Origin of the sequence: Pseudoduganella aquatica (assembly GCF_020865585.1) — a bacterium.
Taxonomy (GTDB): domain Bacteria; phylum Pseudomonadota; class Gammaproteobacteria; order Burkholderiales; family Burkholderiaceae_D; genus Rugamonas; species Rugamonas aquatica_A.
In genome coordinates this window covers 1253274-1310944 of the sequence record NZ_CP086370.1, presented here as the reverse complement: position 1 = coordinate 1310944, position 57671 = coordinate 1253274, and the positions used below count along the sequence as shown (strand labels likewise).

At 56.2% G+C, this 57671-nt stretch carries 45 protein-coding genes and 1 tRNA gene (2 of these 46 cut by a window edge); 25 read left to right on the top strand and 21 right to left on the bottom strand.

Annotated features, from left to right (window positions below):
- Together trpC and KT882_RS05725 are read left to right on the top strand one after the other, a co-directional pair.
- On the top strand, positions 1–571 hold the 3' portion of the coding sequence (gene trpC, locus KT882_RS05730; protein WP_161074121.1) for an indole-3-glycerol phosphate synthase TrpC. It extends 230 nt beyond the left edge of the window; only the last 571 of its 801 coding nucleotides appear in the window; the start codon falls outside the window, past its left edge; its stop codon occupies positions 569–571.
- Between the two features lie 20 nt (positions 572–591).
- Positions 592–1116 carry a hypothetical protein gene (locus tag KT882_RS05725; RefSeq protein WP_161074122.1) on the top strand — a complete coding sequence of 175 codons (525 nt, stop codon included), beginning with the start codon at positions 592–594 and terminating at the stop codon, positions 1114–1116.
- 193 nt (positions 1117–1309) lie between these two features.
- Here the strand turns inward: KT882_RS05725 and KT882_RS05720 are convergent, their stop codons facing one another.
- From KT882_RS05720 to dkgB, 9 genes are read right to left on the bottom strand one after another with little or no spacing between them, the layout of a single operon-like run.
- A complete protein-coding gene (locus tag KT882_RS05720) occupies positions 1310–2497 on the bottom strand; it encodes a GGDEF domain-containing protein (protein ID WP_161074123.1) in 1188 nt (395 codons plus the stop codon).
- Complete coding sequence (locus KT882_RS05715) at positions 2497–4320, bottom strand: M61 family metallopeptidase (RefSeq protein ID WP_228894890.1); 1824 nt, start codon at positions 4318–4320, stop codon at positions 2497–2499. Before KT882_RS05715 ends, KT882_RS05720 begins: the two co-directional genes overlap by 1 nt.
- Positions 4317–4913, bottom strand: coding sequence for a nucleotidyltransferase family protein (locus KT882_RS05710; protein ID WP_228894876.1), 597 nt, complete (start codon positions 4911–4913; stop codon positions 4317–4319). Before KT882_RS05710 ends, KT882_RS05715 begins: the two co-directional genes overlap by 4 nt.
- Positions 4914–4938: 25 nt before the next feature.
- Positions 4939–7191: a xanthine dehydrogenase family protein molybdopterin-binding subunit gene (locus KT882_RS05705; RefSeq protein WP_228894872.1), complete on the bottom strand. Its 2253-nt coding sequence runs from the start codon at positions 7189–7191 to the stop codon at positions 4939–4941.
- Positions 7192–7201: 10 nt separating this feature from the next.
- A complete protein-coding gene (locus KT882_RS05700; protein ID WP_161074127.1) occupies positions 7202–7660 on the bottom strand; it encodes a (2Fe-2S)-binding protein in 459 nt (152 codons plus the stop codon).
- 10 nt (positions 7661–7670) lie between these two features.
- Positions 7671–8396, bottom strand: a complete 726-nt coding sequence (locus KT882_RS05695; protein WP_161074128.1) for a DsbC family protein — start codon at positions 8394–8396, stop codon at positions 7671–7673.
- 31 nt (positions 8397–8427) lie between these two features.
- Positions 8428–9654, bottom strand: a complete 1227-nt coding sequence (locus tag KT882_RS05690; protein ID WP_228894870.1) for an FAD-dependent monooxygenase — start codon at positions 9652–9654, stop codon at positions 8428–8430.
- 44 nt (positions 9655–9698) lie between these two features.
- Positions 9699–10649: a TIGR03571 family LLM class oxidoreductase gene (locus KT882_RS05685; RefSeq protein WP_228894869.1), complete on the bottom strand. Its 951-nt coding sequence runs from the start codon at positions 10647–10649 to the stop codon at positions 9699–9701.
- Positions 10650–10651: 2 nt separating this feature from the next.
- Positions 10652–11464, bottom strand: a complete 813-nt coding sequence (gene dkgB, locus KT882_RS05680) for a 2,5-didehydrogluconate reductase DkgB (protein ID WP_228894864.1) — start codon at positions 11462–11464, stop codon at positions 10652–10654.
- 161 nt (positions 11465–11625) lie between these two features.
- Here dkgB and KT882_RS05675 point away from each other — a divergent pair.
- The 3 genes from KT882_RS05675 (at position 11626) to KT882_RS05665 (ending at position 13504) form a co-directional block, all read left to right on the top strand.
- Positions 11626–11701: transfer RNA gene (locus KT882_RS05675), tRNA-Phe, on the top strand.
- Between the two features lie 215 nt (positions 11702–11916).
- On the top strand, positions 11917–12660 hold the full coding sequence (locus KT882_RS05670) for a hypothetical protein (RefSeq protein WP_228894861.1): 744 nt from the start codon (positions 11917–11919) through the stop codon (positions 12658–12660).
- Positions 12647–13504, top strand: a complete 858-nt coding sequence (locus KT882_RS05665; RefSeq protein ID WP_228894859.1) for a hypothetical protein — start codon at positions 12647–12649, stop codon at positions 13502–13504. The genes KT882_RS05670 and KT882_RS05665 overlap by 14 nt, the downstream gene beginning before the upstream one ends.
- A gap of 30 nt (positions 13505–13534) precedes the next feature.
- Here KT882_RS05665 and KT882_RS05660 read toward each other — a convergent pair whose 3' ends face one another.
- The 7 genes from KT882_RS05660 to KT882_RS05630 are packed head-to-tail and all read right to left on the bottom strand — an operon-like array spanning position 13535 to position 24890.
- A complete protein-coding gene (locus KT882_RS05660) occupies positions 13535–16321 on the bottom strand; it encodes a DEAD/DEAH box helicase (RefSeq protein ID WP_228894858.1) in 2787 nt (928 codons plus the stop codon).
- Positions 16321–16491, bottom strand: a complete 171-nt coding sequence (locus KT882_RS05655) for a DUF4276 family protein (RefSeq protein WP_228894850.1) — start codon at positions 16489–16491, stop codon at positions 16321–16323. Before KT882_RS05655 ends, KT882_RS05660 begins: the two co-directional genes overlap by 1 nt.
- Before the next feature lie 8 nt (positions 16492–16499).
- Positions 16500–17000, bottom strand: a complete 501-nt coding sequence (locus tag KT882_RS05650; protein ID WP_228894847.1) for a hypothetical protein — start codon at positions 16998–17000, stop codon at positions 16500–16502.
- A complete protein-coding gene (locus tag KT882_RS05645; RefSeq protein WP_228894843.1) occupies positions 16997–20206 on the bottom strand; it encodes a DUF1156 domain-containing protein in 3210 nt (1069 codons plus the stop codon). The genes KT882_RS05650 and KT882_RS05645 overlap by 4 nt, the downstream gene beginning before the upstream one ends.
- 12 nt (positions 20207–20218) lie before the next feature.
- On the bottom strand, positions 20219–21247 hold the full coding sequence (locus tag KT882_RS05640; protein WP_228894840.1) for a hypothetical protein: 1029 nt from the start codon (positions 21245–21247) through the stop codon (positions 20219–20221).
- A complete protein-coding gene (locus KT882_RS05635; RefSeq protein ID WP_228894839.1) occupies positions 21247–24000 on the bottom strand; it encodes a DUF499 domain-containing protein in 2754 nt (917 codons plus the stop codon). The genes KT882_RS05640 and KT882_RS05635 overlap by 1 nt, the downstream gene beginning before the upstream one ends.
- A gap of 41 nt (positions 24001–24041) precedes the next feature.
- Complete coding sequence (locus KT882_RS05630) at positions 24042–24890, bottom strand: helix-turn-helix transcriptional regulator (RefSeq protein WP_228896548.1); 849 nt, start codon at positions 24888–24890, stop codon at positions 24042–24044.
- 438 nt (positions 24891–25328) lie between these two features.
- Here KT882_RS05630 and KT882_RS05625 point away from each other — a divergent pair, with 438 nt between their 5' ends.
- The 11 genes from KT882_RS05625 to KT882_RS05575 all read left to right on the top strand — a co-directional run bounded on the left by KT882_RS05625 (position 25329) and on the right by KT882_RS05575 (position 40948).
- Positions 25329–25886, top strand: coding sequence for a hypothetical protein (locus KT882_RS05625; protein ID WP_228894838.1), 558 nt, complete (start codon positions 25329–25331; stop codon positions 25884–25886).
- Positions 25887–26294: 408 nt separating this feature from the next.
- Positions 26295–26897 (top strand): hypothetical protein, encoded by a 603-nt coding sequence (locus tag KT882_RS05620; RefSeq protein WP_228894835.1) that lies wholly within the window; start codon positions 26295–26297, stop codon positions 26895–26897.
- Positions 26898–26928: 31 nt separating this feature from the next.
- Positions 26929–28095: a hypothetical protein gene (locus KT882_RS05615; protein ID WP_228894834.1), complete on the top strand. Its 1167-nt coding sequence runs from the start codon at positions 26929–26931 to the stop codon at positions 28093–28095.
- Positions 28096–28105: 10 nt separating this feature from the next.
- Positions 28106–28840, top strand: a complete 735-nt coding sequence (locus KT882_RS05610; RefSeq protein WP_228894833.1) for a hypothetical protein — start codon at positions 28106–28108, stop codon at positions 28838–28840.
- A gap of 286 nt (positions 28841–29126) precedes the next feature.
- Positions 29127–29423 (top strand): hypothetical protein, encoded by a 297-nt coding sequence (locus KT882_RS05605; RefSeq protein ID WP_228894820.1) that lies wholly within the window; start codon positions 29127–29129, stop codon positions 29421–29423.
- A gap of 663 nt (positions 29424–30086) precedes the next feature.
- Entirely contained in the window at positions 30087–31268 is a 1182-nt protein-coding gene (locus KT882_RS05600; RefSeq protein WP_228894817.1) for a tyrosine-type recombinase/integrase, read from the top strand.
- Between the two features lie 356 nt (positions 31269–31624).
- Positions 31625–33535: a DNA primase family protein gene (locus tag KT882_RS05595; RefSeq protein WP_228894816.1), complete on the top strand. Its 1911-nt coding sequence runs from the start codon at positions 31625–31627 to the stop codon at positions 33533–33535.
- Between the two features lie 125 nt (positions 33536–33660).
- A complete protein-coding gene (locus KT882_RS05590) occupies positions 33661–34572 on the top strand; it encodes a hypothetical protein (RefSeq protein ID WP_228894814.1) in 912 nt (303 codons plus the stop codon).
- 317 nt (positions 34573–34889) lie between these two features.
- A complete protein-coding gene (locus KT882_RS05585; RefSeq protein ID WP_267478640.1) occupies positions 34890–38351 on the top strand; it encodes an AAA domain-containing protein in 3462 nt (1153 codons plus the stop codon).
- Positions 38348–39808: a phospholipase D-like domain-containing protein gene (locus KT882_RS05580; protein ID WP_228894811.1), complete on the top strand. Its 1461-nt coding sequence runs from the start codon at positions 38348–38350 to the stop codon at positions 39806–39808. Before KT882_RS05585 ends, KT882_RS05580 begins: the two co-directional genes overlap by 4 nt.
- Positions 39809–40513: 705 nt before the next feature.
- Positions 40514–40948, top strand: a complete 435-nt coding sequence (locus tag KT882_RS05575) for a serine hydrolase domain-containing protein (RefSeq protein WP_228894810.1) — start codon at positions 40514–40516, stop codon at positions 40946–40948.
- Between the two features lie 233 nt (positions 40949–41181).
- On the opposite strand, the gene istB is transcribed toward KT882_RS05575, so the two are convergent.
- From istB to KT882_RS05560, 3 genes are all read right to left on the bottom strand, one after another.
- Entirely contained in the window at positions 41182–41955 is a 774-nt protein-coding gene (gene istB, locus KT882_RS05570) for an IS21-like element helper ATPase IstB (RefSeq protein WP_228894809.1), read from the bottom strand.
- A complete protein-coding gene (istA, locus tag KT882_RS05565; protein WP_228894808.1) occupies positions 41945–43528 on the bottom strand; it encodes an IS21 family transposase in 1584 nt (527 codons plus the stop codon). The genes istB and istA overlap by 11 nt, the downstream gene beginning before the upstream one ends.
- Positions 43529–43943: 415 nt before the next feature.
- Complete coding sequence (locus KT882_RS05560; protein ID WP_228894805.1) at positions 43944–44261, bottom strand: hypothetical protein; 318 nt, start codon at positions 44259–44261, stop codon at positions 43944–43946.
- Positions 44262–44529: 268 nt separating this feature from the next.
- On the opposite strand from KT882_RS05560, the gene KT882_RS05555 reads away from it, so the two are divergent.
- The 3 genes from KT882_RS05555 to KT882_RS05545 all read left to right on the top strand — a co-directional run bounded on the left by KT882_RS05555 (position 44530) and on the right by KT882_RS05545 (position 48352).
- Positions 44530–45456, top strand: coding sequence for a hypothetical protein (locus KT882_RS05555; protein ID WP_228894803.1), 927 nt, complete (start codon positions 44530–44532; stop codon positions 45454–45456).
- A gap of 224 nt (positions 45457–45680) precedes the next feature.
- Positions 45681–46598: a hypothetical protein gene (locus tag KT882_RS05550; RefSeq protein WP_228894801.1), complete on the top strand. Its 918-nt coding sequence runs from the start codon at positions 45681–45683 to the stop codon at positions 46596–46598.
- Positions 46595–48352 carry a hypothetical protein gene (locus tag KT882_RS05545; protein WP_228894800.1) on the top strand — a complete coding sequence of 586 codons (1758 nt, stop codon included), beginning with the start codon at positions 46595–46597 and terminating at the stop codon, positions 48350–48352. Before KT882_RS05550 ends, KT882_RS05545 begins: the two co-directional genes overlap by 4 nt.
- A 171-nt stretch (positions 48353–48523) precedes the next feature.
- Here the strand turns inward: KT882_RS05545 and KT882_RS05540 are convergent, their stop codons facing one another.
- Positions 48524–49333: a hypothetical protein gene (locus KT882_RS05540; protein ID WP_228894798.1), complete on the bottom strand. Its 810-nt coding sequence runs from the start codon at positions 49331–49333 to the stop codon at positions 48524–48526.
- A 218-nt stretch (positions 49334–49551) separates the two neighbouring features.
- Complete coding sequence (locus KT882_RS05535) at positions 49552–49791, bottom strand: helix-turn-helix domain-containing protein (RefSeq protein WP_228896547.1); 240 nt, start codon at positions 49789–49791, stop codon at positions 49552–49554.
- A gap of 116 nt (positions 49792–49907) precedes the next feature.
- Here KT882_RS05535 and KT882_RS05530 point away from each other — a divergent pair, with 116 nt between their 5' ends.
- From KT882_RS05530 to KT882_RS05505, 6 genes are all read left to right on the top strand, one after another.
- The gene (locus KT882_RS05530; RefSeq protein ID WP_228894796.1) at positions 49908–50285 is read left to right on the top strand and encodes a hypothetical protein; all 378 of its coding nucleotides are present in this window, start codon (positions 49908–49910) and stop codon (positions 50283–50285) included.
- Between the two features lie 689 nt (positions 50286–50974).
- Positions 50975–51220: a hypothetical protein gene (locus tag KT882_RS05525; protein ID WP_228894794.1), complete on the top strand. Its 246-nt coding sequence runs from the start codon at positions 50975–50977 to the stop codon at positions 51218–51220.
- A 634-nt stretch (positions 51221–51854) separates the two neighbouring features.
- Complete coding sequence (locus KT882_RS05520) at positions 51855–54218, top strand: AAA family ATPase (RefSeq protein WP_228894793.1); 2364 nt, start codon at positions 51855–51857, stop codon at positions 54216–54218.
- Entirely contained in the window at positions 54215–56191 is a 1977-nt protein-coding gene (locus KT882_RS05515) for a UvrD-helicase domain-containing protein (protein ID WP_228894792.1), read from the top strand. The genes KT882_RS05520 and KT882_RS05515 overlap by 4 nt, the downstream gene beginning before the upstream one ends.
- Positions 56192–56557: 366 nt before the next feature.
- Entirely contained in the window at positions 56558–57589 is a 1032-nt protein-coding gene (locus KT882_RS05510) for a nucleoid-associated protein (protein WP_228894791.1), read from the top strand.
- A protein-coding gene (locus KT882_RS05505) for a hypothetical protein (protein WP_228894790.1) crosses the window boundary here: on the top strand, positions 57576–57671 show its start. The gene runs 1302 nt beyond the window's last position; only the first 96 of its 1398 coding nucleotides appear in the window; its start codon is at positions 57576–57578; its stop codon lies off the right edge, out of view. The genes KT882_RS05510 and KT882_RS05505 overlap by 14 nt, the downstream gene beginning before the upstream one ends.

Below are 57671 nucleotides of genomic sequence, written 5' to 3'. Positions count from 1 at the left end.
CTTCAACCCTGCCGCCATCGCGCAAAGCTACGCATCGCACGGCGCGGCCTGCCTGTCCGTACTGACCGACGTGCAGTACTTCCAGGGCGCCGACGACTACCTGAAACAGGCGCGCGCCGCCTGCGCCATCCCGGTGCTGCGCAAGGACTTCATGGTCGATATGTACCAGATCTATGAAGCGCGCACGATGGGCGCGGACTGCATCCTGCTGATCGTGTCCGCGCTGGACCACGGCCTGATGGCGGAAATGGAAGCTTGCGCGCACGGGCTGGGCATGGACGTGCTGATCGAGTCGCACGACGGCGAGGAGCTGAGCGCAGCGCTGAAGCTGAAAAGCAATCTGATCGGCATCAACAACCGCAATCTGCGCACCTTTGAAACCTCGCTGGACACCACGCTGAACCTGCTGGACCGCATTCCTTCCGAGCGCCTGGTTATCACCGAATCTGGCATCCTGAATGGAGACGACGTGCGCCGCATGCGCGACGCGAACGTCCACAGTTTCCTGGTGGGCGAAGCCTTCATGCGCGCACCGGATCCCGGCGCGGAACTGCGCCGCCTGTTCAGCTAAACCGTATCCGGAGGCCCGCCATGGGCAAACAGCAGCACACCGCCATGCAGCGCCTTGCGGCCGTGCTGCTGGTTTCCGTGTTTGCCGCCATGCTGGCCTCCTGCGGCAAGGAGCCGCCCCGGCGCGACGCGCAGTCCAGGCCGGCCGAGATTCCACGCACGCCGCTGCCCACCGAGCAAGTGCCGGTGCCGCCCCTGCCTCCTGCCATGCACAGCGTGGACGATTACAAGCGCGCATTGGCCGCGAAGATCCTGGCGGCCACGCCGGATGGCGCGTTCAGCGGAACGCTGCCGCCGCTGCTCACGTCCATCGTGGTGGTGGAAGCAAAGATAGGGCGCGAGGGTGATATTGTGAACCTGCGCGTGGCGCGCTCGCGCGACCAGAAGGCCAGCAACCTGGCGCTGGCGGCCATGCGCGCCGCCGCCCCCTTCCCCAAGCCGGGCAAGCTGATGGCAGGGCATCACAAGACGTTTGATATTTCGGAGACGTTTTTGTTCAACAAGGAGTACCGGTTTCAGATCCGGACCCTGGCGCCGGTGCAGTAATGGCGGGTTACGGCTGCGCCTAACCCGCCCTACGAGACGTATGTGCCCGTATAACCGGCGATCGTATATGTGCCCGCATCACCGGCGATCGCATATGTGCCCGCGTAACCGGTGATCGTATATGTGCCCGCATCACCGGTGATTGTCTATGTGCCCGCGTAGGGCGGGTTAGCGCGCCGCGCGTAACCCGCCATCACGGCGCCGCCGCCAACTCCACCCTGTCCCGGCCGTTTTCCTTGGCGCGGTACAGCGCCGCATCGGTGCGGTCCATCAGGCCGTCCAGCGTTTCTTCGCGCGAGAGATGCGTGCCTATGCCTATGCTCACCGTGCACGGCGGCAGCTGGTCGTCCCAGCCGGTCCGCAGCGCCTCGCGGATACGCTCGGCCACCATCATCGCGCGCGGCACTTCCGCGTCCGGCAGCAGCACCACGAACTCCTCGCCGCCAAAGCGCGCCACATAGTCGCTCTCGCGCAGCGCCTGGCTGATGATGTTCGCAATCTGCACCAGCACCCGGTCGCCCACCACGTGGCCGTAGCGGTCGTTGATGGCCTTGAAGTGATCCAAGTCTATGCTCATCAGCGACAGCGGCCGGCCGTCGCGCCCTAGCTGCACGCGCTGCTTGTTATAGAAGATGTCGAAACCGCGCCGGTTCAGCACCCCGGTCAGCGGATCGTGCGTGGAGCGCTCCTCCAGGATGCCCTGCAGGCGCCGCATGGCCATCATCAGGAAGGCCACCGCCAGCATCAGCGTCATGAAACTGGCCAGCGCCATGAACACGTTGACCAGCGCGCCATTGACCAGTACGTCCTCGGTCACTGCGTCCACCGTCAGCGCGGTGAACATGCGCGCCAGCACGGTCAGCGCCTGCGCCGTCACCAGCACCGCAAAGAAGCAGTAGGAGAAATGGCGCACGCCCTCGCGCCACGCCAGCCAGCTCTGGACGGAATAAAAAATGAAAGCCGCCAGCGAGAACGCGGCAATGCGCGCGCCCAGGTGGGGCTGGACCAGCATCCACCAGGCGGTCAGCAGCATGCCCACCAGCCAGATGCCGTGGAACAGGCCCCAGCTGGGCCGCCGCCCAAAGAATTCCTGCGTGCCCAGCATGGACAGGCCCACGCCCCAGAACAGGAAGGCGTTCGCTGCCAGCAGCGCCGCCTTGCCCGGCCAGACGCCCGGCAACTGGCCATTCAGCGCAAACGACACGCCCCCGGCAACCACGCACAGCAGTCCCAGCGACCAGCGGTTCAGGCCGCGCACTTCTCCCCGGAAGCTGCGGTGCAGCGAGTACATGACCATGCTCATGCCGCCGCTCATGGCGACCGACATCAGCAACAGGGTCCGCAGATCCAGTTGGAAGAGCAGCGCAGGCCCGGGCGTCATCAGCGGCTCGCGCTCGGCCGCAGCAGGCCGGATGCCTTCTTGCCCGCAGCCTCGGGAGCCAGCGCCAGCGTCACGTTGGGTACGCGGTCGCCTTGCAGCTTGACGCGGAAGCTGCGCAGCTCGTCGCGGCGGAAGGCGAGCACTTCAACGCTGTCGCCCACCGCGTAGCGTGACAGCAGCGTATCCAGATTGCCGGGAACGACGCGAAGGCCGTCGACCGCCACCAGCAGGTCGCCCGCCGACAGTCCCGCCGCATGCGCCGCGCCGCCTTCGTGGACGGCGGACAGCTTGGCGTCCGCGCCGTCGCGGCCCAGGTTTGCATCCAGGCTGGGCTTGGCCGGCTTGCGCTCGTCGCTGTACTTCACGCCGAACGGCGCCAGTATTTTCGCCAGCGGCAGGTCTTCCGTGCCGCGCACGTATTTGTCGAAGAAGGATTTCAGCCTGGCGCCCGCCACTTCGTCGCACAGCGCCTCCACTTCGGCCGGGCTCACGCCGCGTCCCGCGCCCTTGTAGAAATCGCGGCCGTAGCGCTGCCACAGCGCCTGCATCACGTCGTCCAGCGACTTCTTGCCTGCGGTCTTGCTGCGGATGGCCAGGTCCAGCGTCATGCATACCAGCGAACCCTTGGTGTAGTAGCTGACGATGGCGTTGGCCGCGTTTTCGTCCTGGCGATAGTATTTTCCCCAGGCGTCGAAGCTGGAATCGGCCACGCTCTGCTTCAGGCGGCCCGCGCCGCGCAGCACGCCGCCCACGGTTTTACCCAGCAGCTTGTAGTAGGCCGGCTCACCGATAATGCCGGCGCGTACCAGCATCAGGTCGTCGTAGTAGCTGGTGCCGCCTTCGAACAGCCAAAGCAGCGGCGTGTAGTTTTCCGTGTTCAGGTCATACGGCGCAAAAGCGGACGGCTTGATGCGCTTGACGTTCCAGGTGTGGAAGTACTCGTGGCTGCACAGGCCCAGGAATTTCAGGTAACCCTCGCTGATGTCCGCGCCTTTCGGCGTGGCGGCGGTGGGCAGGTCGGCGCGGGCGCAGATCAGCGCGGTGGAGGCGCGGTGCTCCAGGCCACCGTAGCCGTCGCCCACCGCCATGGTCATGAAGACGTAGCGGTCCATCGGCGCGCGCTTGGTTTTCGGCTCGAAGAACGCGATTTGCGTTTCGCAGATGGCTTTCAGGTCGGCGCACAGGCGCGCCATGTCCAGGTTGGGCACGCGGCCGGTGATCACCACGTCGTGCGGCACGCCGTGCGCCTTGAAGGTGGCCAGTGCGAAGTCGCCCAGCTCCACCGGGTGGTCGATCAGCTCATCATAATTGGCGGCGGCGTAAGTGCCGAAGCCGTAGCGCTTGGCCTTCAGTTCAGGCAGCGAGGTGGCCACGCGCCAGGTTTTGGCGGCCGGGTCGGCCGGACGCTGGATATCGACCACATGCTGCTCGTCCTCCTGGCCCGCCACGCGCAGGAATACGCTGGTGCCGTTGAAGAAGGCGTGGCTCTGGTCCATATGGGCGGCGCGCACCGACAGGTCCCAAGCGTAGACTTCGTAGACTACGGTGAGCTGGCCCGCCACCGGCGCGGCTTGCCAGGTGTGCTTGTCCACCTTGGACAGCTTGACCTCGGCGCCGTCCGACTCGGCGCGGATGCGCACGATGTTGCGCGAAAACTCGCGGATCATATAGCTGCCTGGAATCCAGGCGGGCAGCGCCAGCAGTTGGCCTTCGGGCGCCGGCTGGTCCACCGTCAGCGTGACTTCAAACATGTGGGCGGCCAGGTCTTTGCCTACGATGGCGTAGCTGACGCCTGGTTTCTTCGATATGTTGTTCTTCTTCATACTTTGTCCTTGGGATGCAGGTCTGCAGGCGTGTCGACGTCTTGCAGGATGCCGCTGTCGTCCACTTCCAGCTCCGTCACCGGAGCATGCTTCAAAATGCCGCGTGCGCCCTGGTCGCCTTCCAGCGCCAGCAGCTGTGGCAGGTAATGGCGGCTGAACCCAACCGGGTTGCCGCGCCGCCCCCGGTACATGGGCGCGGCAATACCGGCGCCCTGTTCCAGTGCGGTTTTCAGTGATTGTATTGTAGATGGCTGCACATGGGGCATATCCCCGAGGGCAATGATGAAGCCCTGTGCATCTTTGCCCGCATACGTCAGCGCATGGGCCAGCGAAGCGGCCATGCCGGTATCGGCTTGTGGGCAGATAGTGACTTCGCAGCCCAGCGCCAGCAGCTGCGCCGACAGGGTCTCGGCATCCGCGCCGGGCCGCAGCACGGCCACCACGCGCGGCAGCACCGCCAGCATATGGCGCGCGCTGGCCGCAACGACGGAGGCCTGCTGGCCCTCCGGGCATTGCAGCAGCTTGTTGCGCTGGCCGGAAGGATCAAAACGAGTCCCCCTTCCGGCCGCCAGCAGGATGCCGGTGACGCTCACGCTGCGCGGCGCGGCGCCAGCCAGGTCAGGCCTTGGCCGTCTTGGCCAGGTCGAACGGCAGCTTGCGCAGGCGCTTGCCGGTGAGCTTGAAGATGGCGTTGGCGTAGGCCGGCGCCAGCGGCGGGAAGCCAGGCTCGCCCATGCCGGTCGGCGGTTCCGTCGATGGAACGATGTGCACGTCCACCAGCGGCATGTCCGGCATGCGCGCCACCACGTAGTCGCCGAAGTTCTGCTGCTCCACCACGCCGTCCTTGAGCGTGATGGCGGCGCCGGGCAGCGTCGTGCCAATTGCCATCAGCACCGCTCCCTGCACCTGCGCCTCGATGGTCATCGGATTGACGGCCGTGTTGCAATGGATGCCGGCGGTGACGGTGTGCAGATGCGGCACGCCGCCCTTCACCGACGCGGTCACCACGTAAGCAACCACGGTGCCGAACGACTCATGGACCGCCACGCCCCAGGCCTGGCCCTTGGGCAGCGCCTTCTTGCCGTAGCCGGATTTGGCGACTGCCAGGTCCAGCGCGGCGTGATGGCGCGCGTGCTTGGCGTCGATCACTTGCTTGCGGTAGGCCACCGGGTCCATTTTCGCGGCGTGCGCGGCTTCGTCGATCAGCGTTTCCATCACGAAGGCGGTGTGGGTCGAGCCCACCGAACGCCACCACAGCACCGGCACATTGGCCTTGGCGTTGTGCACGGACAAATTCATCGGCAGCTCATACGGCTCGCCCATGCCTTCGATCATGGTGGCGTCCACGCCGTCCTTCACCATCATCGGCTCGAACGGCGAACCGGTGATGATGGACTGGCCCACGATGCTGTGGTTCCACGCCAGCAGCTTGCCCTTGGCGTCGAAGCCCAGCTCCGCACGGTGCACATGCGACGGACGGTAGTAACCGCCTCGAATGTCATCCTCGCGGCTCCAGATGATTTTCAGGGGACCGGACTTGCCGGCCGCCTTGTAGGCCAGCGCCACATTGGCCGCTTCCACCAGGTAGTCCGAGGTTGGCACCGCGCGGCGGCCGAAACCTCCGCCGGCCATCATGGTGTGCAGCTTGACTTGCTCCGGCTTCAGGCCTGCGGTTCGGGCAATGGCCATCTGGTCCAGGGTCTGGAATTGCGAACCGGCCCACACTTCGCAGCCGTCCGCCTTCAGGTCGATCACGCAGTTCAGCGGTTCCATGGGCGCGTGCGCCAGGTAAGGGAACTCGTAGACGGCGGTAATCTTCTTTGCGGCCTTGGCCAGCGGGGCCATGTCCGCCTTCTTCACCGGCAGGCCTGGCTTCTGCGCCAGCGCCTTGAACTCGGCCATCTGCTTGGCGGTGCTGACTTTTTCAACCGCGCTGGTATCCCATTCCAGCACCAGCGCCTCGCGGCCCTGCTTGGCCGGCCAGTAGCCGGTGGCGATCACGGCCACGCCGCGTCCGCCACGGTCGGTTGCCACTTCCAGCACGTCGATCACGCCGGGGATAGCCTTGGCTTTGCTGGCGTCCAGCTTGGCCACCTTGGCGCCGAACACCGGCGGGCGGGCCACCACGGCAACCTTGGTGCCTTCAGGCTTGAAGTCCATGCCGAACTGTTGCTTGCCGGTGGATTTGGCTTGCGCGTCCAGGCGCTTCACCGGATGGCCGATGATGACGAAGTCTTTCGGATCTTTCAGCTTGACGGTGGCGGGCATGGGCTGCTTCATGGCCGCGTCGGCGAAGGCGCCGTACTTGGCCTGCTGGCCGTTGGGGCCGATCAGCATGCCTTTCGCGGTGCGCACCTGGTCCGGGCTCACCTTCCACTCGGCCGCGGCAGCCGCCACCAGCATGGCGCGCGCCTTGGCGCCGATTTCGCGGTACTGGATGAAGGAGTGGGCGATGGTGCCGGAGCCGCCGGTCATCTGGATGCCGAACGCCGGGTCCTTGTACTGCTCGCCCGCGTCGGCCAGTTCGCCGCGCATCTGCGCCCAGTCCACGTCCAGCTCCTCGGCGATCAGCATGGGCAGCGACGTCTGCACGCCCTGGCCGAACTCCAGGCGGTTCACCTGCACCGTGACGGTGTTGTCCGGCGCAATGCGCAGGAAGGCGTTCGGTTCATAGACCTTGGCCGGCGCCGCCGCTTCCGCCGCGCGCGCCATCTTGTTGCCGCCGCTGACGAAGAAACCCAGCACCAGGCCGCTGCCCGCCACTGCGCTTGCCTTCATGAAGGAGCGGCGCGATACGCCGCCCTGGCCGCCAGCCACCGCTGCGCCCACATCACCCAGTGCGGTACCTTGATTCAACCATTCTTTGCGCATGGTGTTCTCCTCAGGCGATGGTTTTAGCTGCGTCTTTGATGGCGGCGCGGATGCGCTGATAGGTGCCGCAGCGGCAGATATTGCCCGCCATGGCGCTATCAATGTCCGCATCGCTCGGCGCCTTGTTGGTGCGCAGCAGCGCCGTGGCGCTCATCACCTGGCCGCTTTGACAGTAGCCGCATTGCGGCACGTCGTGCTTGACCCATGCGTCCTGCACCGCCTTGCCAACCTTGTCGCCCTCCATCGCCTCGATGGTGGTGATCTTCTGGCCTGCCACCGCCGAAATCGGCGTGATGCAGGCGCGGGTTGGGTTGCCGTCGATATGGATGGTGCAGGCGCCGCACAGCGCCATGCCGCAGCCGAACTTGGTGCCCGTCATATTCAGGTTGTCGCGCAGCGCCCACAGCACCGGCGTGGATGGATCCGCATCAACCTGCACGTCCTTGCCATTCACATTCAATGTAATCATCTGCGGCTCCTTACTGTTTAATAGAGGACAACTTGGATTCCAGCGTCTTGATATCGATGGCGCCAGGTACGCGGCTGCCGTCGGCAAAGAAGATGTTGGGGGTGCCGTTGATGCGCAGCTTCTGGCCCAGGGCCAGCACCTGCTCGTTCGGCGTGGTGCAGCCGGCCGGCGCGGCCGGAGCGGCCTTGCCGGAAACCATCCAGTCGTCCCAGGCCTTGTTGCGGTCGGCCGAGCACCAGATGTTCTTGGACTTGACGAAGGAATCCTCCGCCAGGATGTTGTACATGAAGGTGTAGATGGTGACGTTGTCCACGTCCTTCAGCGCCTGCTGGCGGAAGCGCTTGCAGTAGCCGCAGTTCGGGTCTTCAAACACGGCCATTACGCGCTTGCCGTTGCCCTTCACGGTTTTCAGCGCCATTTCCAGCGGCAGGTCGGAGAACTTGATCTTGTTGATGTCGTCGATGCGGGCCTGGGTCAGGTCTTCGGAGGTCTTCAGGTTGAAAACGTGGCCGACGATCAGGTAGCTGCCGGTTTTATCGGTGTAGCGGATTTCATCGCCGATGCGCACTTCATAAAGGCCTGCGTATGGCGTCTCTTTGACGGAATCGACCTTGACGTTGGCGCCGAGGCGCGGCTCGATGGCTTTCTTGATGGTCGCTTCGGTGGACGTCTCTGCGCCGACACAGGACGCCATCATGGCGGATGCGAACAATACTGCGGTCTTGCTGAATTTCATAGGGGCTCCGGAAGGTACTGCTACTGCTTATTCATTGCTTACCAAGCGCGTGGGAAATCAGCCGGCGCTTCAAGCCCGGCAATTTGTCCAGCAAGTTTAATCCCAAATTGCGCACAACGCGCAAAGGCTCCAGATCGGCGCCGAACAAACGGTCCAGGCCATCGGTGGCCAGCTGCATCAGCATCACCTCCTCCTTGCGCGCGCGGGCGTAGCGCGCCAGCACGCGTTCGTCGCCCATGCTGCGGTGCGGCTCGCGCGCATTCACCGCGCGCACCAGCTGCTCCACGTCCGCAAAGCCCAGGTTCATGCCGTGGCCGGCCAAAGGATGCACCACGTGCGCCGCGTCGCCCACCAGCGCCACGCGCTGCGCCACCATGGCGTGCGGGCGCATCAGCCGCAACGGGAAGCCGCGCACCACTTCCGGCTGCACCGGAGTGAGCTTGCCCAGCTTCTCCTGCGCGTACACCGCGAGCCGGTCCGCCAGTTGCTGCGCCGATTCCTCGCGCAAGCGGTCGGCCAGCGCCTCCGGCGCGGACCACACCAGCGACACCAGGTTGCCCGGCAGCGGCAGCAGCGCCACGATGCCGTCCGCGCCGGTGAACCACTGCTGCGCCGCGCCGTGGTGCGGCCGCTCGCAATGGAAATTGGCCACGATGGCGTGCTGGCCGTAAGAGCGGTAGTCCATGCCGATGTCGCACTGGCCGCGCACCCAGGACTCGGCGCCGTCGGCGCCCACCACCAGCTCGGCGCGGATGGCCGAGCCATCCTCCAGCCGCACGCTGATGTCGTCCGCGCCGCGCAGCAGGCCGATGGCACGGCCGCTGACGGTGGTGACGTTGCTGGCGAAGCGCAGCGCCGCATCCAGCGCCTGGTTCAGATTGCGGTCCTCGACGATCCAGGCCAGCGTGCCGGTGTGGGCGCCGTAGGAGTCGAACGCCAGGCCGCCGGGCTGGCCGCCGTCGCCGTTGACCAGCATGGCGTCCACCGGCGCCACGCGCTCGGCATCCAGCGCGCCCCATACCTTCAGCGACGACAGCAGATTGTTCGCGGTGTGGTTCAGCGCATAAACGCGCACGTCCCAGCTGGCCTGCACGGCCGGCTGGGACGGGGATGGGGACGACGGAGGGCACAGCAAGGTGACGCTTTGCCCGGCCTGGGCGAATCCGAGCGCCGCCGTCTTGGCGATGGCGCCGTTGCCAACGAGGCAAATATCGCTTTCAACAACGCGCTGCAAGGAGGAGGAAGTTGGGCTATTCATCCGGCCATTATAGCGGCGGCGGCCTCTGCGCGGGCGCCGCCGCCCTACGCCGCCAGCGGCTGGGCGGGACCGTGGAAGCGCGGCAGCACAAACTCGGCGATTTCCTGCATCGCCTCGGCCACGGGGCGCTGGTTCTGGCGCAAATGCAGACCCATATGCTGCACCCCGGCCGCCTGCAGCGCCTCCAGTTCCAGCAGCAGCCCCTTGCGGCCCACACGGCCGCCAAAGCGGTGGTAGCGCATCGGCGCGTCCGGGTCTTCCGCCAGGTCCAGGTGGAAGAAGCTGATGTAAGGCTTGTCCGGCCCCGCCACCGCGCGCCAGGCTGCCGCGCGGCGCTGGTGGTCGTGCGGCATGCCGGGATAAGCCAGGCAGCCGTCCATGTGCGCGCCCACCCAGTCCGGCGTCTGCTGCGCCAGCCCGGCCACCAGCAGCGGCACCCGCATCTGCGCGGGACGCGGCAGCAGCGCCACGCCGGGCGGCAGCGCCGCAGCGCCCCAGTCGTGCACCATGGCCACCTGCTCGCGGAAGGCCGCGCCACGCGTATCGAAGTCGCGGCCGAAGACCGGATACTCCACCGGCCGGTCCCCGCTGGCCACGCCCAGCAGCAAGCGTCCGCCGCTCAGCTGGTCCACGCTGGCGGCCGACTTCAGGGTCAGCACCGGCTCGCGCAGCGGCAGCACCACGGCCGCCGTGCCCAGCAAGATCTCCTGCGTCACGCCGGCCAGGTAGCCGAGATAAGTAAAGGCCTCGAACACCTGCGCCGCGTCGCCAAAGGACGGATCGTACAGCGGCACGTCGCGCACCCACAGGGCACGGTAGCCCAGCCGGTCGGCCAGCTTCGCCAGTTCCGCGTGGCGCCGCATGTCCGGCTCGCCCGGCACGCGCGCGGAGGCCCGATTCGCCGCCTGCCCCGCCATGGTCCAGTCGTTATCCAGCGGCAGTTCCAGCCCTACGCTGAAACCGCCCTGCTTCAGCTTATCCAGTGCGGAGTCCATGATTAATCCCACTGCGGCGCAATGCCGTCCGGATTGGCGATGCGCTCGTTGCGGTCCAGCGTGGCGATGGCGGCCATATCCTCGGCAGTCAGCACCAGTCCGCGCGCGGCCAGGTTGCTCTTCAAATTGGCGGGGCTGGTGGACGACGGGATCACCGCAAAGCCCTGCTGCAGCGACCAGGCCAGCGCCACCTGCGCCGGCGTGGCGTTGTGGCGGCGCGCGATGTCCACGATAAGCGGCTCCTGCATCACCTTGCCGTAGGCCAGCGGCATGTAGGCGGTCAGGTGGATGCCCTGGCTGCGCGCGTACTCCACCACCTTGCGGTTCTGCAGGAAGGGATGGATTTCAATCTGCTGCGTGGCGATCTGCGCCGCGCCGACCGCGTCCACAGCCTGCCGCAAATGCGCGACGGTGAAGTTGGACACGCCGATCTGCCGGGCCAGCCCCTGCTCCTTGGCTTCGGCCAGCGCCCCCATATATTCAGCCACCGGCACCGCATCGCCCGGCGACGGCCAATGGATCAGCGCCAGATCCAGCTGTTGCAGGCGCAGCTTGCGCAGGCTTTCCTTCAGGCTGGGGATGAGCTTGCCGGCCTCCAGGCTGTCGATCCAGACCTTGGTGGTGACGAAAATCTCGCCGCGCGGCACGCCGCTCTCGGCCATGGCCTGGCCCACTTCCGCTTCGTTGCCGTAGATTTGCGCCGTATCGATATGGCGGTAGCCCGCTGCCAGGCCGTTGCGTACCGAGTCGATAACGATCTGGCCTTGCAGGCGGAAGGTGCCGAGGCCGATGGCGGGGATGGTGGTGTGAGACATGAGGTTTTCCTTTCAGGTTGATGGCTCACACTATGCGCTCACCCTTTGTTGAGAAAAACCCCAGAAACCTCAAAAAATATTTGCCCTCAAGTCAAAGAAAGCCATGCCGATCCAAAAAGCCCCTTGCATGTAGAAAATGATCTGCTATAGTTCTGCACCTTGGCCTGGTAGCTCAGTTGGTAGAGCAGAGGATTGAAAATCCTTGTGTCGGTGGTTCGATTCCGCCCCGGGCCACCAAGAACATACCTGACGAAACGCCGATCCATGCAGATCGGCGTTTTTGTTTCCGGAACAGGAAGTCCTCGTGTCCGGTCCATTTCAGGTTGGGACACGATACCCGCCAGAAGCTTACTACTGGACAATGCTCAGCCCACTACGTACACTGATACATTGTCGGCCTGCCAACAGTGCGCGCAGGGGTTCTCAGCCGTGCAGCTCAAGCGGAACATCAGATGGAAATTCAAATTGCCACGATCGTTAGCGGAAGCGAAACCCCGGCTGGTGACGGAATGTCAGGTGCGCTGCGCTGCGTACTTACCCTTCCAGACGGCACAAAGCGCTCAGCCATCATCAAGAGAGGCCCGGCTGGACAAATTATGGCTGAGGCATTCTCTGCTATTTTGTTAAGCAAATGGGGGCTTCCAGTTCCCCCACCCTTCTTGATCGAAGAGGGAACCACGCTGGCCTTCGCTAGCGCCGATGTCGGCTACCCTAATCTCAAGCAATCGCTCGCCTTAGATTGTCTCCCACACGGCCCGGCACGCGAGGCTGCCACACGGATCGCAGCGACATTAGCGTGTGGCCTGCCAACTACCCCTCTAGCCGCAGCATGCGACGAAGCGATCGACAATCGCGACAGAAATCTCGGGAACATCCTGTGGGACGGTAGTGCCGAAATTTGGATAGATCATGCTCTCTCACTCGGCCAAGGGGCGCATATGACTGACGTTAATAAGCTGTGTGCCATGGCTGTCGCAGTAGGCTACGATGAGCGCCTGCAACGAAGTGCCGTCGCGCAAGGCCTTCTCTTGGAAAGAGATGCGCCAAATTCGACAGAGGTGGCACTAACGTCAAGTTCAATACCAGCAACAGGTGTAGCATCAATCGTAATTGCAAGGCTCAATTCGCTCGGGAACCGTCTGGTTGCCCGTTTCCCTCGCCCCGTAGATTTATTGACTGGCCATGACCGAGCATAACGAGCAATCCCTCTCCAAATTCAGCATGTGGCCATGGCGTGCACTGTACTGGGAGCCTGTTGCCGGTACAGGCGAGAGAATCATGGTCGGCGTATTACATGGTTTCGAGCACCAATACAAAGCAGTCCGGACTATCAGAAATGATGTGCTTGACTGTCTTTTCGGAAAAGCTGCACCGGGACTGAGACGCCTTATCGAACACTCCCTAAACATTTTTGAGGTCGCAGCAACGGCATCTCAATCGCTTGAGGCGCTTTCCGCACCAATTTCTGGAATTCATCCTGGCCCTGTTCGCACCACTGAAGCCAGGACAGTCACTGACCTGCTTCAAACGGCTTGCTTACTCTATAGCAGTCTGGGTAATCTTGATAAGCTCGACGAACCTGATGAGGCAGACTCTCCTCAGCAAGAGGAAGTAAATCGTCGATTTGGCTCTGAAGTCAAACAAGAGGTCATTAAAGTCCATCCCGAACTATTGTCGGGATTTGGGCGCGGGGCTGAGTTGATTCACGGCGGAATAATCGTCAAGTTCGGTTTTTGCTCGCCGAAGACCATTTTGCATTTCACAGTCCTCCATCCAGTACGCCAAGGCGCAAGCATGCGAGATGCGCGAGCGCGAATCTTTGAACTTCAACGTGCACGAGAGATTTCCGGCATAAGTTCTGCAGCCTTAATCGCTGCAGTTCCTCGCGATGATGACGCTACGTTGGGTACAAGGCAGCGTGATGTTCTTAAGGCCAATCGGCTAGAGATTGAGCACGAAGCAGATGCAGTTAATCTCCAATGGTTCGCTGTGACCAACGCGCATCAAGGAGCCGAACGAGTAATCGAACTAGCGCGTTGACCCTGTCTTACGATTGAAGGGGCGCGGGCATTAGCCCCCTCCCGAACCAACGATCTCGACATACCCTATCAATTCTGCTGAGTAGCTGCCATCACCATTCGCCGCGCCCTTGTGCTTGAGCTCACGCTGTAGCGTTGGCTCAACAGCACGTGCAAATAGGGCAAGTCGTTGATCCGGTGAAAATCTCGGCGCTGCTGTCGGGGCCTCCAGATAGCGTTCACCGTGTCGTTCCACTGCGGGCACACGGGTGCCATCTTGCTTAACCGCAATCGACTGTACCACCACTCGGCGTTCACCATTTCCTGCAGATGTCTCCACCACCCAAAACGACAATAGAACAGGTTCGTCGACGTCACCGACAACGGCAATCCCCAGTTCATCGGGCGACACACTGCGCCAGCGGCCAAGCTCTTCCTGTATCAGAGGATGATCCAACCCCATCAGTTCCACGCTATCGTCGCTCGTAGCCGTATCGCGGCTCAAGGTAAAGCGCGCCCGACGTGCACCATCGACAGTCACAAGGTCGTAAGTATCAACGTCAATCTTAACCAGTCGCTGCTGACGACTCACGACTGCTGCCGAAAGAAAACGCGCCAAACGCTCCAGGCTCGACGACACATCAGAGAATGGCTTGTAATCATCGAGACTGAAACCCTCGAGATCTTGGAACAGGTCAAAAACCACCTGCCGTGCTTCGCGGGAATTCGACAGTGCCGCTTCCAATTCTACCTTTGTGCGCTTTAGTTCAGGATCGGACAACGCTTCCTGATATAGACGGTCATAATTAAGTCGCTCAGACAGCTGACCAAGAATCTGCGCACGTAAGTCTTCAGCCACATTTCCTTGGTCATCGACCTTGCCGACAGTCCTAGCAATTTCCGTCAGTTTCTCGTCAAGCATCAGGAAAATACGCCCTTCGATAGTGTCAGACAGCACAAGGTTGTAAACTTGTGCCGTGTGATTTTGTCCATAACGATGGATACGGCCGATGCGCTGCTCCACGTCCATCGGGTTCCAAGGCAAATCGAAATTGAACAGTATGCGTGCGAATTGCAGGTTTAAGCCTTCGCGTCCAGCCGCCGTACAAACCAGAACGCGCGGTCCGTCCTTCAGGCGGAATTTCCGCTCTGCCGCCAGCTTAGCGCCATGATCGCCACCACGCAAAACAACCACGCCTTGGCCGGGGAAAGTACGTTCGATCTCACGAGAGATTAAATCTACAGTGCCGAGATAAGTGGCAAATATTACGATTTTTTCGTTCGAGTTTTGTCGCCACAGTATCCCAAGGCCATCCAACAGCTTCTGCGCTTTCGTTTCGCGTTGTTGCGGAAACACCTTAAGTAGATCGCCGATGCGCAGCCGCTCCTCTGGCAAATGTAACTCAACAACCGCCGATGCAGCTTCCTCAGCGTGCGTCGCTGAATACTCGCTACCATAAGGATCGGATGCTAGCTCTAGCGCTTCTTCATCCAGCCTCTTGACCAAGCGGTATTTGAGGTCTGCAAGTACCCGGTCAACCTCACTGCGTCCGATGCCGTCACGTGTGAGGTTGAACTCCTCGTGAATCAGTTCACGAGCCTCATCGGTCAGGCGTTCGCGGCCTTCGATGTCCAAGTCTTTGTCCCGCAAAAATGCCTCATGCAGCGTCAACATCAGTAACCGGCGCTTCAGCGTTCGGCGTACAGCCGCGAAACTCGATGCGGCTATTTTCTGGAAGATCGCCATCAAGAAACCAAGCGCACGCCCTTGGCCACCTTGGCGACGCGCGAGGTCAAAACCATCCTCCAGGTACTCGCGCAGCTTTTCATAGAACAGCCGTTCTTCTTGTCCCATCAAGAAAGATTCGGTATGTACCCAGCGACGCGCAAACAATGGTGAGCCGTCCGGCTGACAGGCATCGGCCTTAGTGCGACGGAACATCACCGTGTTTAGGCGATGCCTGTGTTCCAGCATTTCCTCGGGACTGCCGAACAATGTCGGGTTCAGCAGTTGCGCCAGCATCCAGAATTGGAAATGGTTACCCTGGTGCGGAGTGGCAGACAAGAGCATTAGGTCACGCGAATGATCCTTCAGGGCCTCTGCCAGCTTGTAATTTTCAGTCTTTCTCACCTTGCCGCCCGTCCGGTAGGCCGTGAGATGATGCGCCTCGTCAAACACCACCAGATCCCAGCGCGGCGCATCTAGCAAACGTTTGATACGCGCAGGGCGCTTCAATGTATCGATGCTGGCGATCAACCGGTCATGCTTGGCGAAGGCATTAGTCTTGCGGTCGGTAATATCGCCTTCAGAGCCAAACACTTCGAAATCGAGATTGAATACTTCATTCAGTTCGCGGTGCCAGTTGTTCACAAGGCCCGCAGGTACCACCATCAACGCCCGTGTCAGTTCGCCCCGGCTGGCTAGCTCGCGCAAAATCAGCGCGGTTTCAATGGTTTTACCAAGCCCTACCTCATCAGCGATGAGATAGCGTCGCGGCGAAGCCGTAGCAATTCGATGAGTCAGTACTACCTGGTGTGGCAACAAGTCGATCTTGGCCGAGGTCAGTGCCGAGGCACTTTCCATGATCGGTAGCGCGTATGCCTCGTAAGAGAGCCACGCCCTGCGGGCCTGTTCTGCACTGCCATCTACCGAGCGCAAAATGCGCTCGGTGCGTGAAAGCTCACGACGAATCGAAGACAGTGGCACGCGCCTTTCGCCGACACCAAAGAACGCTCGCAAATAACCGTCGTGCGCGGCATCCAGAACGACGCCTTGACCGTACTCGTGATGGGTAATTCGCTCGCCCGGAGCAAAGCCGATGCCGATATCCTCCAACATCAAATCTCCTGCGTCAGTGCTTCGCCCCGAACCAGCCAGGCGGCGAAATGCCGACAGGCAGAGCAAATGGCCGCGCTGTCGATTTTACTCATGAAGGTGGGGCCGTCCAAGATTTCCTTATAGCCCGCCGTCATCGCCTTCAAGCGCACTTTGGGGTGAGTGGATTTCATCAGGCCTCCTATGTAATTCGCAAGTGAAACAAGCCCGCATATTTGCCGCTCTCGCCGAGTAAAATCTCTTGCGGGTACTCGTGGGCTTCTCCCCATAACACGCGGCCAAAGTCGATGTGTTCGTTGGCATTGGGGTGAGCACAACGCCAGCTCACGGCATCGGTTGCCGGGTTGGAGGTGATGCGACCTGCCCCCGAGGGCAGCCAGAAGATCAGAGCAGCTTGGCCGTCGTAAAACTCCTGAAAGGACAGAATGGAGTCCTTCATCGCAGAAGCCAACCAGTTCTCGGCGTCTGATGGTGCGAGCAAATCCAGGCACCCATCAAGCCCCGCAACAATTAAGGTGTTGCTATTATTGCTCGGCAGGTCTTCCGGCCAATGACCGACTGCCTGCACGAATTGGCGCAAACTCCATACTTCGCTGGCCGTGCCGACTTGCGCCAGCGCTTCCGCATCCCACAACCAACTGGTGCCGCGTCGTTGCCATACAGTGTCGCGGGTCTGCTTCATTCTGAATACTCCTCAAATAGCGATCCTTGAACGGGCTTGGGAGATTGGGTAGCGGACCATGAATTGAAAATCGACACCGCCCGTGAGGCAGCATTACGCGCAGGCGTGTTGGCAGCGCGACGTGACAACCATTCCAGCAACGGTTTCAGGGCCACATGAGGTTTAAAGTTTTCATTCTTGAGCGTATCCGAGGCATTGATGCCGCTTCCGTCGTAGCAGGCTCCTACCAGCACCAGCGCCTGATCCAGATCAGACGTGAGCTTGCGTTTGTGTTTTCCGTGCCAATCGCGGGCAAAATCGAGCGGATCAACCACGGTAAAAATCTTGCTCTTTTCACCGCACCAGCCGCGTTGTACAAATTCATCCGGAGTGGTGATAGAGCCCTTGAGGAATTTTTGCAGCTGATCGCGGGCCATTTCGGCCTTGCCGTCAAAAGTGCGCAGAAATTGGCGCGTCATTGGCTCGGCATTCACTGGCGGCGGCTCCTTGCCTTTGTCGGCATCATCATCGATTAACTGATTGATACCGACCAACGCATCTCGCACGGAAATCGCGCGGCCCTCATCGACATATACCTTACCGTAATGTCGTGAGAAATACTCCAGCGCCTTGCCACGCCGGATCACCTGAATGTCTGCCGCAGGCAGGCCTTCCTTAGCGTGGTTTTCTAACATCGCCTGTAATTGACGCACGTCGGCCATCACTTCTCGGCGCATTCTGCCCCAGCTCACAGGCGTCGGCTCTTCAGTTCGCTTGCGGCAGACATGGATGATGTCGTATTCCACCTTTTGTGAACCGAATTGACCATCGCCCTTGGTTTCATCCGAACGGATGGGGTATGTAGCTTCAAGGTAGTAGCCAGCATCGAACAATGATTCCAAAACCGCCACCCACGGCTCGTCTTCGCTGTGGTGAAAGGTGAAGGCAAGAATGCCGCTGGGTTTTAGGACGCGATACGCCTCCTGCCAACACGCTGTCAACAGCCGCTGATAAAACCCGTTCGGATTTTCAGGTTCTCTAAATTTATTCGATACAGCCTCAAGCGTTTTTGGCGTGTACTCACCGCCAAAAATCGTGGGATATTGCTCTTTGAGCGCACAGCGAAGCCAAACATAAAAGAAATCCGCTAGTTCAGAATATTGGATTAAGTCACCAAACGGTGGATCGGTAATGACCAGATCGATCGACCCTCCCTCAACAAGAGAAAGTTCTGTGGACGAACCCTGGAAAAGCTCTCCTGCTTGTACGGGATCGCCAGGCCATGCCTTTTCACTTTTTCCGGAGCAGTTCTCCGCGATCTGTGGGTGGGTACGGGCGAGCTGCTGAAGGCTCACAAGTTCCCAAGGTTGTCTTGCCCATTCCTTACCTTCAACAATGCCTTCAACACACGATGCCCAATTCCCACGGCCTAAGTTTGGAAATACGCAGTTCTCAATTGCCGTTGTCTTGGGATGATAATTGTTATTGGAAAAATGAGGCTCCGGCGTATCACGCTGTGGATTCCAAAAACAAAACATATTCTGGTTTCGAAGATATTGCTGGAACCCGCCGAGCACGTATTCACGAACAGCCCAGTCGTACTCACCGAGCGTTGTAATTGCCTTTAGCAAGAGCGCGTGCACGAAAAGCTGACGCGGATTAAAAAAATCCGACCAATAGATGTACCCATGCTGATCTAGTGGACGACGCTGATGTGCTTCATGACCGCGAGGAATTTTACTGTCCTTAGGCCAATATGGAAGTAAATCATCATCTTTACGCCGATTCCATTCGGCCAACGCAGCATCGTATTGTCGAGCAGCGTGAACATTGAATGGTGCAAAGAAGCGGCCATTGTAGGCATCACCTCTTTCACTACTTAAGGGCGCGTAGCCTTGAATCGCATAGCCCGCAGAAGGGCCTGTTTTTCCCGTAGCGTTGAAACTACTCAGTTGATCCTTAACAGTACCGCAAGAACGGCAAATGAAATGCCCTTGCTTAGGAACAGAGCCCTCAGAATCGTCAGTCTTGAATGTGATCTTCGTTTCTGGGCAAGTCACTTCATCAGGTAGCACGCCCCGCACCTCAAGCAAACGAATTTTCGCTGCCCGTTCCTTATTCCAACGCGAGGTGGAAATCGCATCGTCTTGAGCCGAACCACCAAAGAGCTGGCCGTCAACGTCCTGCTTGGCGCTGCCCGCTAGCCACTGCGGATGCACAAGCAAGCTCAGTTCGACCTTCTTGTTTTTACCCTTACCCAGCTTAACGATTTCCGCATGACCGCAGTGCGGGCAAAGCGCACCGCGCTTGTGGTCAAGTGTCGAATGAGGATACTCACCCGGTGCGACATAAAGTGGCACGTCGGGCGCCATGCGCGCGGCATTTTCCTCTATGTGGAACTCGGAACCGCACTTGCGGCAGGTATGCTCCCAATGTTTGACACTGATAGTTTTCACTGCCATCACCGGGCTTGTCATGATTGGCGTGCGGTGGCCGCAACCTGTCACCTGACAAGGACCGTGCTTGGCCCAGAAGGTATAAATGATCTCTGGGCCTTCGTAACGGTACTCCCGCCGCTGTTCTTCGGTGAGACTGAGCGGATCAAAATCGGCGCGCATGACCTGTTTGCTGGGCAGGTGCGTCCACTTTCCTTTCTCACCATTGGGGCCATCGCAGTAGTAGAAGGGCATGATCTGCGGCTTGACCTCGGCTTCAATGTCGGCGAGCAGGCGCTTTACCTCATCCAGATCGACATTGGCTAGTTCCTGCTTGACGACGAACCAAGCGACCGGATTTAGGTCGTTGCCGACCATCTGCATGCCTAAGCGTGAGCCTTCCACCAATGTCGTGCCGCCGCCCATGAAAATATCAGCCACCTTCAAGTGCTTGAAAGCGCCCTTTTTCTGGTGGTTGGCGTAGTAGTTTTCCCACACAAGCTTGGCAGCATGCGATTTATCTTCTGGCGCTTTTGTGGCCGCGGCAATCAGCATCGAGCGGAACACGCTAGAACGCCGCCGCGCCCACCATTTCGACATCTGGTAAATCGGTTTGCCGGCATTGCCTTCAATGATCGCCACCTGATTGACCGGCAGGATCGGGAAGTCCACCTCCAGACAGGTCTTGGGGCGATTCGGATCGTTGAAATCGACAGTTTCCATCGATATCACCTTACCCGCGCCAACGGCTTTGGCGACTTCGTGCGCCAGTTGTTCTTTTTTTGTTGCCATGTTGAGCTGCCTTTAGCTAGCTGAATTATTGCGAGAGAGTTCGACGAAGGGTGACAGCACTTCGAGAAGCGAAAGGCCACCGTGAGTCAACGTCGGGTAGCCACCTTGACTGCGCCACTTCCAGCGGCCAAGCGCCAACAACTGCGCACCGTGCGGGCTGTTGATCTGCATCGCCACCGGTGGCACAAAGGGACCGCAATTGACTTGAGACAGACTACCCGCCGCTTTACTACGCCCGCTGGAAAATGTCTTCTTGAGAAACTGGCCGACATCGCCATCCGCATCAGGGAAATAACCGGTGGCGGCATAGCCGTGATCGGACGTAATCACTAGCCGCCGTCCGGTAGCTAGCCGTCCGACAAAAGTCCAAAAATCATCGCTGCTCAATTGTTCAGCAACGTCGCGAGTGAGAGTGTCGAGCCCCTGACCAGCACCTGCGCCATCATGAAGCTTGCTGTCCGGCCAGTGATGCCAAAACACCCAGTTGGGCGATGCATCGACTAATCCAGCGCAGTCTTGCCACGGCATATCGACAGACTCAGTGGTAGCCGGTTGCAGACGATGCGCCATGCCGCCACCGTTATTCTGCAGTTGGCTGCGACTGCCAAAACCCAGGGCGCGCGCGAATTCATTGGTTTCGCCAGGTAGCTCAGATGCGTTGGCTGTCACGCCATGCAGGGTAAAGCCGCGCTCATTAGCCCCCTGCAATAACCAAGGAAGTTCACGTAACGACAAACCATCGAGAATCAGCACCGCTTTGGCGCTGCTATTGCCATAGCCAGGTTCGACCCACCAACGCGCTAGCCTGTCAGAGGTGCGCTCCACAGTGCCGCCAAAGGATTGCCACAAATCCCATCCCCCGGAAGACAAGAAATGATCCAGCGCGCCGATTTCACGGTCGCGCTTGGTAACCTCACTAAGCGCATTGCCTGCGCTCAGCGGTTTAGACGCAATTTCCATCGCTTTATTGATGATGACGTGCCATGCCTCCTCTGCGGTTCCCTCGGTTAAACTGTGCAATACCGCTGCGTCGAGTGCCATCAGTTATCTTCCTTCTCAAGTGTGAGCTCGAAAGTCATGCCATCAGGCAGTTTCTTGAGTAGCTCCTTCAGCTGAGCCCCCGTTGCAGCAGATACTCTGATCGATACCTCGGCAACCGGCGTGGCGGGGCCAATGCCCCACCCCTCAAGCTTGCCGATAAGGTTTAAGGCTGAGGTCGCTGGATTGCTCAACGTAATACGCTGTTTGCAGGCAAGCTCACCATTGCCACCAAAAATTCCACCACCGCTGGGTGAAGACGTAGTGTATTCGCCTGATGAGATATTGCCGCCAGTTGGAGACTCTGGCAAAGGACCGCTGCCTGTGTCTCCTAAAAGACCTCCCGCGCTGGGATCGCTTGCGGTAGGGATAGCTGGCGGTGTAGCGCCGCCGGTGGTCGGTACGGCGGAAGGCTCCATCACGAACACTTCGTCGAGCTGTCGCCCCGTATATGACAACTTGGGGCGTAGCCGACGCCACGCTGTTTCTTCATCCTCCCCTGGCTGCGCTTGCAGAAATTCCATGCTGCGCACGTTAATGGCGATCTTGCCCCTAGCGCACAAACGCAAAATGCGCTCCTTCATCAAGGTTTCGCCCAGCCACGGAATACAGTCTTGGCCTGCGGGACGTGGCTCTTGCAGCTCACGTAGCAGTTTACCTACCGCCGAATTTTCAATAGCAGCTTCTTGCACGAGGTCCTCAAAGTCTTCCGGCACAAACAGATCGTTGATCAATGCCTCTTCGATACCGTCAGGAATCTGCGCGCCTTGTTTCTTCAAGCTCTCGACGTTAAAACGACACTGACTTGGATCCGCAAAATTCCAGCGATGCAGCACGGCAAAGCGATCAAAACGCTTTTTTAAGATATCGCGCAGCTCGCCCTGATACTTAGTGTGCAGCTTTTTGTATTCGGGACTCTGGTTACTCCATTCAAGCGCTTTCATTTCGGCGCGGGCCAATATTAGGAGGTCACGATCCTGGAAGGCATTTGTCGAGCCGGAAAGCGGCAACAAAAAACGAATGGTATTGCGACGCTTTTGTAAGTGGTCTTTAATCCAGCGGCCAAGGCGTTGATCGATGTTATCCGGCTCTTCCGGAAGCACAAGAATAGGCAAGCGTTCGTCCCAACGCTCGGGCTGCTCGGCCTCGTCGAGCGCAGACCATGGATCGGATTGCCAGGATTTTGGTAGTGCAATCACACGGAAGGCTTTGGCGACCTCTTCCGACCCGCCGATAACATAGCGCACTTCCTTGGCAAGCTGGGCGAGATCGGATCCATCGGAAAACAGTTTGTCATTGCGCGCGCAAGCCATCAGTTTCGCCTGTGGATTTTCTTCTTCGCGAAATACCAAACGCAGACCATCTTGATGGATGTTGAAACTGTTCTCGACGACGGTAGCCAGTTCCACTTGGAAGGCATTGTCGTCAACGGGCTTGTTGCGCGTGATGTCGGCCTGCAGAGTGACTGGCTCTGCCCCGGCAAGATTACCAACTGCAATCGAACGAAGCCAAAGCGCGCCAACAATTTCTTGCAAGTGTGGGGCAAGTGTGGCATGTGTTGGCACTGCTTCAGTAACTGAAATGATGTTTTGCTGCGCTTTGGCGCGCAGCGTGCGATGATGTTCGTTTGATACCGAATCCAGCAATGCGCCAATACCCGACGCGTCATCATCTAACCTGAAATCTGCTGCTGTCAGCACGGGCGTCGCATCGCCACGACTCTTGTAGAGATTGGCCAGGATACGAATCATGTCACGCGTTTCCTGTGCGTCGGTCGCAATCAAGACCTGCTCCTCAAGCAAACGCAGCAAGTGGGGGGCGTAGGGCCAAGATTCGGTGAATTCCTTGCGCTTGCGATCCTGCTCGGACGGCGGCACATCGAGCAAGCGAAAGTATTCGGTGATATGTTGCGCAACCAGCGAATCAATCGTACCGCTGGCGATTTGAAGACGATTGTCGAAAAGGCGGTGCAGCAACATCCGGCGGCGATCCTGCTGGATACGTTCAGCGTTACCACCAGCCTTAAAATCGATGGCGACCGGATTAACACGATGCACTTGCTGATAAGCGTCGCTTCCACCATTGCGGACGGAAATGACGAGTACCAGCAACTCGGGATGCTCTTTAGCGATCTCTGACAAGATCTGAATGAAATTGAACGCCCAGTTCTTCCAAGGGTACTGCTTGGTGTTGGTAAGGCCGTCATACCACGTCTGGAATTCATCCAGCAACAGCATCGCCGGGGTGTGCTGTAACAACTCAAGAATCAGTTGATCCGACGGGATATCGGTCTTTGCCGCGCCCATGCCTTCCCACTTGCCTTTGATGTAGGTACCGTGGGGATGGCGCTCAAACAACAAATCCCACAAAAACTTGTAACGCTGACGATGAAGACTTTCACCAATCACCTGCATACCATCGCGGAGCGCTATCTTGCCGACCTGAGGGTCGCCCAAGGTCGCGGCCCAAGAGTTCAGCCATTCACCGGTCGACGCCGCATCACTCACGGCGTGATAAAGAGCCGCCATCAAGTGAGACTTACCGAGGCCACGTTCACCAATCACCACGACCGGTCGCCCTTGATTCGGGCCGACCGCCTCAATGCCCTTCAGCAAATCGTGGGTGGGATAGGTGATCGCCAGAAACTCTTGCGCGGCAATCTGAGTCGCGCCCGTGTTCGTATCGTTGGAGAGCTCAATAGCTGTCCCTTTTAGGCGCTTCCCCCTAAATTCTTCTCGTAGAGTCAGTCCGAGCATTTTTTGCGCTCCATTTTTTTAAATCGGCTCATATTTTTCCTTTATCGATTTGTCTTGACCAACGGCGATCGGTAACCTGGAGCAAGCTTCGCGCTCTCTGCACCATACAAGGCCAGCGGATCGTTGAGCCACAAGCGGTATTGTTCCTCAGTAAGGCTGTGATCTGGTGACGCATCGATGCTCCAACGCAGAAGCATGTATCCAGCAACAGCAGCTCGGACGCGAATCCGCAGTGACTCGCCTTCCATCGCGTAATCCATTCGCACAACATCAGGACGATTCAGACGTGGGTGCGGGACTAATTCAAGTTCCAAAATTCTTGTCCATTGAATGTCATTTTCCGGACGCTCGCTCTGCTTCGGTTCATCATCGATTAGCTCGGGATATTGAATCCGCGTAATGACGAAGTCCCGGAATTCGCCCGATTTCCGATCAAACGCGCGGACATGCCAACGTAGGCCAGCGTCCACCAATGCGAAAGGTACGATCACGCGCTCAGATTCGCCGCTGCTCATAGACTGATAGCGAATAGCCACAGCGCGCTTGGCGTAAATCGCTCGACAAATCGGCGCAAGCACATCCATTCTTGGGCAACTCAACGTTGCTGGGAATTCACAAGGTAAGAGTGACCGTGACTCGCTGTCGATCCCATCGCCGAACCCAAATGATAAAGTTGACAACACGCGTTGAGGGTGATGTGCAAAAATTGGCTCAAACTTGGCGCTAATCCGGTAGGTCTTGCTACTACTGTCAAAGTCAATATTCTGCGGTGCCAATTCCCTATACAGGGCTATGTCCCGCGTCGCCCCCGCCGGCGCAAGACCGAACCGCGCCGAAATGTCCGGGCGACCAACTTCCCCCATGAAGTACAAACGAAACTCCAGGTACATCAATCGTTCGCGCTGAGCCTGGCTCAAGCTTGCGATACGCTGCGGATGTGTCAACAATCGCTCCTCATCCACAGGGATTGATAGAAAAACCAAATCCAAATCGATTCCTGCTCATTATTTACTCAATATGTCATCAAATTGATTAGATCATACATTACAAATTTTCCAGGCACAATTATTTTCTCATTGACAAGCTGCCAACATCACGCAATGACATATGAAGAAAGGCAGTAGAGAGGAAAGCGAGCACTCCAAGTCTCCGAGTTGTTACTCAGGAAGTGGTGTCGAAAAGCGTAGCCACAGCAGCGACAACCTACCGTGCATTTCCGAGTCGATGCAGATTTAGCGGATATATGATTTTCAGGGTTGAACCCAATCAAAGCCCGAAGCCCTGTACAGGCCTTCGGGCTTTTCCATTCCATCGCAGAAAAGGAAATCATGAAACGTCTGAAATTTGGCATCACCGCCGCCAGCATCCCGATAGCGTTGCTGTCGGGCCCAGTGATTGCAGCGCAGGACTGTAGCGACTACATCCCCTCCATCAACAAGCAGATGGCGAGCTTTCTTGCTGTCGTTGGGCCGCGTGCGATGAAGAACGTGAGCCTGGACGAATTCGGGAATATGGTCGATCCGATGTGGGGCCGCCCTATCGTCAAGCTCGACACCTATACGCTTCCGGAATCGATCAGCAAGAAGCTGGCGTATCGCTTCACCGATGCCGCCACCAAAGGCGTGCGCACCGCCAACGGGCGGACCGTCTGCAACTTCAAGTACGAAGCCAATGACGGTTTCAAAATAGAAAAAGGCTACATCAACTTCGACGTTGAGCCATTCTCGACAACGTCTGAAGCAGTGATGTTCGTCAGCCCCGGCGAGGCCACGAGCGGCGTCAAGTTCAGACCGGATGGCTTTGCACAACAGGTCATCAATTCGGCGGTCCGTAAATCACTGGCGAGCGATCCGCAATACAAAGGTAAATTCAACGTGGTCTTCTAACCATCCACGGCCCTCATAGAAATAGGCGATAGAGCCGGCCCGTAGGCCTTCGCTACTGATCTGGTTATCTTCCAACCAGATCGCCGCAGCCCGACGCCATTACGGCCTCGGGCTTCTTTCATCTCAACAAAACAGAAAGGAATAGCCATGCTGAAGATCAGCGCCAACCCCAGCTGGGAATGGCAGAGCAGGAAACCAAAGGGGACAGTCACCCGTGCATCGACGGACCATCGCCCCGCACCATTCAGCATCAGACAGACCATCCTGCCTCGCAGCCTCGACCTCGCCTTCTCACTGAAATACCGGAGATAGGTAGCCAGGCCAATCAGTTCAGCAATCAATCAGAAATCCCCATGACAGCGATGTCATGGGGATTTTGCTTTTCCCTTGACCACCATAGGAGTCATCATGAGCAAGTCCAACCAGAACGAACCAACCTCCGCGCCCGAGCCCTCCGGCGCCATCTCGGACCAATCAGGCACAGCCGATATCAATCAAAGCGAGGCAACAGCTACTACCTCTTATTGGCGACTGAAGCTGGCCACCGCCAACAAGCTGGGCAAACGTGCCGAGGGCGGCATCCACTACCAGATCGTCACCGACATCAATCGGCATGATCTCCTTATCTCGATCACCGGCAACGACAGCGGTGGCTACTTTAGCCGCGAGTTGGTTCCATTCCCGAAGGTCGAGGCCTGCCTCGCAAAATGTGAGGCGGGCAAGGCATTCCCATCCAAAGCGCTCAAGGATGCCTTCGTCGGCCTCAGCAGCAATAACGCCGGCTTCCTGGCCGCGATCCTGCGCAGTGAGGGCTTGTTAGGCGCAGCACTCGACGCAGAATCCAAGCACATCGCAATCGGCGACGTGGAAGGGTGGAAAACGGCGCTGTTGGCGGAGCCCGGAACACAGATTGAGCTCCCCAATACCGGCAATGGCAAAGCCGAGACCAGCACCGAACCGGAGCCGACCGCCAAAAAGACGCTGTCGTTGCCGCGTAAGAAGCAGCAATAGCGCCCCTCATAAGTCCCCGAAGGAAACTCAAATGAAACAACCAAGCCAGAATTTCACCATCATCGTGAACTGGAAGACGAAGGGCTTCGGGTGCGCCAAGGCCTGCTCATACTGCAACTGGCGCGATTCGCCACTGCTACCCCACGGCGGTCAACCCAAGGAAGCACTGGCAACCTTCATCACGCAATGTGATAAATCGTTTATCACGATAAGTGGCGGTGCCGATCCCTTATACAACTTCGAGGAATACGCTCCAAAATTGCTGGCGATGATCCAGACCATCAAGGAACATGATTACAAGGTTAGGATCATCACCCGTGAAATTCAGCATGTAGCCAAGCTCAGAGGGATCGTGGATTACGTCTCGATCTCACTGGACTCCGACGTACTGGGCGGCATCGCGCGCTACCAGCACGAATGGGCGGGACTTGACATAGAATACTCACTGGTCTTGCCGCCACTACCAACCGCCGACATCGTCACGCTAAAGCCACAGTATTCCGCACTACAGCGCCAACTGGGCCAGCGTCTCGTGCTGCGCGAAAATCTCAACAGCCTCTATCCACTCGATTTCAACAAGTTGATCTTCGGGCACAGCGGCATCGTGTTCGTCGCCAAGAAGCTGTGCCTGTCCAGCCGCTACCTGTCCACCATTGATTGCGTCGGCCACGACATCGTGCAGGACACTGAGCGACTGGCAAGCCACCTCATGAACGAGCCCCGCGCGCACCTGTTCGGCGGCTTCGTCAAGCATCTGATCAATCCACGGGTGCACCCAGAATTTTCCGATATCGATCTTATCGCCCTGGACGCCGAGGTGATGCGAATTCTTGAGGATCAATTCACCTACACGTTCAAAGACGTTTCGCAGTCAGCAACCAGTTACCCGCGCTATTTCCTCGGCAAATCAACGCGGGCCGGAAAGACCATCCAGGTGATCTTGATGAACGCAAACGCCGACGCGACAAGATTTATCGCTGGTGCTCAGTACGACGCTGATCGAGTGAGCTTCAATGCTGGTCAATTTCACTTCGACGGAATGGTCGGCGAACAGACCATCCGACATGCCATCAACACCAAGCAAGTGAATCTGATCGATGGAGATCGGGACCTCAGTCTATTCAGCATCAATCGCCCCGCCGTGGAGCGGCGTCATAAGATCAAGCTGCTACGCAAGGGCTTCATCATCAACGAATAAGGAAAAACCCATGCAAGCCAAAATCTATATCAGCGCGGAAGCGATGGCGACCGTCAACGCAATCAAGGACCTGGATTACTACTCCCGCGTCAGCCTAAGTGATGATGGGCCCGACCTCACTACGGTTCCGGGCTACTTTCTCAATACCAATGCACTCGACCTTGCCGAACTGCCTAGTGATGTCGAGGTAGCGATGCACCTCACACCAACGGATACAGCGACATACCATCGTCATGTCGCAATGCCCGCTCATTTGCGCGGTGTAATTTTTTCAGGTGCCCCAAATCTTCCAAGTAGCTACGCCGAAATCATTAGCTATTGGTCGCCACTGATGCCCACTGTTCATCACCGCTCTGCCCTTTATTTCCAGAACGAGATGAATTCTTACTGCGTCCAACTTGTCGATCCCGACGGCACTGGTGACGCCGCTGCCGTGGGCGAGGCCGATCATGTTGCTGATGTTCTCGTGAGCGATGGCCTCGTCGTCACCGTCACGGGGCTGGCAACAATCGTGGCGAATCTAAACCCAAATCACTTCATCGCTCTGAGCATCCCGATTAAGGTAAGCATGCTGGGCATCGAGCTCGAAGGCTATCGATCTACGGAAGAATATTCCACCGATCCGGCCCAGCAGATGGAGACGTTGTACTTTCGCATCGCCGACATTTTGGCGTCACCAGATGCCAGCAATATTTCAATTTCAGCAATCAGAACTGAGCTGTCGGACTACGGTTATACCTACTGACAGCACCATCGACCGCAATGGTCGGCAGCACTTCCGCAAACCTTACCAGCATGCGCATACCCTGCATCGCACAGCAAGGTCCAACTTCCCGCCACAAGCAAGCTTCCTGAACCTGCGCCGCAAGACGGACGCTTGAACTTCCACAGCATAGCCGGAATCGATCACCAAAAACATCTTGGCGCCGCATCAACAGCCTATATCCGGAAGCCTGAAGAAGCGCCATCGCGCACCGTCTTGTGCCGCGTGTGAACGCTTGCCTTGTCCACTTGCCATTGAAGGATTTTCTATGAACCAACCCACTACCAGCAATGCCATGCTGTTCCCCCTCGGCGATCTTGTCGCCACGCCCGGTGCGCTGGACGCCCTCGAACGAAATGGAATCGTTCCGATGAGACTTGTCTCCAGACACATGCGCGGTGACTGGGGCGACGTGCCGCCCGATGACGCCGCCGCCAACACCGATGCCCTGCGCATCGGTGCGCGCTTGCTATCAAACTACCCATTGCCTGACGGAGCGCGCATTTGGATCATTACCGAAGCCGACCGCTCGGCCACGACGCTCCTACTGCCTGACGAATATTGACCAGACCAGCGCCAACTATGCAGTCAAGGCTTTTGGCAAAACACGCAATGCCGTCGCCAATCTCAATATCGGGTCTGTCTGCGCATCAGTCCTGGCTGCCACAGTGCTGCCAAAACATTCCCCCTCTTCTCCCCCTGCAATGATCTTGTTCGGACCTTGACAGGGGGAGAAGAGGTAGAAATCTTCAATAGCAGTGCGGATTTTACGCCGCCGTTTTCCCCTGACCGGCCCGCAATAGGCCGGCGAAAAGCCAAGGTTTGGCATCCCTTACCGCGCGCGCTTCAATCAACCAAGCAGCGCAAGGCCTGATTGGACAGCCAGCGCCCCGGGTGCGTTCAGTTCCAGGGACTAACAAGACATGCGTCGCACACCGGTTCCGTCAAGAAGTTTCCCGACGCGACGCCCCCACCAGCACTGCATGCATGTAGATAAGGGAACGATCGCATTGAGTCAGACCGAGCCCCGTTCTATCGGAGATTCCCAATCAAGGTCATCCCATTTTCTTGAACAAGATAATAGGGGACTCGCATTTCGCACGCCTCCTTGAGGTCGACACCTCAGCCCTGGTTCGTCCTGATCCAGGGAATCCCACTCCCTAAATCCAAGCCACCGCCGCGCAGCTCCGCTCGCACGGCTGCTTTTTTGCATGCATAAGGAAAACCCATGAAATTGACCAACCGCCTCATTGAGGCCATGTCCGGCCCCGGCCCAGGATCTACTGCCAAAGCCAAGGAGGTGAGCGACTCCGTTGTCACCGGACTGCGCATCATCTGCAGTGCAGGCACAGCACAGCGAAAGTTCTTCTACTTCCACTATACATTCCACGGTAAGCGCGACAAATTGAAGATCGGCGAGTTCCCCGCAATAGGGATTGAGCAGGCCAGGAAGCAAGCACTGGCATGGCGAGCCGCCATCGACGAGGAGATCAATCCAAAGGAGCAGCGCGACCACGTAAGGGCAATGCCAACGTTCTCCGAATACGCTATGGAAAAGTACCTCCCTTACGCCAAGCAGCACAAATCCAGTTGGGACATGGACGAATCAAAACTGCGCCTGCACCTTATCCCCAAATTCGGATCGCGTCGCATCTCCGACATCGCACTCCCCGACGTTGAGATGTATCTGGGCCAAATCAAATCCTCGCATAGTCCATCGACGGCTAACCGCCATCTGGCCCTGCTTTCGAAGATGTTCAAGTTGGCATTGAGCTGGAAGCACATCAAACACAACCCCTGCCTCGGCATCGCCAAGTTTAAGGAGCCAGCGGGAAGAACAGATTCATTGTCCGCTGAAGACCTGAAGAAGATGCTCAAGGCAATGGATAACGAGCCAAACAAACAAGCGGTAGGTGCGTTGAGGCTCCTGCTATTGACCGGCACGCGTCGGGAGGAGGCGCTCCAATCCCGCTGGGAGCACATCGATCTGGACAACGCGAGGTGGTTCCTGCCGAAGACAAAGAACGGCAAGACGCGCCACGTTGTACTCAACCCAGAGGCTGTGGAACTCCTTCGCAATCACCCGCGCATTTCGGGCAACCCTTGGGTGTTCCCGGGCCGCGATCCGTCACGCCCGCTCAACAACCCACGTAAGGCTTTTACAAGGATCTTGGATGCAGCCGGGTTGCCGCACCTGCGTATCCATTCGCTTCGTCACGTTTTTGCATCGTTCGCCGTTTCGTCCGGGGCCAGCCTTTATCAGGTGCAGCAGTTACTTGGTCACGCTTCCCCCAACATGACACAACGTTACGCCCACCTCGCCGACGACGTTTTAAGGCAGGCATCAAGCTCGGTTTCAAGTATTTATAGCCAGGCAAAGGCGGGGGCAGAGGCATCGTCCGGAGCATAGTACCCGGCACGCACATACCCTTGCTTTGATCATTCATTTTCACAGCTATTCGCCAACCGAACGGTCGGCGAATAGCTGATTTTTTTTGTCCCGATTTCTGCCGCGTAGAACACGGGCGCGCCTCAGCAAAGTCCATGGTGCGCCGAAACGCAGGCAAAACGCAAAGAAGCTTCCTGAAGAAGTTTTGAACAAGGTAATAGAGCACTTTTTCACTGGTGCTTCCACCTGTGGGCCAGTACCGCCCGCAGGCTGCAATAACCGGATGCGCGGTCAGGCGCATCCGATCATCTATCAATCCCGGCCAATCTGTTCTAACGCATATCGGCCGGACATCTACTTTCATAAGAGCTATCCAAATGTTGAAATTCAAGATCAGTCGCTTCGACTGCTGCACGGATGTCGTTCCAAAACAGCAGTCCATCAGCTTCGAGGACATCGTCAACACGTACCTCACAAGGCACGATATACGTGAGGACAAAGACGGCCCTATGTTCTCTGGCACTACATACTTGGCACGCATGACTCGCAGCAATCGCGCCGCCAACGCCGTGTCAATGGGCGTGTTTGACTTCGACGGTGTAGAGCCTGAGTCCATCCATCAAACACTGACTGAAGCAGGCATCAAGGCCGTACTAGTGTCGACCCACAGCCACTCGCCAGAGACCCCATGCTTCCGCGCCGTGATCCCCTTTGCGGCCCCTATCCCGGCACGTGCATGGCCGCATATGTTCGAGGTATTCAATGATCTCTTTGATGCTTCGATTGATCCGCAGACCAAGGCAGTGTCCCAAGCCTTCTATCTACCTTCCTGCACAGAACAACACAAAAGTAATGCTTTCGTATTGCAGATAGACGGCGAGCTGTTCGACGCCGTGGGGACAATCAAAGAACTGGGACTCGATCTCGCCCCCGGGGACGTCGAACAGGACGATGAGGTCAAGCAACCAAAAAAGACCAAAGGCCCAACTGGCTCCAGCTCAAAGGACTGCCCGCGACAGATGGCCGAAGAGATTTTGTCCACCTTGTTCAACGACCATCTCAAGTTCTTCAACTTCGAGTTCTATGCCTACAGGAACGGCTACTGGCATCAGTTGGACCGCCACGTGGATGTCGAACAGCGCATCATGCGCGCTTTCACGCGGCTCAACGTTAGCGTTGTAAAACAGATCGTCGAGAACCTCCAAAGCTTGACCTTCGTGCGCGAAATCGCGACCAGCCGCCGCGATGGCGGCCGCCTGCTTTGCCTGAATAATGGGACGCTGGACCTCGCTACCGGCACCCTGCTGGGCCACGACCCAGAGCACAACTTAGTCAACAAGATGGACGTCGATTGGAACCCGGATGCCAAGGCTCCAATCTTCATGAACGCGCTCAACGAAATCTTCCAGCTGGATCAGGACCGCGAGGAACGGGTCCAGTTCATGCTGGAATGGTTCGGCTACTGCCTAGTACCGGACGTCAGCCAGCACAAATTCCTCTGGTTGGTCGGCAGTGGCGGCAACGGCAAGTCGGTGCTCCTCAACACACTGGCGGCGCTGCTCGGAAAAGACAATGTGTCCTACGCGATGCTTGAGCGTATGGGAAAACCATCGGTCCGGGCAGAGCTACAGGGGAAACTGTGCAACATCAGCCCCGAAATGAACGCGGATGCAACCCTCGCAGACGGCTATCTCAAGGCAGTCGTCGCTGGCGACTGGATCGAGGCCGAGAAGAAGTTCCAACCCTCATTCTCCTTCCAGCCATTCGCACGCGTCGTCGCCGCGACCAATTCGCTGCCGTACCTCAAAGACACGACCGATGGCTTCTTCCGGCGGGCGATCATCCTGGAGCTCACCCGCAAGTTCACCGGGAAGGAGGTGGACAAGCACCTTCAAAACAAGATTCTCAGCGAACTTGACGGAATCCTGGTGCTGGCGGTCAACGCCTTGATGGATCTGCGCCAACGCGACGAGTTCATCATCCCTGAATCTGCCGTCAGGACCGCAAACAAGTACCGAGACGAGTCCGACAGCGTGCGCTACTTCGTCCGGGAAGCATGCAAAGAAGACAGCAAGGGTACTAAGCCGGCGGAGCTCTATGAGCAGTATCAGCGCTTCGCAGCCCGGTTCCGTTTCCCCGCACTGAACCTCATCAAATTCGGCAAGCAGCTTAGCAACCTCGGCATCGGAAGCCGCGACTCCAACGGCAACAAGTTCTGGCTTGTGGCCGCGACGGAGTATCAGCGTGAGACATACACCCGCACTTCATTGGAAGACGCCATGAACTGAAGTGCGATTCGCAGTAGTAACTCCCATCAACCAGTAGGAACCTGACTGCATCGCCTTAACCCATTCAGGCGATGCTCTTTTTCTCATCGGGCCACATCAGTGGCCCATTTTTTTGAAAGCTCTATATGAACAGCATTTCCAACAACAACATCGTCTTCGTCGATATGGACACCGTTACAAACGTCTTTATCTGGGATCATCAACTGACGGCTCCAATTATGCGTGCTGCCGATGGCTTCAATGTAGGCGACTATGTCATTGCCCTACGCGGCGAAATGGTCGTTGGTGCGGGGCGCATCAGTGACCGCTTCTTCTTGCAGCAATACCAAGGTAGCGACAGCTACATCTCTAAACGCTGGGTGCGTATGAACATTACCCCAGCTTCGGCTCCTTCGTTGCTGTCGGCAAAGCAGCGTCGCGCTCTGCAAGCTTCGGCTTCGAAGTATGGCTCCAAATTTCCCGGATTCACGGGGGTGCTGGGCATGCGCACTACCGACACGGCTTGTTTCGATCAGTTGCTGGGCCTAATGCGTCCTTGCATCAAGGCACAAGGCTCACACGTGGATCAATGGTTGGCTCATCAAACGCAAAAGATCATGGATCGAGATGACATCTGCGACGAGATTAAAGTCGATCTGTGCCAGGCACTTGCAGGCAAGGGCAAGGTGGGTGATGCGGTATTTGACCGTGACTACGATCGCATCGACTCGGACCACGACCTGGACCTCGTGGCAACTCGCATCGTACCGTGGGAAGCCTGCACTAACGATGAACGCCTTGATCCAAACAACTACTTGCTGATGGATTCGCAACTCGCCGAGCACTTCGAAAAAGGGTTGGTCAGTTTCCGCAACTCCGGAAACCAGTTCCATGACAAGGCAATGGACGAGGACGCATTCGACCCGTGGGTCGATCCTGAATTCTCCCTGCCTGCCCTGAATGCAAAGCAGAAAAAGTACCTGGCTTACCACCGCAAGTACGTGTACAAGCAATGGCGCACCGATGCGCCGAAACCGATGTACCTCGCCGCTCAGTAACAAGCCGACTCCTCCATGCGCCCGTCGCATGGAGGGTTTCTAGCCCTGCTTGCCGCGCTCTTCACCGCGATGCCATTAGGAATACGCCGCGCTGCCATGTGGTTCGACCAAATGTGACAATTTGCGCATATTTTATTTTGGCAATACGGTACACTTGTCCATGCAAGGGGCGTTTTTATGCCCCGATGGCCTCCGAACTGCGAGCAGTCGTGTAAGAGCAGCCGCGCCCCGGACATCAACAAGTTGGCATGTGTTAGCCAAATTCGATGTCGTTCGTTTGTCCCTCCGCCACCTAACCATAACCCGAGGACATCCCGATGGCCGAAGATAGAAGTAGTCTGGGTCTGCCGAGAATCAAAGAGGGCCGCGAGGCAGCGCGGTTGTCGTTCTCTGAAGGACGCTACGTCACTCGGGGCGCGCCGCGAAGCGGTGGCCTTGCATCCGTCTACAAGGCTACAGACTTGGACACTGGAGAAACGGTCGCCATTAAAGTGTTCCGAACGGGCGAGGGCACCGACGATGTAGTAGAAGAATCGTTCCGCCGAGAGGTACAAGCGCTTTCCGACCTAAATCACCCAAATATTGTACGAATTCGCGCTTCTGGCAGAGATATTCAAGATGCCGCCCACTTCATCGTGATGGATTGGATTGAAGAAGATTTGAACGCCTTCTTCGAGAGACAACGTTTTGCAAAGTGGGACGATTTCTTTGACGTGATAGGTCGAGCGATTTTGGATGGATTGGTCTTTGCCTACTCGAACGCCATCGCACACCGTGACGTCAAGCCATCTAACATTCTGATCGATGAAGGTGGGCAACCGAAGATTTGCGATTTCGGCATTTCAAAGATCCGTGATTTCCTTGCACCTGGCGTGACACTTGCGCAGTTTGCCTCTGCTCCTTTCGCGCCGCCGGAGTTCGATGACGGAAATTACAGTTATAGCCGCGATGTGTTCGGCTATGCCGCAGTTGCCATCTCGGCGTTAAGCGCGAAGACACCTAGCAATCAAGAGGAGCTGCTTCATGCACTTGAGGATGTGGCACTGGATGAAGATATCCGACGCCTGCTACGTCTATGCCTGTCATTAGACAACCCTGCTGCACGGCCCCCAAACGTCCTACTCTTGCAAGCCGAATTGCAGAAATTGAAGCCAAGACTTGTGCGGCAGCCGCGCGGAGTCGTGATTGTTGCCCTGACGAACAAACTACGGGGCATTATAGAATATGACCTGGCATTGCGTGGTGACCGTGCAGATCGCTTTGTCGAACGCGACCTTGAAGACGCAAGTTGCGAAGAACTCCCTCCTCAACAAGATCGTCCGAATCGCAGTGTTCGAATCTATGGTCAGAAGTATGGTTATACCGCCGTTGTAGATGATTCTAAAGAGAAGCTGTTGCTAGTAAGTGCGCTCGAGTTTTCTCCATCGGAACTCGAAGCAAAGCGCAATAGAGCATGTACTGCGGAGTACAAGTTCGCAGTTCGAGGTCCTTCCGGCACAGATTCCCAAGCCGCTATTGACGCGCTCCTTGAACAAATTCTAGCTTTCTCAGCAGATCAAAAGCTACGAGTGATGGAACAACGGGAACAGGCGTTGTACAGGACTTGGCTGGATTTACTCAGCGCCAAGACCGATTTGGAGAAGCAGCACAAAGTTAGCGCGCACTATGATGGCATTGAGTCCAGCGGCGAATTCGTGCGATTGATCCTAGTACAAGGTTTCGACACTAGTTTGTTCGCCGACCAAGATGTCATTGTCGATGTTGGTGGGAAGAGTTTTAGCGGTTCCGTCATATCGTTCAACGACAACAGCGTTTTGATGCGCCCGAATGAACGTAGCAAGATCCAGGCTTCGGAGTTGCCGCGAAGTGGCGTCTTGGAAGCAGACACAACTAAGTCCGACGTCGCACTAGACAAGCAAAAATCTGCCCTGGAGGCGGTTCGATACGGAAGATCCGTAAATCCGAATCTCGGAAAGTTTATTCTGAACCCTGGGGAAATCCCGATTCCAGCGATTGCTGACGTGGAATTCATCCAAAGCCACATCGACGACGACAAAAAGAATGCGGTCCTGACAGCGCTCTCTGGCCCAGAGCTAATGCTCGTAGAAGGGCCGCCTGGCACCGGCAAGACAACCTTCATTACCGAATTGGTGCTTCAAACGCTTAGGGAAAGTCCCAATGCACGAATCCTATTGACCTCGCAAACACACGTTGCTCTCGACAATTCACTTGAGCGAATCGTCGGTAACGGAAAATTTCCTGTACGTGCTGTGCGAATTGGGAATGAAAACGATGAACGCATTTCGACGGCCAGCAAGAAGCTACTTTTGGATGCAAAACTTCCAGAGATGCGAAAAGAGGCGTTGGCATCAGGGAGAAGCTTTATCGAGAATTGGGCTGCAAGGCATGGTGTTAGCCACGCTGACACACGCAAGGCAATGGCTCTAGAACGCCACGCTGGATTGAAGGCACGGCTTGAGGAGCTCGACGAAGCGATAGCCGATTTGATGCCACAACTCAGCGATGAAGCCAAGAAGGCCTTAGACGCCGAACAGCAATCTGAGCTTGACGAACGCATGCAGGGACTTACTCATGAGCGTGACGAACTCGATAAGGAATTGAAGCTGTCCTTCAAGTCCTTGAACGATCACTTCGACAACAAGAGCGACTTAAAGGAATATGCAGATTGTTCGGCGTCAGAATTGCGTATTTGGGCAGATGCCCACTCCAACGGGACAGCTAGCGGAACGCAGCTCAAGAAATTGTTGCTGGCCCATGCGGAATGGGAGATCCGGTTTGGACGGAGCCAAGAATTCCGGGCTGCTGTAATAGCGTCCTCACAAATTGTCGCGGGCACATGCCTGGGCGTAATGGGAGTGCCCGGACGTAACGAAATTACGTATGATCTATGTATCGTAGACGAAGCGTCTATTGCGACGCCGACTGAAGCTCTCGTCCCGATGTCGAGGGCCAGGCGTACCGTCCTGGTCGGTGACAATATGCAATTGTCCCCATTCCAAGATCCGCGACTCAAGTCAGCGGGTCTTCTAACCAAATACAACCTGTCGCCAGAGGATCAGAAGGCGACCCTCTTCCGGCTACTTACTGATCAATTACCCCCCGCATTGCGAAAGCGCCTGACGACACAGCATCGCATGATTCCTGCGATCGGAAATCTCGTATCGAATTGCTTTTATGGCGGCGATCTGAATAGCATTGATCGAACCGCTGCAGCTCACGTGGCGGGAGCCCTACCCCGCGCCGTCACATGGTTCTCTACAAGCCGATTGCCCGACAGAGCTTCACGAAAAATTGGATCATCTCACTTCAATTCAAGGGAAGTTGAGCAAGTTCTTTTGCTACTGAAGCGCATCGATTTCTTTGTTCAGCGAGGACGGAACAAGGACAAGAAAATTTCCGTTGCCGTTCTCACAGGATATGGTGAACAGAAACAACGCTTACGTACGGCGATCCAGGCTAGGCGGCATGAATGGGCCAGCTACTCAGAGATTTTCGTAAACGTAGTCGATGCATTCCAAGGGCGGGAGGCCGACATGGTTATCTTCTCAGTTACGCGCTCCGAGGCAAAAGGATTAGGGTTTTTGCGAGAAATGGAACGCATTAACGTGGCACTTTCGCGGGCCAAGGAGCTGCTTGCGATCGTTGGGGATCATTATTACTGTCAGACGGTGGAAACGACACTCAACCCGCTTCGAGACGTAATCGATTACATTCGATGCAATCCAAGTGATTGCGCCTTAGAGGAGCTGCAACCATGATTCTTGAAGACGTACTTGAGCAAGCAAGCAATGCACGTGCGGGCTTCGAACTTGCCTCCTTCAAAGAAGCTGGCCTTCCGGTTTACTTGTTAACGGTGCGTGTCTTAACTCAGGAACGCAAGCCACTAAGCCCGATTGACGAGGGTACTCTCAAAGCAATCGCGGCAGGTTTGGATACGCCAGGGGACATTGGGGAATTTCTTGGTTTGGCAGGAAATGTTTTGACGCCTGTTCTTGCTGGGCTCTATACACTTGAGCTCATAAACTATGTGCGAGCCATGACTGCGACTGCCCCTAAGGTATCCCTTACAAAAAAGGGAGCCAATGTCCTTGCTGATGCCGCGATAATTTCACCCAAAGAGCGCACCGTAAGAATTTGTTTCGATGCATTGACAAAGCGTCTCTTATTTGTCGCCCCTGCGGCACTGGACAGGCCTCGCGACATGAAAGAGCGCGGTATCCTTGAGATCCCAACTGGTGCATCCAAGCGGCCGGAAGTTGAAGACATTCCGCTTGAGGATTTTGACCATGCTTTGGCTCGACAAAGCGGTGGCCGCGAACGAGTGGGAGATCTACTTGCGGTTCGCCGAATTGAACGAAGAGAACTGAACTACCTGCCGTGCCTGATGCTCTTTTATCGAAACATTGCGCAGCCAACGGAAATTGATGTCGCTTTCTGGCGCGAAGATGGCCCATCACTTGAGCACGAAACTATCTTCCGCCGGCTTGGTGGTCACGACTTGGTCGGCGCGCAGTTCTTAAGCAACGGTCGCATGGAGCCTCTCATTGAAATAGTGGAGCATGGCACAGATCATCAGCCGCCCCTCTCAATCGAGGCAGCGACGACAGAATCTGCAACCCAAACTTCTCCAAGGCAGGAAGACATCCCCTCGCAAATGCCGCACGCTTCGGTCGACACAATCGAGTCAATCTATTGCCATCAACATCCAGCACTCCTCAAGAAGGCTTTGTTGACATCAAAAAAGCGCCTCTTGATAATTTCTCCCTGGATCCGTCATCAGGTCGTGAACTGGGAGTTCATTGCATCTTTGGAGGCATTGCTCCGTCAGGGAGTTGACGTACACATTGGCTATGGCCTCGATGATGGTGATGCTGGAGCAAAAGGTGACGCGGCCAAAAGCAAATTGCCTATTACGCCGCAAGCCGAAAGAGATCTTAAGCAACTTGAAGAAAAGTACAAGAGTAAATTTAAATTCACCTTCGTCGGGAATACACACCGCAAAGTATTGATCTCCGATGATAATTTCGCAGTTGTGACCAGCTTCAATTGGCTGTCTTTCAAAGGCGATCCTCGTGACAAGCCCCGTGATGAGGGAGGCATAGTAATTCGAAAGAAGACCTATGTTGACAACGAGTTCGAAAGGGCCGTAAACCTACTCAAGAACGGCTACAGTGGCGCCAGCGCGGCTGCGAGCAGTGCTGGAAAACGTAGTTGATCCAGTTGCGATGGTCACGCATTTCTTGACGGGTAAAAATTGTCGCCGGTTAGCTGCTGGCCTTCGCGCCGATTTTTGCGTATCGCCACTTACATCGCAAAAAAATTTGACCAGGTAGTTACCTGGCGCGATCAGTTTATCGGGGAGGAAAGCGCCGGTCTTTGTCCGGCCTACCAGGGTAAAATGGGCGGCATAAGTGGTCAAAAGCACCGATAGCAGAGATGCTTTTGTCCCGATAGATCAGGCACGGGAAGCGAGCGTCCGACCTGCATCAAGGATCGACCAGACTGAAATCATGAAGAATGGCTGCGTGCCGGAAGAACCTTTATGGCGCACCTTTGCGGGAATAATTCTTGTTCGGCGCTGGTCTTGAAAATCCTTGTGTCGGTGGTTCGATTCCGCCCCGGGCCACCAAGAACATCGTTCACGCAACGCCCACTCATGCAGGTGGGCGTTTTTGTTTCTGGAACGTTTGTGAAACTCGCCATCCGCGCGCCCGCCCCATCCCCGCCTATCGCCAACATTGGACATCCTGTCCAGCCCACATGCATCCCGTCGTTTATCCCCCGCCCTGCATTTTCGACAATGTTACATTGCCGTGGCTTCAAAAAATTCACCAAGGTTTATCGGCCAAACCGAATAGGAGATCCAAAGATGCGGTTCTTACCTGCGATATGCATATTGTTCAGTTTCTGTGGCGTCGCCATGGGTGCACCGAGCAAGGTTGAACGCATCGACGCGTTGATCGCGGGCGCTCATGCGCGTGGCGTTTTTAACGGCGTCGTGCTGGTGGCGCAACGCGGGACGCCGATTTATCAGCGTGCCATTGGTTTCGACAGCGCAACGCGCACCCGACAACTCAGCATGGAATCCCGCTTTCCGATTGGCTCGATCACCAAGGAGTTCAATGCAGCGGGCATCATGTTCCTGGTCGAGGCGGGAAAACTCGATCTCGATGCGCCTATTGCCCAGCTGCTCCCGGAACTGCCCGCATGGGCTCAGCAGATCAGGCTCATCGACCTGTTGCGCTACACCAGCGGACTTCCCCGCATGCATGAAGCGACGGACGAGCAATTCTTTCTGAAACTAAAGGAAATAAAGGCGCTGGCGTTTCCACCCGGCCAGGGCTACATCTACTGAGTAAACGCCTCAAAACCACCATGCAATAGCATTGAAAACCGGCCACCTGCTCGCCAGCACCACCACCACCCTCCGACCTTGAGCCCCGCCACCGAGTAGCTTCCAAAACCACCACCCATTCGCCTGCAAAAACACCACCCGTTCGCATTCAAAACCTACCACTCAATCGCCTCCAAAACCAGCCACTGAGAGACTGCCATGCCGGCCACGTGTTCACCGGCATAGCTCACGGCTCATTTCTTCTTAGGCCGGCCGACCTTCGGCTTTTGCGCAGCCAACCCGTATAAAGGGCGGAGGGACTCTCCTGACAGCTTTAAATTGTACGAGCGATGAATCAAGCGATCCATCAGCGCATCGGCCACCGCCTTGACGTCGATGAGGTCATGCCAAAGCTCCATGGGGGTTTGGCTGGTGATGATGAGCGATTTGGATCCAAGGCGACTTTCGATCAATTCCAGGATGTCGTTTGGCGCGCGCCCCACAAACGGTTGCAGGCCCCAGTCGTCGAGGATGAGCAAGTCGATTTTCTTCAAGCGATCCAACATTTGATTGAAGTCTGCGGTCGCATGGGCTGCAAGTAAGGACTCCATCAATTCTGCAACGCGGATAAACTGTGCGGACATGCCCATGCGGCATACGTGGTTGGCCAACGCGCATGCAAGCCAAGTTTTTCCGGTACCCGTGGGGCCGGTGAGTACCACGTTATAGCCAGAGCGCACCCATTCAAGCGATGTCAGGCTCAGCATCGTGGACTTGTCGAGACCTCGTGGCGCGCGGTAGTCAACGTCTTCAATACAGGCATCCGTCATTTTCAAACGAGCCCTCTTAAGCAGGTACTGTAAGCGCTTGTTGTCCCGGATGCTGCTCTCATGGTCCACCATGCTTCGGACACGAAGTTCAAACGGAATTTCGTTTGCCGACGGATTGACAAGCTGTCGTTCGAACTCGGCAGCCATGCCGTAAAGCTTCAGACTGTTGAGTTTATCGATGGTGTAGTTATTCATCATTGTCAATCTCCTCGGATTGTTGGAGTATCCGGGCGTAGTACTCGGCGCCGCGGATATTTTCATGTGCATGTTTGATGCCGGGGCCGTCGTAAGCACCTTCGGGAAGCAACGTGTCCAGCTTTTTGGCCAGAATGTCCCTGACAGCCTGAGTGGACGAGACTTTGTTCGACATGGCGTAGGCGCATACTTCCTCCACGCGCTGGTTGCCGTACTTCTTGCACAGAGATTTCATGCCTTCCGTCGTGCGGTATCCGACCAGATGGTTGCGTGCTTTGCTGACCTGAATATCCAACAGCGCAGCAGTGTTTGAACCTACCGTTCGCGCCCACTCCAGAGCCTGCTCGGCCGACCAATGTGAGACAGCACGATGGTTTGCGGGTTGGTGATCCGGATTCGTGCTCACGCTGCCGATAACGCGACTACGGGGATGTGCCGCGACGGGCGCGCCGCAATGGATTACTTCAACAATATCCTCAGTAAGGCGATAGTCCACTTCCATCGTGCGCAGTCGATGAGGGACACTGTAAAAACTTCCTTCAACGTTGATATGGTAGTCATGGGCTACCCGTACCTTGCCCCACTCCGCAAGCTCGAATGGCGTTGCGGGTAGCGGCTGCAAAGCGGGACGCTCATGCTCGAGCCAGCGGCTAAACCGGCTCCCAGGGAGTTTCTGAAATGCCTTGGCATTCAACCGTTCCAATAGCTGACCGATTTCCTCGTTAAGCTCGCTGAGCGAAAAGAAGGTCCGTTTTCTCAACGCAAACAATATCCAGCGCTGGGCCAGCAGAACGCCGCCTTCAACGGATGGCTTGTCCTTCGGCCGTCGCGCCCGCGCCGGAAAGGGCATTGTCCCGTAATGCTGGCACATCATCTTGTACGATTCGTTGAGAACTGGAAAAAAGCGGTCTGCTTTCGTCACTCCCGATTTGAGGTTGTCGGGAACGACAAACTGGGGCACGCCGCCGAAATACGCAAACATGCGCACATGCGACCTGAGCCAGTCAGCCAAGCGCTGGCTGGGCGTGGCTTCGCAGTAAGTGAATTTGGATCCCCCAAGCACAGCGACGAAAAGCTCGCATTCGACCTTGGTTCCTGCGGCGGCATCGATGTAGTGCGGCCGCAAACCTGAATAATCGATGTAGGCAAATTCACCGAACTGGTCCACACGGCGCATGGATATCTTGAGTTTTTTTTGATACCGCCGGTAGAGCTTGCAAAAGTGCTGGTACCCCAGCTCCTTGCCCTCGGGCGCCTGCTCAATCCACTCTTGATAAAGGATAGCGCGCGTTGCCCCCTTCTGCTGAAGAGACAGGTGGATCTGATCAAAGTCGATTGCATAGTCAACGCCCTGCGCTTCCGGCTGCGCGTAAAGGATAGAGGTGAGTTGCTCCTCGGTCAGGTCCGGGGGCAACGGCCACGGCAGCTCTCCTGCCTGGTGCTTTTTCAAGATTCTTGAGATGGTGCCGCGGTCGACATGGAGCAACGTCGACGTCGCGCGCTGCGAAAAATTTCGATCTAGCATGCACGCCAGGATTTCCCTGGCAAGTTGCATGGTGGCTGTTCTGTTGGTCATAGCGATCCCCTCCGGCCACCTGGCGGTGGTCAGTTGCTAAAAAGTATGTAAATGAAGCTGGCTTGACAGCCTATAGGCGAGCACGGAGAATGGATCACATCTGCAGGATGTATCCTCGAGGGCAAAGGTCTGGACACCTTTGCCCTTGTTTTTTCTGCGGTCGTCTGTCTTCAAGATGCGTTAGCTCATCGGCATCCTCCTTTCAGGTGCGCGATTCTTGTTGCTCTCGACGTAGTAGGGACGCAGCTATCCCTGCCGGTTGCGCATATGACTGCGCGGCATGTTGACAGTGCGCTTGGGGAGGGGGCATACTGGGCATCGGATTGTTCAATTTCCAAATGCTTTGTAAAAGGCTTGCGAGTTCGCTGCTCGCAAGCCTTTTTGTATTGGCCCTCTGGATTTTTCTAATTCCAGGTCATTGGGCCTCCTCTGTTGTGGGTTGTCCGGCCGCGCTCTGCAGGCTCCCGCTCATCTCCGCATTGACCGCGCGGCTACGCTGGACAAGAAGCCATTTTGCGACGTCGGCAACCAAGGCAAATTTGCCGCGGCGATTCTCTATGTCGAATACCGGTACAGGCACGTGCTTGCGGGCCAGCGCCTGACGGAAGGCATCCTTGGATGGATATCCCAAGGCCTGGCACAAGTCATCGTTGCCAATCAACGGCCCATAGCGATGCAGCAGCTGGCGCTCGATCATCACTTCCATCGGCACGTCAAAATCAGCCTGGTTCATCGGTAGTCACGCGAAAAAAGGTTTGGCGGATGCGTCAACAAATCTTAGCAAGCTATCTTGCTGTTGCATAACTAAACGTTCGCCGCCATTTTTCTTCTCTTTTGCTTTTATATCAACACATAAGCCTCTGTTTCCTTTAAGATTTACTCGAACTGTTTAACACAATCATGAAATGTAACTGGCGGCGATGGGATCGAAAAGGCGAGATGAGGGTGTAGATAAAATCCGCACCATTTACTGGAGTCGACTCCTGTCTAGGCGCACAGGAATGTTGACCCCACGGGAGTTATGGCAATTGCTTGATGCCGGCCGGTCTGGCGGGGGCGATGACGACGGACAAAACCGCAGTCCGAAATTTCCGCATTACGCCCGCGGGGTGCACGTGCCACATGCCAACATGGTTGACCAGGCTGAGCGCCTAGTAAGTGGTTCGGCCGCTTGTCTGAACCATGTACTGTGGGAGGTGTTAAGGCTGCCCTGGCAGTCGCTGGAAAAAAAAGCGGCCGACATGCTGCGCTGGCTGTCGCCAGAGGTTCAAAAGCTAGTTCTTGATTCAGCCAACCGGATTCGCCTGGAGAGCGGCCACCACTTTTTGCGTGCGCTGGAGCGGCGCCGCAGCCTTGACGGGCTCGCTGCGTTAACTTTGCTGCTGCGTTTGGCGATCGAACGGCAGCAGCAAGAACAAATTAAGGAATACGCGTATAGCGTGCTGCGAATGCTGCTTGTGCTGGGAGAGATGCTCATTGAGCATGGGGTCGGCGAAATGCTCTTCGACCTTTACGCCGAACGCATCTTCCCCCTTGTCACTTTCGATGGACTTGTATTCGATTTGAGCGATTACCCCTATGCGCTCTTGGCCCGCGAACTGCAATTCCAAGTGATGAAGACTTACATACGCGCCCGGTTCCCTGACAGGCAGGATCACTCCGACAAAATCATCACCAATATCCTTGCTGGTCAGTACGCGGCGTTCTTCAAGGTCCTGTCAGAACCATTGCTTATCCCGAATATTGCTGTCGGGCCGCCAGCGCCGAGGGCCATTGAGCACCTTGCTGAGCAGCGAAGGCTGAAGGAAGCTGCCATGCAGGTGAACGGCCTTAACTCTTCCGAGGGCTGGCCGCGATTGACTACGTCGCTGGCCCCCACTACCGATCTGATCCAGCCGATGATGATGTTCAAGTCCAGCGGAGATTGACAGGAGGCGACATCGCTTCCTTTTGTCGCTAAGATGCAGGACACGAATGATCCCAGAGGAGCAAAAGTGAGCCGAGCCGACCACCGTCGATTTGAAAAAGAATTCGCCAAAATCATGAAGGTGCCACCGGATAGACCGACCTCGGCCAAAGTGCCATCTAACATACTTGAGCTCTGCAGCAACAGTTCGAGGTTAGGCAGTGCTAAACATAGAACGAGAAAAATATGAGTGGCCTTTTCGATATTAACGGTGTGAATCTTGATCGCGGGTTCGAGAATCTGAAGGAAGCTCGGTCGCCAGTTGAGCAGCAGCTACGTGGCATACTCCAGGAGATGTGGGATCGCTATGAACCCTATGCCGATCCAGACTTTCGGAATGGCTTCGCGCGCGATGTGGATGGCCGCTTTTGGGAGATGTATCTAGGCTGCATGCTTCTTGAGGCAGGCCGGACCCTGCTGCCCGTGGTTGAACGCCAACGCCAAGGCGGTCAGCCAGACCTCTGCATCCTCGAAGACGATCGTCGAGTCTGGATCGAGGCAATTGCTCCAGACGAGGGGGCCGCAGGCCCTGACCAAATCGTGCGCCCCATACCAGGCGGTGGCCTTGCTGCCGCGCCGATCCGCCAGGCGCAGCTTCGGACCTCCGGCGCTTTCTGGACCAAAGCGCAGAAGATCGGGCGCTACATTGAACAAGGCGTGATCGCGCCGGAAGACGCCCGCATTGTCGCGATCAGTGCCAGCCGCTTCGGCGTCTACGTAACTGAGCAGCCTCTTCCCCTCATCCTGACTACGCTGTTTCCGATTGGCGATGCCTATATCAAGATCGATCGCGAAACTGGTGACGTCGTTGAAGAAGGCTTCCATGCCGCCCCCGTCATTCAACGCGAGCGCGATCCCATCCCACGCACAGCATTCCTCGATGAGCGCTTCGCGAATATCTCGGGCGTGATCTGGTCGCGCATCAGTATCGGTAACATGTCACGGAAGGTTCGGCCAATCACATATGTCCACAATCCCTTGGCTCAAGTTCCGCTTCCCACGAATTGGGGAGTGTGGGATCGCGAATTCGTGACGACACAGCGTGTCGACGGATGGGAGTCCAACGATATCTTGGCGCATACCGTCGCTTCGGAGGTGCTATGACGCTCGATGCGCGCAATGCAGAGCACATGGAAAGAGGGAACCAAGTGGCCGCTGAAAGTGGTCAAGCCTTGACGGCGCATATCAAGTGGCGACGTGCCGCATTCAAATGGGTTGGCACGAGGTATAGGCGTGCGATGTGGCAGGCACATTGTGCTTTCCCCAATTCGATCCGTTCGCCTCATGGACACGATGATTATTCGGAACGGGATGGGGAGAAGAACCTTCGCACTCGCTTGCCAGATGATGAGGCGTTGCATATGCGCGCAATTTGGGCGACGGAAGTCTACGGTCCAGTAGAGATTGATTCGTTGTATACAAATCTCCAGAGGCTAGGCTGGGATAAGCCCCGCGTTGGCTCGACGTTTCCAGGCGTAGTGCAATGGATCCGCGACTTTCGCATTTACGGTCACGTAGGAAATTGCAACATCGGCGTAATTACGCGAAAAAATGATCGACAGTTTCACCATATCGAATATTTTGCTCAACTACCTGAGGAAGTTGACTACCTACTGGCCTATGTTTATCAATTCTCGCCCACATTGACTTGTGTGCGGATCGGCTTCGTACTAAAGCAAGCAGCTGAAGATTGGTATGCGCAGGAGCTAGCTTTGGATCGGAGTACGACAAAAAAATCACTACCAAGAAGGTGGACGTATAGCATTTTGGGGCCCGGACATCTCAAGAAAGCTGCCATTGACAATGCACGGGAGCGTTACAGGAAAATCGCAACCAGCTGGTTTAGTCGGGAATTGCCAGGATTTTTCTCAAATGCACGGGATGGCAACCGCCTTCCAACTGCGGAGTTTATCACCACTGAACGAGAATATTTGTTCGAATGGGCAGCAAAAAAAGAGGCGGACGATCCCCATCAGGACTGGAAGCGGCTAGTGTTGAACCATCGTCATTTGGGTGAATGGACAAGCAGTTCGGTTTCGTCATTACAAATTTCGGACGAAGAATTTGAGGACGATGCGCGTTATCACGTTGTAATCACATTGCAAACGAAGGATTTGGAAGAAGAGAAGCTTGCCCACAAAGGTGGTAAAACGCGCCACGGGCTAGTAAGCTTTTGCGAAGACGAGGTCGGTGGAATTCTGGTCTGTTTTGCTAGCATTGCATACCTTCAAGAGGGAGATCGTATAGTTAAGTTGACTCGTGAACGCCTGCGTGCAAAAAAAGGAAACAAGAACGCGATTAAGGTCCTTGACAGCATTCGGGATTATTTTGTGGAAACAATTGGCCAGCCGGCCATTGCTAGGGAACTGCTAAGTGGAACGGAACATGTCGGTGCGTACATACACTGGTGTGAGGAATTTTCCAAAGAGGGTTGGCCAGGAGAGGAAAAGAAGTACTTTATCAGAGAGACTCTTCGTGGGAGAGTGAAAGATCTGGCGCATAGATTTATCGAAGACGAAGCGGCATCTCGTGAGCAATTCGAACAGATTTCATCGATACTGAATACTAAAGAAAGCATTAAGGCGCAGCGGAGGATGGAATGGCTGACGGTGTTGGCATTGTTGGTTTCCTTCGCTTCACTCATTGCCGCTTTGCTTGCGTTGAGTGAAGTGCGTGCATCCGTTGGTTCCTTCGTTGAGGAACGTTTCGGATCGACTCGGGCAAGCAATAGCGCCCAGATGAATAGGGAGCTAAGTGCGGTACAAAGCAGCGCAACAGATATCCAACCTACTGGGAAGAAACCATCCGCGAGCGATGCAGCTAAACTGATCGCCAAGGAAAGCGTTGGCAAACGCTGATGGAGCAAATTAGGTTTCCTCATTCCCCCGGTGTCAGGATAGATGTCGCGTCGCTTGATTTACTTTAATCAAACTGGGGACGGAGAAGAGACATGCAGTGAAACGCTACTCAGCAGAGCGTACCGGAGCTGGCAAGGGTCTACTTGATAAAAACGCCGTTCTGGACCGCGGCTACAGGATTCTCCCGCGCTCACGTTGGCGAAGCCCCTTTACATATATCGAATCCACCAACTCATCAGGACCGAGATCCAACGCGCAGTTCACAATAGTGGCTAGCGTGGCATCGGTCAGCCGCAAGTCGTTGGGCAATCGGCCGTGGTTGCGCGCGCTGTTCTCCCTGATCGCAACGAAAAGCGCCTTAAAGAAATCAGCCAAGGAGGACCGCAGCGCCGACGTGGCTACCTCCGTTAGCGGATCTGAGGCTTCCGGCGCTGCCTGCTCGGCATCCGAAGCGAGTTCGTGCAAGAAGTCGCTTAGTGTTGGCCAGTACTTCAAATCAAACTGGGTATGCAACTCTTTGAAGCGTTTTTGAACACGTGACGTGAACAGGTGGTTGTTGCTCCCAGCTGCCTCGAGCACGTCGCAAACATGGTAATGCGTATCACTGGTGAAGCCCGAGGTGTTGTGGAGATTTTTGCGTCGCTGAAGCAGGTTGGCCAACTCAGCAGCTTTGCTTGCGATCTTGCGATTGATTTCTTCGAGGTCGTCGCGTGCGTTGCGTGCCTCCCTGATCTTCTCGGGATTCCAGAACGCAGCGGTGCTGAGGACTTGCCCGAGAAAAGCCTGCAACGCGCCAGGGTAACGCGCCAATTTCCCGTGCAATTCTTCGTATACACATTGCAATTCCAACCCGCGGCCAAGCAATTGGTCCACGACGACGGTCTCGCTGGGTAAGATGTGGTGACTGTTGTTGTACCGTTTTTCGTCGAGAAGGATCTGTTCGCAAATCTGTTTCGAAATGTCGGACTGATGAGAGGTCATGGCAAGTCTGTGAAGTGATGAAGTGCCCTAGTCTAGCCAACCGTTTTGAATCTGTCGGTATCTGAAGCGCTGAAAAATGGCTGGCGTTCACATACCTACGACTCAATCCTTGGATCGTCTGATCTCGACTAGCACGCCTGGCGAAAAGTGTCCTGCGACGCGCTGCGCGAAGGCATGAGCTAGCGCTCCGCGTTTTTCGGCGAGAGCGTCCATGATCGCTATGAATTATTGTCCGGGGGAACCTCAAACAACTCTTGTATATCAACGCCGAGGGCTGTTGCAACTTTAGTAAGCACTAACAACGATGGGTTTCCCACACAGCGTTCCACCTGACTAATATACGTCCTATCCAGCTCCGAGCTGAAGGCGAGCGCCTCCTGCGACAGTCCTTTTTGACCGCGCCGTACTCGAATGTTGTACGCAAGTTGCTTGCGTAGCTGATCATAGTCCCGTGCCATGAAACCGAGCATGACGGTGCCGAGACCATCAATCCACGGATTATATTCATCACCGGGCGCGCCGCCGGGCGCGCTTGTGGAATATAATCATCAGCTGTTGAAATTCATGTAACCTGATGGGGATGTCGATGGTGATGCAGTCTTTACGCTCGCGTTTAAGAGTTTTGTCCTGGTCGGGCGCAGTGGCGGCGGCGCTCGCGGGTTGCCAAGAACAGTTTCCGTCAGTTGTTGGCGGGTCAGCAAAGACCCAAGCGTACTACTCGGCACATGCGGAAGAAGCCAAGTTGGTTGCGGAGAAATGCTTGGCTTTCGAAGCCAACGCTTTCAGCGCAATGGCGCCGAGCAAACAAAAGGCTTGGGCTGAGACAAACGACGGCATCAGTTGCGCGAACGCTAAGCAGGCGCATGCGGTTGCGCTCTGGAATGCCAGCCAGAAGCGTATCCGTGATTCTGCTGCAAGATTCGACAAACTTGTATCAAGTCCGAAAAAGTAGGACTGATAGATGCTCAAAACAAGTGATGCACACGAGATCGATGCGTATCCTTTGGGATACGGAGATGGCGTAAAAATGTGGCACGCAGCCACCCTCGAGTTGCCTACCCCTTACTTTTTCGTCTTTCATGCAATCCGCAAAGGTAGAGCATGGCTTCACGAAACCTGCGTGCTTTGGCGTAAAGCTGACGTTCTGAGGTTTTGTAGGGACGTCAGCGGAGACACCGAACGAAAGATCCTGCAAGTGTCCGTGCTGTTCCGAACGGCCGGCACTGAACGCTGGTGCATGGAGGATCTCAAGGAGATCTGGCGCGATACCGCGGCGGAGAGTGTACAAACTGCCATTTTCGTCGCCCTCGATGGTAGGCAATTGGTCCGTGGTCACTACGGACAACGAACGACTTTGCCTCCGGCAATGGAGAGAGTTTTTTGTTCAAACACGTCCTGCCCCTGACGAAAATTTCAACGAGTGCCGGGGCGGACACCGCTACCACTCGGAACCACCGATGGACTGTCCGAACCGGTGACGTTAGATGAACGCAATTTGGCGGCACTGCCGCTGCGCTCACTCATCGTAGCCGAAACAACCTACTTCTCATCACCATGAACGCTACCGTAATGTGCCCAGTTTGTAGCAATACAGTCACGCCTAAGCTTTGGCATTACCAATCCAGGTTGCCTGGCCGCTACATGAAGACCCAACATCTATGCCCAATTTGCGGCGGCTGCATGTACGAGAGCGGCGGACAAATACGTTTGTCGGGCCATTTAGGTATCCTTTTCGTGCTGTTTATAGTCGCACTGGAGGCGGCGGCTTTTCACTGGTACGAGAACTTGCTGACCCTACCGTTCTTTGCGTATTTAGGCTACCTGGCCGTGAGAGCCGGACGTCACTGCCTGCGACTGATGCGCCAGTTTCTAAATAAATTCCGCTGAAACCCGACTGGTGAGCGAACATTGTGGCGCTCGCCCGCCGTTGCTGAGTATTCTCCTCAGCTGGACAGCGATTCTCACGTGTAACCGTCTGAACAAGGCCGTCTGCACTGCCTGACCACCGTCATCCATGATGAAATTTTGGCACAGCATTTCTGCCAACAATTCCGATTATGGACACAATTTTTCAACCTATCACTTCCACGAATGCATGCGGCCACTACCGCCATTCGACGCCGCCAGCGATCGTCGCGTCAATCCATCTCGTCGCCAAACGGCCGGCCAATCGGCTGCATCAGTTCAGTGCATTTGACAGACACAATCTACGTGCCAGCTCAACTCCTGGCTATTCGCAAATCCCCTGCAAACCAGTAAATCCCACAAGTGACATTTGGTGAGTTTCCTTCGTGTATTGTTTTGCTATCGTACTGCTTACGCTAAAGCGCCGTCTATGCTCTAGCACAGAGAAGGATCGCCAGGCGTACCGACGAAAACAACGGATTAATGATGTTAGACAGCTACACCCGGGGCAGCCCTTGGTCGCTCCCCCACACGACTGAGCGCGTTTTTGTTTCCGTCCTTCCTGATGCCCTGCGGGTAGAGGGTTCGTTACAAAATATGCAGGCTAGAAGAAAAAATGACCACAGACGATATTGCACGTAAGGCTGTAGCTGCCGCTCCGCCGGCCGAAAAAATAGCGGTGGCGAAGGCTGCTGAATCCAAGCCCGCTGACTCAAACAGCGGACCGCCGCTTCGGCTAGCATGTGTTGAGATTTGCAATTTCCGCCGCCTTGCAAATACACGTGTAGAACTTGATGAGTCGACCACCATCTTGGTGGGGGCGAACAATAGCGGCAAGACCTCCATTCTTACCGCACTGAAGAATTTCCTCTCGGACTCGCCGGGCTTCAGAGCTTTCGACATCAGCCTTTCGCACTGGGGGAAGTTACGAGACCTTTGCCAGAAGTGGGAAGCGCTTGCGGAGGACCCGACGACGGACAATAAGGACGTCGAGATGTGGGAAGAGCAGCTGGAGACTCTTCAGTCTTGCATGCCGTTCGTCGACCTTTGGTTCGAAGCCAAAGAGGGGGCATTCAGCTACGTACGCCCATTCATGACATCACTGACTTGGGCAGGTGGTGCGGTTGGTGTCCGAGTACGGCTCGAGCCATTTGAAGATGCTACAGCGCTACGAAGGCTTGCTTGGCGCTACCGGGAAGCGCGTGCACCGGTCAAAGCGCTGCCGGCTGATGGCCATGCATGGCCCACAGACCTGCTAGACTACTGGCTCCGGAATCCAAAGGAGTTGCGTCGTATATCGGTATATCGCTTGGACCCGGCCAAAGGGCCATTGACCAATCCAGGGAGTCGGGAGTTACAGCCGCTTCTGAAGGGGTCTGCGCCGGTCGAGCTCGTTTACCTGAAAAACCTTATTCGAGTGGACTACGTTCCCGCCCAGCGTGGACTAGGCGCGGAGGACGACGAAGTGCGCTCAGCAGGGGAAAATGCCCGACCAGGACTTTTTTCGACTCAACTTCTGAAATTCGCGAAGCAACATCTCAACGTAGCTCCTAGTGGTCATGGCAACAGAGAGGACCTGGTTCAGGCCATTGGTAAAGCCCAGTCGGAGTTGGATTCCTCTATTTCAGAGGCGTTGCGCCCAGCCATGGAGGAAGTCGAGGTTCTGGGATATCCCGGGCTCCATGATGCTAAAGGAATTCACTTCCGCACGCGTATTGAGACCGCAGACCTGCTAGACCACGGTACAGCGGTTCAATACCGGCTGGACCCCGCAGTGGCTGCGGAATCGCTGCCAGAGCACTCCATTGGGTTGGGGTATCAGAATCTTCAGTCCTTGAGCTTCATGCTGGTGTCTTTCCGGGCGGCTCGTCTGAATCCAAAGCAAGGCCTACCAGTGCCAATTCATCTGGTGATGGTCGAGGAGCCAGAGGCTCACCTTCATGTTCAGGTTCAACGAAACTTCTCGCTTAACGCGCATGGCTTGCTCTGTTCGAAGAATGAATTGCATAGCGGCCTCCGCAGCCAGCTGATAATCAGCACGCACTCAAGCCATCTTGCTCACGGGGACAGCTTTACTCGGCTCCGGTACGTCAAGCGGATTCCAGGTGATGGTGCTGCAACGAAACCGAGCACGGACGTAGTCAACTTGGGAAATGCGTTTGGAGATGACGAGGAAACACGGACATTTACCGAACGCTACTTCCAGGTGCAGCACACAGACCTGCTGTTTGCCGACGCTGCAATTTTTGTCGAGGGCACTGCGGAGCGCATGCTGGTACCGATGTTCATCAAACAGAATTTCGAGGCGCTGGCGACTAAATACATTTCGTTCCTGGATATTGGCGGAAGTCACGCCCACCGCCTGAAGCCGCTGGTAGAACGACTTGGGATTCCAACTGCCGTGATTACCGACTTGGACCCCGTGCTCCCAACGAAGAATGAAAAAGGGCGGACGGTTCGAGGCGCTGTTCACATTGCAGGCCAGGAAGGAATCGAGTGTGGCAACGACACTCTGACATCGTGGCATCCAATGCTGCCAGACTTCACGGGGTACCGTAAGCCAACCGATGCACAGTTGGTTTGGTCTTCAGCTACCGGAGTAAAAGTCCGATTCGCATGGCAACTGCCAGTTGCGGCTGCCAGCGAACAATGGCCCAGCTCGTTCGAAGATTCTCTGATTCTCACCAACATCGATTGGTTCAAGGCCCTTGAGGACGAGACTGATAAGAGCGGTAAGAAGATTGTTCATCGCGGTGCATTGGCCAAGGTCATCGGTATTGTTCTCGACCACCCTGATCACGTTGAGCTGCTGAAAAAGCTCCATGACATGTTGCGTGGAAGTTTCAGTAAAGGTGATTTTTCTGCATCAATCTTCGAACGTATGGAAAAGGGACAGCGGCTCGTCTGTCCTGCGTACATTTTGGACGCGCTTGCTTGGCTCAATGAGCAGTTGACTGCAAAACGCGAGGAAACGTTGTGAGCGGGCCCGCAGGTGCCGGCGGCAATGAAAGGGATGCGCACGTCGTCGAAGATATCTGCGGGTATGTAACCGCAACCCCAGCCCATAATTTCTTTCTGTTCGCAGGAGCTGGTTCCGGTAAGACACGGACCTTGGTTGAGGTATTGCGTCGCGTAACGGGTGTGGTCGAGCACGCTGCTGGAAGACTATACGCCGAACGTCTTCGCTCGCGTGGGCAGGCAGTACGGGTCATCACTTACACCAAAAATGCTACTGCAGTGGTGACGGGGCGCTTAGGCGAGAACGTGCTCACTGAAGTCTCTACTATTCACTCATTTTGTTGGGACCTGATTAAAGGTTTTGATGAAGACATCAAAGAAGCATTGCTGGCGCGAATCAGCAAGAAACTAGAAGAGGCACGTCAGGCGGCCAGGGAGAAGAAACGCGGCGAAAGTGATACTGACAGACGAAAGTACGCGGAGCTGGAGGAAGATGCCGCCAAGATTGCAGACACAGCTAGCTTCATCTACCACCCAGATCGCCGAACGTTTGGGGCCGGCGCACTTTCGCATAGCCAGGTCATTGATGCCGCTGCTTGGTTGCTGAACGAACGCCCAACGTTACGCAGAATCGTAGCTGACCGTCACCCCCTGATTCTCATTGACGAGTCTCAGGACACCATGCGGGCCGTGCTCGATTCCCTGTTCTCTTTGTCGGTACACTTCCCCGGGGTGGTAACGCTCGGCCTGCTGGGCGACCATCGCCAGCGAATTTACGCCGATGGGCACGACGACCTTCCGTCTCATATTCCCGAAAGCTGGGAGAGACCTGCGCTACAGATGAATCACCGCAGCCAAAAGCGTATCGTGGACCTTATCAACGATATATGGGAAGCAGATCTGGAGGGACGTACTCAGCCGAAGACCGGTGTACGTCAGGTCCCCAGAACCGAGAAGGAAGGTGGCGCCGTTCGAATGTTCATTGGATCAGCTCACCTGAGCACGGAAGAGAAGATGGCGTTCGAAGGTAAATGTGCAGAAGCCATGACGGACCAAACCGGTATTGCGGCGTGGTGCGGGGATGTGAAGAAATACACAACCCTGGCGCTGGAACATAAATTGGCAGCCATTCGAGGTGGATTCCTGAATGCATACATGGCCGTCGACCTCTTGGACCCAGATGCATCTGCTCCTAGCTCAAGTGGGGAAAGGTCTGGGCCTGGAATGCTGCGTCCTCTGCTAGGAGCCATTTCGGAACTGGCTGAGTGCATCAATGCGGATTCGACAATCGATGAGTTCGCTGCAATGAACGTATTGCGCCGAGATGGAGTTCTGTCGAAGCTGCCAGAGGATAGCCCGGCGCGAAGCAAAGTCGTATCGGAAATTCAGCACTCCCTAGGTCAGTTCGCAAGGACCGTATTGCGTCCTGAAGCTCAAGTCCGCGATGTTGTGGGACCTCTGCTGGACTTGGAGCTTTTTGATGTGGATGGCCGGTTCTACAACGCGTATCGGGATGAGACAGCCGCTCCGCCACCTCCGGCCGTCAAGTCTCAAGAAGATGTGGTAGACAGGCGTAAGCGTGGATGGGATGCATTGTTCAGGACGCCTTGGCAAGAAATTTCCAAATACCGAGCTTATTTGCGCGGAGAAATGGAGCTGGCTACTCACCAGGTCGTCAAGGGCTCGGAGTTCGAGCACGTAATGGTAGTTATGGACGATACGGACGCCGGTGGCTTCCTTTTTGCGTATGACAAAGTTGTCGGCGGTCAGGAGCTGAGCAAGAGCGATTTGAAAAATATCGAAGAAGGTAAAGAAACTTCTATCGATAGGACCCTTAGACTGTTCTACGTCACCTGCAGTCGGGCTGAAGAAAGTCTTGCTCTGATTCTTTGGGCAGCAAATCCAGGAGCTGCTATTGAGGCTGTCAAGGCAACGGGTTGGTTCCTCGAGGGAGAGGTCCAGGAGATTCCACACCTACATCCAAGCGGAAAATAAACCGTCGTCAAAGCTCTGGCGTGAAGCCTACGCGGACATCTCGGCAATTGGCTATTGGAAGATCACTGCGCCTGCCGACGTCAATAGGCTAGCAAGCACACTGCGTCAAAAACGTATCGCGGCAACTGATGACGTCAACCATATAACAACCTGCTGGATTGATCTCGCCAGAAGCGCACCCGCGCCGGAGTCAGCTGCACAGTTGCCTCGTTGGGCGGACGAAATTCGGAGCAGTGCGCAATGTAGCATGATTTGACAATAAAAATTTCCCGTTGGTTACAAAAAGCGTATTTTCAACCGCCATTTTCGGCTATATTCGTCGGCTACCGATATGCACTTGCAACAAGCCAAAAGAAGGAGTCAAGCTTGGGTTTTTTCACTGATGATGAGCTGGGATCTTTGAAGATTACGAATATGATTCTTCACGTAGTAGGCGGCGACAAATTCGAGCCAGCGCCCGCCCGCGAAGTAGAGCATGCGCAGTTCTTCTTGGCACGAATACTCAATACAGATGCCTCACCAGTATACAGTTTTGATGCCGACTCGGCAACTAAGAGTGAAGTACAACAAATTTTTGATGCAAATATTTCTTTCGAGGACGGCGCTCAGAAGCTTGCAAAAGAGTTTTCCAAACTTCACGTCAAGACAAGTAGCGATGGTGCGTTATTCATGTTCGAGTTGACAGTGGCTGATGCCGATGTCCGTCTCTATAGCCTAATCAAGTATGACTATCGGGAGGCAATTGAACAGTCCCAGGGAGCCAAGGGACTCTTGAGACGCATCGTCCACGCATTTATTGCGGATAAGAAAGCAATCCAGAAGTCAGCACTCATCAGGGTAAAAAATGGAGCTGCAGAAGGCTTTGTTTCTACGACAGATAGGATGAAACAGGCACCGGACATTGGCGACTACTTCGCAAAATTCCTCGGGGTATCTCGGAGCCTCAGCGATGAAGACCTCAATCGCAAGACTGTTGAGATGCTCCGTGGGTTTATGGCCGACAACAAGGAACTGTTGCCCGATAGGGACGCAGCCAAAGCCTTTGGTGTCGCAAAAGGAATTCTTCGCGATCGTCAGACTATTGATGAAGACGCCATCACTGATGCGATCCTTACCGCTGCGGGAAACATAGAAGATGAGGGCATCAGCTCGAAATTGCGCAACCTTGCGGCGCGTCGAATTCGCAGCAATAAGTTGGATGGCATATCTTTCAAGCCAAATAAAAAAGTACTGACCCGACCAGCCCTCCGAAAGGTGCGAACCGTTGAGGGTGTCACCATTATGTATCCAGATCAGGATGGTGCAGTAGCCGTGCATAGGGAGAAGACCGCGCAAGGTGGGGAAACTATAACTATAGAAACAGCAAAAATAATGGAGGACACCCTTGTCCGAAATTAAGCTGGCTAGAGCTATTGATGAACTATTCTTGGTTAAGAAGCTTTACGTGACCGAGACCGTTGATCATGTCGCTTTGTCGGAG

What these genes read in the sequence shown, in the direction of transcription:
- KT882_RS05725 (WP_161074122.1), top strand. Translation starts at nt 592, where the DNA reads ATGGGCAAACAGCAGCACACCGCCATGCAGCGCCTTGCGGCCGTGCTG.
- KT882_RS05720 (WP_161074123.1), bottom strand. Translation starts at nt 2,497, where the DNA reads ATGACGCCCGGGCCTGCGCTGCTCTTCCAACTGGATCTGCGGACCCTG.
- KT882_RS05715 (WP_228894890.1), bottom strand. Translation starts at nt 4,320, where the DNA reads ATGAAGAAGAACAACATATCGAAGAAACCAGGCGTCAGCTACGCCATC.
- KT882_RS05705 (WP_228894872.1), bottom strand. Translation starts at nt 7,191, where the DNA reads ATGCGCAAAGAATGGTTGAATCAAGGTACCGCACTGGGTGATGTGGGC.
- KT882_RS05700 (WP_161074127.1), bottom strand. Translation starts at nt 7,660, where the DNA reads ATGATTACATTGAATGTGAATGGCAAGGACGTGCAGGTTGATGCGGAT.
- KT882_RS05695 (WP_161074128.1), bottom strand. Translation starts at nt 8,396, where the DNA reads ATGAAATTCAGCAAGACCGCAGTATTGTTCGCATCCGCCATGATGGCG.
- KT882_RS05690 (WP_228894870.1), bottom strand. Translation starts at nt 9,654, where the DNA reads ATGAATAGCCCAACTTCCTCCTCCTTGCAGCGCGTTGTTGAAAGCGAT.
- KT882_RS05685 (WP_228894869.1), bottom strand. Translation starts at nt 10,649, where the DNA reads ATGGACTCCGCACTGGATAAGCTGAAGCAGGGCGGTTTCAGCGTAGGG.
- dkgB (WP_228894864.1), bottom strand. Translation starts at nt 11,464, where the DNA reads ATGTCTCACACCACCATCCCCGCCATCGGCCTCGGCACCTTCCGCCTG.
- KT882_RS05670 (WP_228894861.1), top strand. Translation starts at nt 11,917, where the DNA reads ATGGAAATTCAAATTGCCACGATCGTTAGCGGAAGCGAAACCCCGGCT.
- KT882_RS05665 (WP_228894859.1), top strand. Translation starts at nt 12,647, where the DNA reads ATGACCGAGCATAACGAGCAATCCCTCTCCAAATTCAGCATGTGGCCA.
- KT882_RS05660 (WP_228894858.1), bottom strand. Translation starts at nt 16,321, where the DNA reads ATGTTGGAGGATATCGGCATCGGCTTTGCTCCGGGCGAGCGAATTACC.
- KT882_RS05655 (WP_228894850.1), bottom strand. Translation starts at nt 16,491, where the DNA reads ATGAAATCCACTCACCCCAAAGTGCGCTTGAAGGCGATGACGGCGGGC.
- KT882_RS05650 (WP_228894847.1), bottom strand. Translation starts at nt 17,000, where the DNA reads ATGAAGCAGACCCGCGACACTGTATGGCAACGACGCGGCACCAGTTGG.
- KT882_RS05645 (WP_228894843.1), bottom strand. Translation starts at nt 20,206, where the DNA reads ATGGCAACAAAAAAAGAACAACTGGCGCACGAAGTCGCCAAAGCCGTT.
- KT882_RS05640 (WP_228894840.1), bottom strand. Translation starts at nt 21,247, where the DNA reads ATGGCACTCGACGCAGCGGTATTGCACAGTTTAACCGAGGGAACCGCA.
- KT882_RS05635 (WP_228894839.1), bottom strand. Translation starts at nt 24,000, where the DNA reads ATGCTCGGACTGACTCTACGAGAAGAATTTAGGGGGAAGCGCCTAAAA.
- KT882_RS05630 (WP_228896548.1), bottom strand. Translation starts at nt 24,890, where the DNA reads ATGTACCTGGAGTTTCGTTTGTACTTCATGGGGGAAGTTGGTCGCCCG.
- KT882_RS05625 (WP_228894838.1), top strand. Translation starts at nt 25,329, where the DNA reads ATGAAACGTCTGAAATTTGGCATCACCGCCGCCAGCATCCCGATAGCG.
- KT882_RS05620 (WP_228894835.1), top strand. Translation starts at nt 26,295, where the DNA reads ATGAGCAAGTCCAACCAGAACGAACCAACCTCCGCGCCCGAGCCCTCC.
- KT882_RS05615 (WP_228894834.1), top strand. Translation starts at nt 26,929, where the DNA reads ATGAAACAACCAAGCCAGAATTTCACCATCATCGTGAACTGGAAGACG.
- KT882_RS05610 (WP_228894833.1), top strand. Translation starts at nt 28,106, where the DNA reads ATGCAAGCCAAAATCTATATCAGCGCGGAAGCGATGGCGACCGTCAAC.
- KT882_RS05605 (WP_228894820.1), top strand. Translation starts at nt 29,127, where the DNA reads ATGAACCAACCCACTACCAGCAATGCCATGCTGTTCCCCCTCGGCGAT.
- KT882_RS05600 (WP_228894817.1), top strand. Translation starts at nt 30,087, where the DNA reads ATGAAATTGACCAACCGCCTCATTGAGGCCATGTCCGGCCCCGGCCCA.
- KT882_RS05595 (WP_228894816.1), top strand. Translation starts at nt 31,625, where the DNA reads ATGTTGAAATTCAAGATCAGTCGCTTCGACTGCTGCACGGATGTCGTT.
- KT882_RS05590 (WP_228894814.1), top strand. Translation starts at nt 33,661, where the DNA reads ATGAACAGCATTTCCAACAACAACATCGTCTTCGTCGATATGGACACC.
- KT882_RS05585 (WP_267478640.1), top strand. Translation starts at nt 34,890, where the DNA reads ATGGCCGAAGATAGAAGTAGTCTGGGTCTGCCGAGAATCAAAGAGGGC.
- KT882_RS05580 (WP_228894811.1), top strand. Translation starts at nt 38,348, where the DNA reads ATGATTCTTGAAGACGTACTTGAGCAAGCAAGCAATGCACGTGCGGGC.
- KT882_RS05575 (WP_228894810.1), top strand. Translation starts at nt 40,514, where the DNA reads ATGGGTGCACCGAGCAAGGTTGAACGCATCGACGCGTTGATCGCGGGC.
- istB (WP_228894809.1), bottom strand. Translation starts at nt 41,955, where the DNA reads ATGATGAATAACTACACCATCGATAAACTCAACAGTCTGAAGCTTTAC.
- istA (WP_228894808.1), bottom strand. Translation starts at nt 43,528, where the DNA reads ATGACCAACAGAACAGCCACCATGCAACTTGCCAGGGAAATCCTGGCG.
- KT882_RS05560 (WP_228894805.1), bottom strand. Translation starts at nt 44,261, where the DNA reads ATGAACCAGGCTGATTTTGACGTGCCGATGGAAGTGATGATCGAGCGC.
- KT882_RS05555 (WP_228894803.1), top strand. Translation starts at nt 44,530, where the DNA reads ATGTTGACCCCACGGGAGTTATGGCAATTGCTTGATGCCGGCCGGTCT.
- KT882_RS05550 (WP_228894801.1), top strand. Translation starts at nt 45,681, where the DNA reads ATGAGTGGCCTTTTCGATATTAACGGTGTGAATCTTGATCGCGGGTTC.
- KT882_RS05545 (WP_228894800.1), top strand. Translation starts at nt 46,595, where the DNA reads ATGACGCTCGATGCGCGCAATGCAGAGCACATGGAAAGAGGGAACCAA.
- KT882_RS05540 (WP_228894798.1), bottom strand. Translation starts at nt 49,333, where the DNA reads ATGACCTCTCATCAGTCCGACATTTCGAAACAGATTTGCGAACAGATC.
- KT882_RS05535 (WP_228896547.1), bottom strand. Translation starts at nt 49,791, where the DNA reads ATGGCACGGGACTATGATCAGCTACGCAAGCAACTTGCGTACAACATT.
- KT882_RS05530 (WP_228894796.1), top strand. Translation starts at nt 49,908, where the DNA reads ATGGGGATGTCGATGGTGATGCAGTCTTTACGCTCGCGTTTAAGAGTT.
- KT882_RS05525 (WP_228894794.1), top strand. Translation starts at nt 50,975, where the DNA reads ATGAAGACCCAACATCTATGCCCAATTTGCGGCGGCTGCATGTACGAG.
- KT882_RS05520 (WP_228894793.1), top strand. Translation starts at nt 51,855, where the DNA reads ATGACCACAGACGATATTGCACGTAAGGCTGTAGCTGCCGCTCCGCCG.